General features: G+C 43.4%; 56 protein-coding genes (2 of these 56 cut by a window edge). 33 read left to right on the top strand and 23 right to left on the bottom strand.

Going from position 1 to position 57671, the window contains the following annotated elements; all coding sequences use genetic code 11:
• Positions 1–699, bottom strand: the 5' portion of a protein-coding gene (locus OU792_RS05155; protein WP_274669654.1) for a glycerol-3-phosphate dehydrogenase/oxidase. Its footprint begins 867 nt before the window's first position; 699 of the gene's 1566 nt are visible here — the first part of the coding sequence; its start codon is at positions 697–699; its stop codon lies off the left edge, out of view.
• A gap of 112 nt (positions 700–811) precedes the next feature.
• Between OU792_RS05155 and OU792_RS05150 the strand changes: the two genes are divergently transcribed.
• Positions 812–1573 (top strand): DeoR/GlpR family DNA-binding transcription regulator, encoded by a 762-nt coding sequence (locus tag OU792_RS05150; RefSeq protein ID WP_274669653.1) that lies wholly within the window; start codon positions 812–814, stop codon positions 1571–1573.
• On the opposite strand, the gene OU792_RS05145 is transcribed toward OU792_RS05150, so the two are convergent.
• Both OU792_RS05145 and OU792_RS05140 read right to left on the bottom strand, forming a co-directional pair.
• Positions 1570–2070: a SixA phosphatase family protein gene (locus tag OU792_RS05145; RefSeq protein ID WP_274669652.1), complete on the bottom strand. Its 501-nt coding sequence runs from the start codon at positions 2068–2070 to the stop codon at positions 1570–1572. The genes OU792_RS05150 and OU792_RS05145 overlap by 4 nt on opposite strands.
• A gap of 791 nt (positions 2071–2861) precedes the next feature.
• Positions 2862–3596: an RluA family pseudouridine synthase gene (locus OU792_RS05140; protein ID WP_134199530.1), complete on the bottom strand. Its 735-nt coding sequence runs from the start codon at positions 3594–3596 to the stop codon at positions 2862–2864.
• A 106-nt stretch (positions 3597–3702) separates the two neighbouring features.
• Between OU792_RS05140 and OU792_RS05135 the strand changes: the two genes are divergently transcribed.
• Entirely contained in the window at positions 3703–4893 is a 1191-nt protein-coding gene (locus OU792_RS05135; RefSeq protein ID WP_134199532.1) for a hypothetical protein, read from the top strand.
• 1 nt (position 4894) lies between these two features.
• Here the strand turns inward: OU792_RS05135 and OU792_RS05130 are convergent, their stop codons facing one another.
• The 4 genes from OU792_RS05130 to OU792_RS05115 all read right to left on the bottom strand — a co-directional run bounded on the left by OU792_RS05130 (position 4895) and on the right by OU792_RS05115 (position 9490).
• Positions 4895–5869, bottom strand: coding sequence for a YpdA family putative bacillithiol disulfide reductase (locus OU792_RS05130; protein ID WP_134199534.1), 975 nt, complete (start codon positions 5867–5869; stop codon positions 4895–4897).
• Between the two features lie 5 nt (positions 5870–5874).
• The gene (locus tag OU792_RS05125) at positions 5875–6630 is read right to left on the bottom strand and encodes an NRDE family protein (protein WP_134199536.1); all 756 of its coding nucleotides are present in this window, start codon (positions 6628–6630) and stop codon (positions 5875–5877) included.
• A gap of 48 nt (positions 6631–6678) precedes the next feature.
• On the bottom strand, positions 6679–7788 hold the full coding sequence (locus OU792_RS05120) for an alkene reductase (protein ID WP_274669651.1): 1110 nt from the start codon (positions 7786–7788) through the stop codon (positions 6679–6681).
• Positions 7789–7921: 133 nt separating this feature from the next.
• Positions 7922–9490 carry a S8 family peptidase gene (locus OU792_RS05115; protein WP_134199540.1) on the bottom strand — a complete coding sequence of 523 codons (1569 nt, stop codon included), beginning with the start codon at positions 9488–9490 and terminating at the stop codon, positions 7922–7924.
• Between the two features lie 173 nt (positions 9491–9663).
• Between OU792_RS05115 and OU792_RS05110 the strand changes: the two genes are divergently transcribed.
• From OU792_RS05110 to ftsZ, 16 genes are all read left to right on the top strand, one after another.
• A complete protein-coding gene (locus tag OU792_RS05110; protein WP_134199541.1) occupies positions 9664–10452 on the top strand; it encodes an SDR family NAD(P)-dependent oxidoreductase in 789 nt (262 codons plus the stop codon).
• A gap of 110 nt (positions 10453–10562) precedes the next feature.
• Positions 10563–10937 (top strand): BlaI/MecI/CopY family transcriptional regulator, encoded by a 375-nt coding sequence (locus OU792_RS05105; RefSeq protein WP_026947674.1) that lies wholly within the window; start codon positions 10563–10565, stop codon positions 10935–10937.
• Positions 10934–12877 carry a M56 family metallopeptidase gene (locus OU792_RS05100; RefSeq protein ID WP_274669650.1) on the top strand — a complete coding sequence of 648 codons (1944 nt, stop codon included), beginning with the start codon at positions 10934–10936 and terminating at the stop codon, positions 12875–12877. Before OU792_RS05105 ends, OU792_RS05100 begins: the two co-directional genes overlap by 4 nt.
• A gap of 354 nt (positions 12878–13231) precedes the next feature.
• The gene (mraZ, locus tag OU792_RS05095) at positions 13232–13666 is read left to right on the top strand and encodes a division/cell wall cluster transcriptional repressor MraZ (protein ID WP_026947676.1); all 435 of its coding nucleotides are present in this window, start codon (positions 13232–13234) and stop codon (positions 13664–13666) included.
• A 3-nt stretch (positions 13667–13669) separates the two neighbouring features.
• Positions 13670–14581, top strand: coding sequence for a 16S rRNA (cytosine(1402)-N(4))-methyltransferase RsmH (gene rsmH / locus OU792_RS05090; protein ID WP_274669649.1), 912 nt, complete (start codon positions 13670–13672; stop codon positions 14579–14581).
• The gene (locus tag OU792_RS05085) at positions 14578–14964 is read left to right on the top strand and encodes an FtsL-like putative cell division protein (RefSeq protein ID WP_024283681.1); all 387 of its coding nucleotides are present in this window, start codon (positions 14578–14580) and stop codon (positions 14962–14964) included. The genes rsmH and OU792_RS05085 overlap by 4 nt, the downstream gene beginning before the upstream one ends.
• Entirely contained in the window at positions 14961–17066 is a 2106-nt protein-coding gene (locus OU792_RS05080) for a penicillin-binding protein (RefSeq protein ID WP_274669648.1), read from the top strand. The genes OU792_RS05085 and OU792_RS05080 overlap by 4 nt, the downstream gene beginning before the upstream one ends.
• Before the next feature lies 1 nt (position 17067).
• Positions 17068–18531 (top strand): UDP-N-acetylmuramoyl-L-alanyl-D-glutamate--2,6-diaminopimelate ligase, encoded by a 1464-nt coding sequence (locus OU792_RS05075; RefSeq protein ID WP_274669647.1) that lies wholly within the window; start codon positions 17068–17070, stop codon positions 18529–18531.
• Position 18532: 1 nt separating this feature from the next.
• Entirely contained in the window at positions 18533–19744 is a 1212-nt protein-coding gene (gene mraY / locus OU792_RS05070) for a phospho-N-acetylmuramoyl-pentapeptide-transferase (protein ID WP_100629162.1), read from the top strand.
• A 1-nt stretch (position 19745) separates the two neighbouring features.
• Positions 19746–21098: a UDP-N-acetylmuramoyl-L-alanine--D-glutamate ligase gene (gene murD / locus OU792_RS05065; RefSeq protein ID WP_274669646.1), complete on the top strand. Its 1353-nt coding sequence runs from the start codon at positions 19746–19748 to the stop codon at positions 21096–21098.
• Entirely contained in the window at positions 21095–22273 is a 1179-nt protein-coding gene (locus tag OU792_RS05060; RefSeq protein WP_134199552.1) for an FtsW/RodA/SpoVE family cell cycle protein, read from the top strand. Before murD ends, OU792_RS05060 begins: the two co-directional genes overlap by 4 nt.
• 26 nt (positions 22274–22299) lie before the next feature.
• The gene (gene murG, locus OU792_RS05055; protein WP_222583957.1) at positions 22300–23382 is read left to right on the top strand and encodes an undecaprenyldiphospho-muramoylpentapeptide beta-N-acetylglucosaminyltransferase; all 1083 of its coding nucleotides are present in this window, start codon (positions 22300–22302) and stop codon (positions 23380–23382) included.
• On the top strand, positions 23379–24794 hold the full coding sequence (murC, locus tag OU792_RS05050) for a UDP-N-acetylmuramate--L-alanine ligase (protein ID WP_274669645.1): 1416 nt from the start codon (positions 23379–23381) through the stop codon (positions 24792–24794). The genes murG and murC overlap by 4 nt, the downstream gene beginning before the upstream one ends.
• A complete protein-coding gene (locus OU792_RS05045; RefSeq protein WP_134199558.1) occupies positions 24791–25543 on the top strand; it encodes a cell division protein FtsQ/DivIB in 753 nt (250 codons plus the stop codon). The genes murC and OU792_RS05045 overlap by 4 nt, the downstream gene beginning before the upstream one ends.
• Before the next feature lie 10 nt (positions 25544–25553).
• Entirely contained in the window at positions 25554–26864 is a 1311-nt protein-coding gene (gene ftsA, locus OU792_RS05040; RefSeq protein ID WP_024283672.1) for a cell division protein FtsA, read from the top strand.
• 96 nt (positions 26865–26960) lie between these two features.
• On the top strand, positions 26961–28607 hold the full coding sequence (gene ftsZ, locus OU792_RS05035) for a cell division protein FtsZ (protein ID WP_274669644.1): 1647 nt from the start codon (positions 26961–26963) through the stop codon (positions 28605–28607).
• Between the two features lie 3 nt (positions 28608–28610).
• Here ftsZ and OU792_RS05030 read toward each other — a convergent pair whose 3' ends face one another.
• Positions 28611–29135 carry an NADPH-dependent FMN reductase gene (locus tag OU792_RS05030; protein WP_100629457.1) on the bottom strand — a complete coding sequence of 175 codons (525 nt, stop codon included), beginning with the start codon at positions 29133–29135 and terminating at the stop codon, positions 28611–28613.
• Between the two features lie 93 nt (positions 29136–29228).
• Between OU792_RS05030 and OU792_RS05025 the strand changes: the two genes are divergently transcribed.
• Positions 29229–30047: a purine-nucleoside phosphorylase gene (locus tag OU792_RS05025; RefSeq protein WP_133390392.1), complete on the top strand. Its 819-nt coding sequence runs from the start codon at positions 29229–29231 to the stop codon at positions 30045–30047.
• Here the strand turns inward: OU792_RS05025 and OU792_RS05020 are convergent.
• Positions 30044–30514, bottom strand: a complete 471-nt coding sequence (locus OU792_RS05020) for a hypothetical protein (RefSeq protein ID WP_274669643.1) — start codon at positions 30512–30514, stop codon at positions 30044–30046. The genes OU792_RS05025 and OU792_RS05020 overlap by 4 nt on opposite strands.
• Positions 30515–30603: 89 nt before the next feature.
• Here OU792_RS05020 and OU792_RS05015 point away from each other — a divergent pair, with 89 nt between their 5' ends.
• The 5 genes from OU792_RS05015 (at position 30604) to OU792_RS04995 (ending at position 36655) form a co-directional block, all read left to right on the top strand.
• Positions 30604–33021 carry a TonB-dependent receptor gene (locus OU792_RS05015; RefSeq protein WP_274669642.1) on the top strand — a complete coding sequence of 806 codons (2418 nt, stop codon included), beginning with the start codon at positions 30604–30606 and terminating at the stop codon, positions 33019–33021.
• Positions 33014–34108, top strand: a complete 1095-nt coding sequence (locus OU792_RS05010; protein ID WP_134199564.1) for a DUF4249 domain-containing protein — start codon at positions 33014–33016, stop codon at positions 34106–34108. The genes OU792_RS05015 and OU792_RS05010 overlap by 8 nt, the downstream gene beginning before the upstream one ends.
• An 80-nt stretch (positions 34109–34188) precedes the next feature.
• Positions 34189–34923: a ThuA domain-containing protein gene (locus OU792_RS05005; protein WP_274669641.1), complete on the top strand. Its 735-nt coding sequence runs from the start codon at positions 34189–34191 to the stop codon at positions 34921–34923.
• Positions 34924–34989: 66 nt separating this feature from the next.
• Complete coding sequence (locus tag OU792_RS05000; RefSeq protein WP_026947693.1) at positions 34990–35571, top strand: NifU family protein; 582 nt, start codon at positions 34990–34992, stop codon at positions 35569–35571.
• 10 nt (positions 35572–35581) lie between these two features.
• The gene (locus OU792_RS04995) at positions 35582–36655 is read left to right on the top strand and encodes a DUF3810 domain-containing protein (protein ID WP_274669640.1); all 1074 of its coding nucleotides are present in this window, start codon (positions 35582–35584) and stop codon (positions 36653–36655) included.
• Position 36656: 1 nt separating this feature from the next.
• Here OU792_RS04995 and OU792_RS04990 read toward each other — a convergent pair whose 3' ends face one another.
• Both OU792_RS04990 and dusB read right to left on the bottom strand, forming a co-directional pair.
• Positions 36657–37565: a DMT family transporter gene (locus OU792_RS04990; protein ID WP_134199570.1), complete on the bottom strand. Its 909-nt coding sequence runs from the start codon at positions 37563–37565 to the stop codon at positions 36657–36659.
• A gap of 98 nt (positions 37566–37663) precedes the next feature.
• The gene (gene dusB / locus OU792_RS04985; protein WP_134199572.1) at positions 37664–38653 is read right to left on the bottom strand and encodes a tRNA dihydrouridine synthase DusB; all 990 of its coding nucleotides are present in this window, start codon (positions 38651–38653) and stop codon (positions 37664–37666) included.
• Between the two features lie 36 nt (positions 38654–38689).
• On the opposite strand from dusB, the gene OU792_RS04980 reads away from it, so the two are divergent.
• The 8 genes from OU792_RS04980 (at position 38690) to dnaN (ending at position 46782) form a co-directional block, all read left to right on the top strand.
• On the top strand, positions 38690–39643 hold the full coding sequence (locus OU792_RS04980) for a CPBP family intramembrane glutamic endopeptidase (protein WP_134199574.1): 954 nt from the start codon (positions 38690–38692) through the stop codon (positions 39641–39643).
• Positions 39618–39824, top strand: coding sequence for a putative signal transducing protein (locus OU792_RS04975; protein WP_026947698.1), 207 nt, complete (start codon positions 39618–39620; stop codon positions 39822–39824). Before OU792_RS04980 ends, OU792_RS04975 begins: the two co-directional genes overlap by 26 nt.
• The gene (locus OU792_RS04970; protein ID WP_026947699.1) at positions 39808–40647 is read left to right on the top strand and encodes a phosphatidate cytidylyltransferase; all 840 of its coding nucleotides are present in this window, start codon (positions 39808–39810) and stop codon (positions 40645–40647) included. The genes OU792_RS04975 and OU792_RS04970 overlap by 17 nt, the downstream gene beginning before the upstream one ends.
• Positions 40648–40717: 70 nt before the next feature.
• On the top strand, positions 40718–41995 hold the full coding sequence (locus OU792_RS04965) for a Glu/Leu/Phe/Val family dehydrogenase (protein WP_134199576.1): 1278 nt from the start codon (positions 40718–40720) through the stop codon (positions 41993–41995).
• 238 nt (positions 41996–42233) lie between these two features.
• Positions 42234–43139, top strand: coding sequence for a gliding motility-associated ABC transporter ATP-binding subunit GldA (gene gldA, locus OU792_RS04960; protein WP_274669639.1), 906 nt, complete (start codon positions 42234–42236; stop codon positions 43137–43139).
• The gene (gene gldF, locus OU792_RS04955) at positions 43136–43855 is read left to right on the top strand and encodes a gliding motility-associated ABC transporter permease subunit GldF (RefSeq protein ID WP_274669638.1); all 720 of its coding nucleotides are present in this window, start codon (positions 43136–43138) and stop codon (positions 43853–43855) included. Before gldA ends, gldF begins: the two co-directional genes overlap by 4 nt.
• On the top strand, positions 43852–45531 hold the full coding sequence (gene gldG / locus OU792_RS04950) for a gliding motility-associated ABC transporter substrate-binding protein GldG (protein ID WP_274669637.1): 1680 nt from the start codon (positions 43852–43854) through the stop codon (positions 45529–45531). The genes gldF and gldG overlap by 4 nt, the downstream gene beginning before the upstream one ends.
• A gap of 126 nt (positions 45532–45657) precedes the next feature.
• Positions 45658–46782, top strand: coding sequence for a DNA polymerase III subunit beta (gene dnaN / locus OU792_RS04945; RefSeq protein WP_274669636.1), 1125 nt, complete (start codon positions 45658–45660; stop codon positions 46780–46782).
• 109 nt (positions 46783–46891) lie between these two features.
• On the opposite strand, the gene OU792_RS04940 is transcribed toward dnaN, so the two are convergent.
• The 4 genes from OU792_RS04940 to OU792_RS04925 all read right to left on the bottom strand — a co-directional run bounded on the left by OU792_RS04940 (position 46892) and on the right by OU792_RS04925 (position 49739).
• Positions 46892–47116 (bottom strand): VF530 family protein, encoded by a 225-nt coding sequence (locus tag OU792_RS04940; RefSeq protein WP_259415047.1) that lies wholly within the window; start codon positions 47114–47116, stop codon positions 46892–46894.
• A gap of 99 nt (positions 47117–47215) precedes the next feature.
• Complete coding sequence (locus tag OU792_RS04935) at positions 47216–48613, bottom strand: trypsin-like peptidase domain-containing protein (protein WP_274669635.1); 1398 nt, start codon at positions 48611–48613, stop codon at positions 47216–47218.
• 63 nt (positions 48614–48676) lie between these two features.
• Positions 48677–49252, bottom strand: coding sequence for a hypothetical protein (locus tag OU792_RS04930; protein WP_274669634.1), 576 nt, complete (start codon positions 49250–49252; stop codon positions 48677–48679).
• Positions 49239–49739 (bottom strand): RNA polymerase sigma factor, encoded by a 501-nt coding sequence (locus tag OU792_RS04925; protein WP_274669633.1) that lies wholly within the window; start codon positions 49737–49739, stop codon positions 49239–49241. Before OU792_RS04925 ends, OU792_RS04930 begins: the two co-directional genes overlap by 14 nt.
• 141 nt (positions 49740–49880) lie before the next feature.
• Between OU792_RS04925 and OU792_RS04920 the strand changes: the two genes are divergently transcribed.
• A complete protein-coding gene (locus OU792_RS04920) occupies positions 49881–50483 on the top strand; it encodes a DUF7010 family protein (RefSeq protein ID WP_274669632.1) in 603 nt (200 codons plus the stop codon).
• A gap of 233 nt (positions 50484–50716) precedes the next feature.
• Here the strand turns inward: OU792_RS04920 and OU792_RS04915 are convergent, their stop codons facing one another.
• The 8 genes from OU792_RS04915 to OU792_RS04880 form a co-directional block, all read right to left on the bottom strand.
• Positions 50717–51037 carry a hypothetical protein gene (locus tag OU792_RS04915; RefSeq protein ID WP_274669631.1) on the bottom strand — a complete coding sequence of 107 codons (321 nt, stop codon included), beginning with the start codon at positions 51035–51037 and terminating at the stop codon, positions 50717–50719.
• A 52-nt stretch (positions 51038–51089) separates the two neighbouring features.
• Positions 51090–51911 carry a nucleotidyl transferase AbiEii/AbiGii toxin family protein gene (locus tag OU792_RS04910; RefSeq protein ID WP_274669630.1) on the bottom strand — a complete coding sequence of 274 codons (822 nt, stop codon included), beginning with the start codon at positions 51909–51911 and terminating at the stop codon, positions 51090–51092.
• Complete coding sequence (locus OU792_RS04905; protein ID WP_134200591.1) at positions 51908–52546, bottom strand: type IV toxin-antitoxin system AbiEi family antitoxin domain-containing protein; 639 nt, start codon at positions 52544–52546, stop codon at positions 51908–51910. Before OU792_RS04905 ends, OU792_RS04910 begins: the two co-directional genes overlap by 4 nt.
• A gap of 133 nt (positions 52547–52679) precedes the next feature.
• A complete protein-coding gene (locus tag OU792_RS04900; protein WP_134200589.1) occupies positions 52680–54179 on the bottom strand; it encodes a glycoside hydrolase family 3 protein in 1500 nt (499 codons plus the stop codon).
• A 101-nt stretch (positions 54180–54280) separates the two neighbouring features.
• Positions 54281–55546 (bottom strand): MFS transporter, encoded by a 1266-nt coding sequence (locus OU792_RS04895; RefSeq protein WP_134200587.1) that lies wholly within the window; start codon positions 55544–55546, stop codon positions 54281–54283.
• A complete protein-coding gene (locus tag OU792_RS04890; protein WP_134200585.1) occupies positions 55543–56022 on the bottom strand; it encodes a GNAT family N-acetyltransferase in 480 nt (159 codons plus the stop codon). Before OU792_RS04890 ends, OU792_RS04895 begins: the two co-directional genes overlap by 4 nt.
• A complete protein-coding gene (locus OU792_RS04885) occupies positions 56019–57650 on the bottom strand; it encodes a glycoside hydrolase family 10 protein (RefSeq protein ID WP_274669629.1) in 1632 nt (543 codons plus the stop codon). The genes OU792_RS04890 and OU792_RS04885 overlap by 4 nt, the downstream gene beginning before the upstream one ends.
• A 6-nt stretch (positions 57651–57656) precedes the next feature.
• Positions 57657–57671, bottom strand: the 3' end of a protein-coding gene (locus tag OU792_RS04880; protein ID WP_274669628.1) for an N-acetylmuramoyl-L-alanine amidase. 669 nt of this gene lie beyond the right edge of the window; the window shows 15 of its 684 coding nt (coding positions 670–684); its start codon lies beyond the right edge, outside the window; the stop codon is at positions 57657–57659.

Raw genomic sequence — 57671 nt, 5'->3', positions numbered from 1 at the left:
GAGGATTTTATCTGCGAAAACACCCGTAGCATTGACGACCATTTTTGCTTTTAAAGTGTATTTCTCCTGATTGAGCTCATCTCGTACTTTTAGCCCGGTGATTTTCCCATCTTCATCTTTCAGCAATCCTCGGACAGAGACATAATTCAATAGACATGCACCCGCATCATCTGCGGTCTGTGCTATGGCAAGAGCCAGACGAGCATCATCAAACTGACCGTCATGATAGACAACTCCACCCTTTAGCCCGTCTTGCTTCACAGCAGGTAGTCGTCTGATAGTTTCGGATTTGGAGATAAATCGGCTTTTTCCCAAACGCAGTTTTCCAGCCATCCAATCGTAGATTTTCAAACCTACGCTATATTGAGCACGGTCAAACCAAGAGTAAATCGGAATGATGAAAGGTTGATTTTGGGTTAGGTGAGGGGCATTTTGTAGAAGTTTTCCCCGCTCCTTGAGCGCTTCCAGGACCAGTCCTACATCCCCTTGAGCCAAATATCGAACACCTCCATGGACTAGCTTGGTACTTCGGCTGGAAGTGCCTTTGGCAAAATCCGCCTTTTCTAAAAGAATCACTGAAAGACCCCTCGAAATTGCGTCGAGAGCCACGCCTAGACCCGAAGATCCTCCGCCAATTACAGCGATGTCCCAGGTTTTTGAGCTGTCAGCTAGTTGGTTTAAGTTTTCTTCTCTTTTCATTTGGATCAAAAATAGAAATAAAAGAAAGCAAAAAGAAACAAAAAGAAAGTTAATTTCTGTCTCATGCTTTCTTTTTCCTTTGTTTTCTTAATTTAGTGAAAAATATACCCGAATGACACTGGCAGAAAGGCATCGCTACATTTTAGATCAATTGGAAAAAAAAGGACTCCTTACCGTTTCGGATCTGGCTAAGGAGCTGAATGTGACCATGGTGACTGTGCGGAAGGATCTGAAGATTCTGGAAGAGAAGGGCTTGCTCTTTCGCTCGCATGGCAGTGCCACTTCGGTCTCGCCCTATGTTTCTGATCGCTCGGTGCAGGTGAAGAGGCTTGAGCAAGTGGAGGAAAAGAGTCGAATTGCTCAAAAGGCTTTGGATTATTTGGAGCCGCATGAGGCGATTATCATCGGTTCGGGTACGACGGTCGGTGCCTTTGCTCAGGCAATACCGAGGAACTATCCACTTACGGTCTTGACAGCTGCGATGAATGTAGCCTTAGCGCTAATTGATACGACAGAGCTCGAATTGGTACAGCTTGGGGGTGTGGTAAGGAAGAGTAGTAGTTCGGCAGTGGGGCATTTTGCCGAAGAGATGCTAAAGAGTTTTGCCTGTAATAAATTATTTCTCAGTGTGGATGGAATCAGCCTAGAGCATGGTTTGACCACCTCCAACATGATGGAGGCGCACTTGAATGCGGAGATGATTCGATCGGTGCAGAAGACCATTGTACTGGCCGATAGTCGAAAATTTGGGAGAAAGGGCTTTGGAAAAATCTGCGATCTCGAAGATATTGATGTGATTATTACCGATTCGGGTATTCCCGAAATCTATCGTGAGAGATTGGAGGAGAAAGGGATAGAGTTATTGTTGGTTTAATAATCCTTATACAATCTCCTGATCACCGAACTCCCGCTTTCTTTTAGATTGACTTCATAGATAAAGTCATATTCGATATCCTGCAGGTCCTCATATTTTTCTCCTTCTCCCACAAAGTAGTTGGCAAGTCGGCTGACGGTGTTGCTGTGTCCGACCACTAGGATATTTCCATCTAAGCTTTTCAATTTCTCCACCAATTCATCGTGATTGCTGGGTTCATAAGACTGAATCGAGATCCCTGCCTGATCGGCTGTTGGTTGCGCTGTCAGTCGTGTTCTTTTATAATCCGTGCTGAATACATGCTTGATTTCTTGGTTTTGAAGAATCTGGGCAAGTTTTTTTGCTCTTAAATAACCTACTTGAGCCAATTCGGGATCTGGATTATCCACGAGTTGTTTTTCGGCATGCCGGACGATGTAGATGGTTTTGGGTTTGTTTTGGGAGGTGCAGGAAAAGAAAATTAAGACAAGAATGAAAAGGATGAGTAGATTTTTCATGGTTTTAAAAGATATGCTTTACAAGATAAGCCTTCGGCAAAGAAATACTTCACTTCGTTCGGTTAGATAAGCCTTCGGCAAGATATAGCCTACTTCCTCGACTGAGATATGGCTTCGCCGAAATATGCTTCGCTAAATGTAATGGAAATATGCCTACGGCGAGATATGTTCGCTTCGCTTCACGAAATATGCCTCACGTTGTTCGGGGAAATACACTCGCTACGCTTCGTGAGATACAACATCTTTCCACAGTTGAGATACGCTTCGCGAAATATAATGGAAATACATCTCACTCCGCTCGATGAAATAAGCTCCCTCTGGTCGCGAGATATAACTCGCTTTGCTCGATGAAATAAGCCTTCGGCGAAATAGGTTTTACGTAATACTATCAGGAAGATAGTTCGGCTTCGCCTCACAAGATTCAAACTCATACCTTGGCTAGGATATGCTCTAGCTTGTCAAGTAAGTGTTAGGTCGCTGACCGTCACTGCGACGACGATCCCGAGAATCGGGAGAATACCCCTCTTGTAGGCACTCAAATGCTTGAAATCCAACCTTGTCGAATTATTTCACCCAAAGCTTCTCTCAAGGCGTAGCTACTTTTTTTATTCTGGATACTAAGCCTGAGATATCTGCGAAATCAGCTTTTTTTTCTGCGTAAATCTGCGGGAAATAGAGCCTCTTTAAAAATAAAACTCACTTCGTAGATCGAAAGATTTCGCCCGACGAAGGAGGGCTTATTTCCATCGTATTTCTACCGTATTTCCCTTTGCTTACTTGGCGGAAGATTCTTAACCTGAGAAAGTATTGTCAATGTGCTGATCCTTAGCTTTGATTTCCTCAAATTCTAAGTATTGTTCCCAAAATTCACTTTCAGGAAGAGCTGCTCGGAGATAGAGTTTTTCCTTTTTGATAGGATGAACAAATACCAATTTGAAAGCATGTAAGTTGATGCTGGCATCAGGATTGGGTTTTGGGAAACCGTACTTCAAGTCCCCGCGAATTGGGCAACCCATTGAAGCCAGTTGAACTCGGATCTGATGTGGTCTACCAGAGACTGGGCGGACTTCTATCAGCCAGTGGTCATTCAATTTGCCGAGGGTCTTATAATTAAGCTCGGCTTTTTGTGAACCCGGCACTTCTTTCTCATGAGCAGTGACCACATTTTTTTGCTCGTCCTTGGTCAGCCAATGAGTGAGTTTGCCCATTTCTTCTCTTGGTCTTTTTTTGACAATAGCCCAATAGACCTTGTGAATATCCCGCTTACGGAAAAGCTCCATCATACGCTCCAAACCTTTGCTTGTTCGGGCAAAAACCACCAAGCCGCTGACAGGCCTGTCTAAACGATGTACGGGATGTAAAAAAACAGCTCCGGGCTTGTTGTATTTCTTGGCAATGTAATCCTTGCAGTAATCGGTCAGGGTTTTGTCACCGGTTTTGTCTCCTTGGACGAGAACACCTGCTGCTTTATTGACCACAAGTAAATGATTGTCTTCGTAAACGACGTTGAAGGGCTGCTTTTTCATAGATGGCACAAAGGTAGGCAATTTGTGATTAGTTCGGGATATTCTGCCTTCTTCGTCTTGTTTTTTAGTTTAAACAGTGTATACTAGTATTTTAATAGATAGAATTATGAAACTACTCCAATTTGCTGGCATACTTTTTTTAATCCTTTCCTGTTCTCCTTCGGAAAAAGCCGAGGTTAACAAAGGCGATGATACCAAAAGGATTTCGCTAATAGCCGAAGACTCATCGGTTGTCAGAGATATTATTGCATCTACCTTTATTTTTCAGGATGGGGATCAAAACCATTTGATTTTCCGGGATGCTTCTGCATCGACTATCTATGTTTTTGATCGAGAGAGGGGAGAATTGGTTGACAAATGGACCAAAACAGGGGATGTGCCAGGGGCCTTTTCTTTGGCTACAAAAAATTTGAAACTTTCAAATACCGGAGAGATTGTACTCATCGATATTAGTGAGGGGTTGCGGGTTTTTGCAAAGGACGGGGAATTGATCAGTCGTGCTAGTCCAGTCGCTAATCAATGGAGTTTAGGTGGGGCTTTCAACCTCTTCAGAAATACAAGTTTGCTATCCATTGAAGGAGAGGAGTATGTTCTTTATTCTTTGGATATCTTGGAACCTGACTTAGTAGAGTATGGACCTCAATTTCTTCAGAATCGGAAAAACCTAGTGCTGACAAACTTGGAAACAGGCGAGCATCGATTGATTTTGCCTTTTCCCAAAGGCTCAAAATTTTTGAATGGCATGGTTTATCCTTTCGAGGATTTTAGACCCTTATTTGTTGTGGAAGAATCCGCTAATAGGTTATTTGTGATTTTTCAAAATGAACCTATTCTGTATACTTATTCTTGGAATGATGCAGCACCTGAATTGCTTTCCAGTGTTAGGGTCGATTTGCCAGGGTTTGAGGAAAATGAGGGTTGGGAGCCTGGATCCATTCATATGGCACAAATTACTGATAAGGAAAACGAACCATTTCCAGCTCGAATTCAGGGTTTTGAAGCTGTTGAGGGTGGATTTTTGTTGAGTTACAGCACAAAACCAACGGATTTGGATAATTACAACCGCTACAAAAGCAAGGACCGAACGAGGGAAGGCCTAAATCAAATCTACGAGGAAACTCGTCGGAAGACGGTTTTTCTTGATTCGGATGGAAAAGTGCTTCCTGTTGATTTTCCAGAAATGCACTATCAAAGTTTTCAGATCATTGATGGGAAAATCCATTGGATGAAAATCCCCACCCCGGGGGAAGAAGCAGAAGAATTTACTCTTTATTGGGGCAAGCTAAAAATTGAATAAATCAATTCAGTTTTTTCACGATGTCCGCCATAATCGATTCGGCGTGCACGATTGAGTTTTCGATAAAAAACTCTCGGGTATTCAGTCCGCCGCAAACAACTCCGGCCAGATAAACGCCCGGCACATTGGATTCCTGATTGGCTTGATCGTAGCAGGGTTGCCTTTTTTCATCAAGAGACAACTCTACACCCAGTTGATCCAAAAGCGCAAAATTGGGCTTGTAGCCTGTCATCGCTAGGACGAAGTCATTATCTATAGTTACATCACCAGTAGGAGTCGTAATCAACACCTCCTGATCCCTAATTTCCTTGACTTTTGATTGGGTGAAAGCTTTGATAGAACCTTCCTTGATCCGGTTCATGATGTCAGGACGTACCCAGTATTTAACATTCTCATCCACCTCTTCTCCCAGTAAAACCATGCTGACCTCAGCACCTTTCCTCCAGCATTCCAAAGCTGCATCTACCGCTGAATTTGCTCCACCGACTACCAGAAGTTTTTGTCCGATAAAAGGCCAAGGCTCCTTGTAATAATGCATCACTTTTGGCAGTTCTTCTCCGGGGACATTCATCAAGTTTGGTAGATCGTAGAAGCCGGTGGCAAGCACGATTTTCTGCGTTTGATAGCTGCCTTTTGAAGTTGTGATCAAAAAGTTTTCACCTTTTTTCTCTAGAGTTTTGACTCCTTCGTAGAGATTGACCTTGAGTTTAAAATGAAAATAAATGCGTCGATAATATTCTAAGGCTTCGGTGCGGGTAGGCTTGTTTTCTACCGACATAAAAGGGATGCCAGCCATCTCCAAGCGATCCGAGGTAGAGAAAAAGCGCATATTTATCGGGTAGTTGTAGATGGAATTGGTTAAGGCACCCTTTTCCAGGATCAGGTAATTCAAGCCTTGTTTTTGAGCTTCTACTCCACAGGCTAGTCCAATTGGACCGCCTCCCACGATGATGACGTCAAAAATCTGATTACTCATTGATTTTATAATTTAAATTTGGCTACTTGATCGCTGAAACTTTTTTCATTCCAATCAAAGGTCCTCTCTTGAATACTTATTTCCCCCTTTTTGTTCCAAATCACAGCACTTGCTGATCGGGTTCCATAATTTCCATTGGCTCGGATCAATTGGGCTGAAAGTGCAATTTCCAAGTCTTTGGGCGCACCAGTGTCAGGCAAACTTTCTAAGGGATAGGTATTCTTTGATTTTAAAATTTCAAGAAGCTTTTGTCTGGAAATCTCTTGATCCAAGGTTTCTTCCAATTGCTTTTTTGCCAAGTTGGTTTTCGGCCAAGGGTCATTCAATAAACCGTTACTCAGACCATGGATTCCGGGTTTGATTTCCTGGATTCCCTTTCCAAAATTACTGAAATAGCAAAGTTGATCTCCATCAGAGACAAGTAGATTGAATCCCTCGTAGCGATCTTTTTCCTTCTCGATTTCTTTCAAATAATCCTTCGGAGAAATGGAGTCCTCCAAGAAATCCTGAACTAATTTTCCCCGAGAAATTTCCCCATGACCCATTTTCCTGAAATCCCGATAATTGGTCAAAAAAGACCAGCGTCCATTAGGATGAAAACCCATCCAAGTCCCCCCGCTTTTGAGGTCTTTTCCTGCGAAAAATCCGGATTCCCATTGATGCATTTTGGCCGTAGGCCGCTCAAAAAACTCATCCCGATTGGCAGAGATGATAAGCGGAAATTCTGACTGGCTTTTCCAGGAAAAGGCTACCAAACACATAGGCTTAAAGATAAAACAAAGGCCGGAAAAACCGGCCTTTGGAGTGAATTAATCAACTTTTGCCTCCTTGAGGCTTGGGTAATCAGTGTAACCTTTTTCGCCGGGAGTATAGAAGGTATCGGTGTCCCATTCTGCCAAAGATGCATCTTGTGCAAAACGCTCAGGAAGATCCGGATTTGAAATAAATGGCTTACCAAAAGCTACTGCATCAGCTAGGCCTTCAGCGATGACTTGATTTCCTTTTTCTTGATCGAAAGCAGCATTGATGACCAAGGTTCCCTTGTACATCGGGCGATATCTTTTTGCGATATGCGGTTCCAGATATGGAATCTCACTTACGTCATTGAAAGGCTCCGAAAGATGCAGATAAGCCAAATTGTACTGATTGAGTTTTTCGATGATGTAGTCAAAAGTAGGAATGGTCTCCTCATCTGCTTCCATTCCGAAAATCCCGTGCAAGGAAGGATTTAAGCGTAATCCGATTCGATTTTCTGGCATGACCTCCTTTAGCGCATCTATCACTTCAAATAGGATTCTAGCTCTATTTTCGATCGAACCACCATATTCGTCCATTCTGACATTGCTGGTTCGACTGAAAAACTGATGCAGCAGATAACCATTAGAGGAGTGAATCTCTATTCCATCAAAACCCGCATCCATCGCGTTTTTTGCCGCATTTTTAAAGTCAAGAATAGTCTGTTTGATATCTTCGATAGTCATTTCCTTGGGAGTGACTGTGTCTTTAAAACCTTTTGGAGTGAAGGATTTTGCATGGGGGTTGATAGCTGAAGGTGCATGCGGTAAGTCTCCATTATGGAAGTCCGGATGGGAAATTCTGCCCACATGCCACAATTGGATAAAAATATGTCCGCCTTCTTTGTGAACAGCCTCAGTTACTTTTTTCCAGCCTTCCACTTGAGCCTCCGTGTGAATACCCGGAGTATAGATATAGCCAACTGCTTTTTCGGAAATTTGAGATCCTTCTGTAATAATAAGACCTGAAGAAGCTCTTTGTGTGTAATATTTTACATGAATGTCAAATGGAGCCTTTGCCTCATTATTTGCCCGACTCCGGGTCATTGGGGCCATCCAAACCCTATTTTTCAAAGTTAAATCTCCAACCTGAATAGGTTGTAAAAGCGCTTGTTTGCGATCCATAAAATAAAATTGGTTTAGTTTTCAAAATTCTATGTATATACAACTAATCGCTGTCCTTGATAGTTCATGGGAATCGACATAAAAAAAGCCATCGAGTAAAACCCGATGGCTATTGGTATTTCAAAGGGTACTTTTAGAAGTTGACAGTTACTTCATTGGAGCAGGTAGATGTGCCAGTTTCGCATACTTGATATGTCAAGGTACCTCCGCCTCTGTTGCTAGTTTGATCGGTAAAACTATTGCCTGAAACCCTCCTGATTAACGTGCCATTACGATAAATATCAACTGCACCGGAGTTTCCAGACCATGATAAGTTAGTGGCCCATCGTCCTCTATTCTTGAACCCATTTGCTGTAAGATCAATCCCTGTTGGGTCTTGAGGGTCTCCAGGATCAGTTCCACCTCCATCACCTGGGTCTGTTCCTCCTCCGTCGCCTGGGTCAGTGCCGCCTCCGTCACCTGAACTACCCAATGAGTATAGCAGGTGATTATTTGTAGTTCTGGAATTGGTCACCACACTTTTTGTGGAGGTTTCTGTAATAAAATCATAGACAGCTTGTGCGCTAGCACTTGGATTTGATTCCAAATAAAGTGCAGCAACCCCTGCAACATGAGGAGATGCCATAGAAGTACCGCTAAGAACTGCAGCAGCAGTACTACTTGTGAACCAAGCGGCGGTAATGGAAGATCCTGGGGCAAAGATGTCAACGCAATTTCCATAATTAGAGAAAGAGGATCTGCTATCAGAACTCGTGGTAGATCCCACAGTGTATGCATTGGTAGCACTTGCAGGGGAGGCGTTGCAAGCATTCGCATTGCTATTACCTGCGGCCACTACGGTGGGAACTCCTGCATTGTACATTCTGTCGACAGCATCATTTACAGCGGAGCTTGCGCCTCCACCCAATGACATATTTGCAACTGAAGGTCCTGAAGCATTGGCTGCTACCCAATCCATACCTGCGATTACTCCACTGAAGGTACCTGAACCATTGCAATCCAAAACTCTTACCGCTACCAAGCTTACATTTTTAGCAACTCCAAAGACAGTGCCACCAACGGTACCTGCAACGTGAGTTCCGTGACCATCACAATCTTCTGAGTTTCCTCCAAAGGCATCAAATCCTCGTTGTGCTCTTCCTCCAAATTCCACATGGTCTGTACGAATCCCTGTATCAATAATGTAGGCAGTTACCCCCTGTCCTGAGGTATTATAAGTGTAGGAACCATCTAGCGGGAGATTGGTCTGATCGATACGATCTATTCCCCAAGTTGCATTGGCTTGGGTTGTAGACTTATATACATAGCCATCTGGCTCAATGTATTTTACCGAAGGATCACTCTCTAAAGCAGATAGCTGTTCCGGACTAAGCTCTGCGGAAAACCCGGGAAGTAGATTGCCATAAACCATATCGATGGATTCTTCCTGGACATTGTACCTTGCTGCCAGACTATTTGCTACTACACGCATACCGGCCTGCACGGACTCATAGTCGTCCTTCATTCTAAATCTCACTGAATTGTCATTCAGTACCACGATATACTTGCCGGGTATATACTCGGCCTCTCCCATTGTTGCTACATCATCAAGCTCTGAGAGATTGACTTGCTGCTCTGTCTCAGAGCAGGCTGCTGCAAAAACAGCTAAGCCTAAAATCAGCCCTGAGGCAGGCCTGAAAAAGGATTTAATTTTTGAAAACATAACTTGATTGATTGATGGTTAATATTTGAATAAAACAAATATTATTTGAAATATTACTTTAATGGCAGAATAAATTTTTACTTTATTTCATAAAAAGTCCATTAAATTTTTTTAAATATTTGATTATGTATTTTGAATTTAAAAATTTGCACTTTGTCTAAAAAAACCCAGAAATGATTCTAATCACAGGAGCAGCTAGCGGAATAGGTAAAGCTTTGGCTGAGAGGCTTATAAATAACGGAAATCAATTACTGCTGATAGATTTAGATGGTGTGAAGCTCCGGTCTATTTTTGAAGAATCAGATGTGGTTAGTTTGCTCTCCGGAGATGTTTCGAAAAAGGAGTTTTGGAAAAGTGTAATGGAGTATTTAAAGCTAAGATCTATACAAGCTTCCTGTTTGATTAATTCAGCGGGAGTGATTCGGCCTGGCTTCTTGCTTGACTATAACATAGACGATATCGACTACCATCTAGACATCAATGCCAAAGGAAGTATCCTTGGGACGACCATCTTGGGTAGAATGATGGCAAATCAGGGCTTTGGACATATCATTAATATTTCCTCTTTGGCAGGATTGGCTCCTGTGTCCGGGTTAAGTCTCTATTCTGCCTCAAAATTTGCTATCCGAGGGTTTTCTTTGGCTATTGCTCCCGAACTCAAGAAATCAGGTGTAGATATTTCGGTGGTCTGTCCCGATTTGGTAAAAACCCCCATGCTGGACCTCCAATTGGATTTTCCTGAGGAGGCAGTACTTACTTTTAGTGGTCCTGAGAAGATACTTAGCCCTGATGATATTGTCCAGGCGATTTTGAAATTGATGCGGAAGCCCAAGCGACTAGTTTGTATACCTGAATCCCGAGGCTTACTTGCCAAAATCGCTGGAACCTGGCCGAGTTTAGCAGAAATCTTTCGCGCTAGCCTTGAGAAGAAAGGTAAAAAGACAATCCAAAGGCTTCGTTAAACATCAATTTTTCAATCATTTAACACTTTTTAATACGATAATTATCGTACTTTTTTGGTAATTACGATTTCCTTCGTATAACTTTGTACGAAAGCTATCGTATAATCGCTATGCAAAAACCGACAGAAGCAGAGTTAGAAGTTCTTGCCATCCTTTGGGAATTGAAGGAAGCAAGTGTTCGCCAGGTCCATGAGCGACTGGCTCAGACCAAAGAGACAGGTTACACCACCACGCTGAAGATCATGCAGATCATGCATGCAAAAGGAATGGTCAGCAGAGATGAAAAAAGCCGCACGCACCTTTATCGCGCCACTGTCAAGCAGGGCGACACTCAAAAGTCCCTTTTGAAAAACTTGATGTCCTCTGCATTTGGTGGTTCTTCGAAAGCACTTGTCATGCAGGCATTGGGCCAGGATAATCCTTCCAAGGAAGAATTAGATGAAATCAGAGCATTTTTAGATCAACTAGAAAACAAGAAGTCATGAATTTTCTCAACGATTGGATACCCGAACACTTGCTCCAAATTCTTGGTTGGACTTTGGTGCATAGCCTGTGGCAATGGATGGTTATCTCCATTGTATTATGGTTAGGATTGCGAATTTTTCATAATAAGACGCCCCAATTCAAATATTTATTGGCTTTAGGGACTTTGTCAAGCGGCCTAGTTCTTGCCCTGATCACGCTTTTCTATCAGGGTTCCATTCATTCTCCGAGTCTGTCCCCTTCTGAAGCCCAATCAGTCGGCTGGGTACTTCTGTCAGAACCCACTCAGTCCATAACTTTTCTCCAAAGCACCTTGATTTGGGTTGAATCCCAATTGCCTTTCCTGGTAAATATCTGGTTTTTTGGAGCAGTTCTATTCTTGTTCCGTCTTTTTGCGAATCTATCAGCTGTGAGAAATTTGCGGCAAGGCAGCATGCCAAACGCAAACTTGGAGTTAACCAACAAATTGAATCAGGTTGCCGCTCGATTGGGAATCAATAATAAGGTTGAACTGAAAATCACCACTGATGGACTTTCCCCTATGGCTGTGGGGGTATTGAAGCCAATGGTTCTATTTCCAGCGGGATTGCTCTTTCAGATGTCTCCTGAACAACTTGAAGCAATTTTAGCGCATGAATTGGCCCATATTAAGCGACATGACTACCTGTTCAATCTGATGCAATCGACCTTAGAGATTTTGTTTTTCTATCATCCTTGCTTTTGGTGGACCAATCAAACCGTCAAAGAATTAAGAGAAAATGCCACTGATGACCTAGCGATCAAAGCAGGTGTGGAACCGAAAGTGTTGGCTCAGGCACTCGCTGAGGTCTTGAATTTCGCACAAGAAAACTCCCCCGAATTGGCCTTGGCAGCTTCCAAAAAAAGAAATCCAACCCTTCATCGAATTAAAAGAATGCTGGGTTTGCCAGCACAGAACTATCCACAAAACCCTATAATTTCTATACCCATGTTACTATCACTTGTCCTGGCTGTTGGGATATTTGCCCATGCCGAGTCTTCAAATTCGAATGAATTTGAAAATCAAACCCCTCTGGTTTCACTGGAAAATCCAGAATTGGATTTTGTCACACTTGCTTCCAAAAATCCTTCAATAGTAAGGGTAGATACAACTGTCAAAAAGGAGCGTAAAGTCATCATCAGAGATGGCGATTCCGCTCAAGGGTGGACAGATGATCAAGGAAATCATGTGGTAATCAGGCAAAGAGGGAATGGTAATACTTTTAGGTACGAATTAAAAGGTGATACATTGATTGTAGATGGAGACACAATCGTCAAAGGCAAAAAATCTATGGTGTTTATTGATGGAGTGCCGCATCCTGACTTTGATTTTGATGCCATGCCAGAGTTTGATTCATTGATGATGGGGATGCCTACTCCTCCAGTTCCGCCGTTTCCAGCAGATGTTCCTTTTGAGTTCTTTGGAGATGCAGAAGTTTTTATGCTAGAGCCTGGCCAGCCTATGATTTTCGAATTTGATGGCGAAGGCCCCGGGTTGTTTTTCTTCGGTGACACCACCGAAATGAGCCCTAAGGAAAGAGAAAATTGGATGAAGGAAAAAGAAGAAAGAATGCAAGTTTGGGCTGAGCGGATGGAAGAAAGAGCTCAGCGGTTTCAGGAGCGATGGGAAGAAAATGCCGAAGGGCGCGAGGCGAGAATGAAGGCCTGGGAAAAGGAAATAGAGCCAAAGCTCAAGGAATTTGAGAAAAAGATGAAAGCTTGGCAGGAAGCTCAGGAGCCTAAAATGCAGGAGTTCCGCATGAAAATGAAGGAATGGGAAAAAACGCAAGAGCCAAAAATCGAAGAATTCCAACGAAAGTTTGAAGCTTGGCAGCGTGAAAACGAACAAAAAATGCAGGAATTTCAGAGAGAGCTTGAATTAGAAATGGAGAAGCTTCGCCAAAAGCAAAAGGATAAAAATTAATTTGTGTGTTGATACTTTTAAAAAAGCAGTGGCCTATGGTCGCTGCTTTTTTTTTGGGAAATTCTCCCACTTTTCAATCTGATCTCAGGAGTTTCGATCAAACAGAATTTTTTTCCTAGAAAAATCTATCCAAAAAGCCTCTTTTTCGCGCATTTTTGGCTTTTTTCTTTTCATATCTAATTCCTTGATACCCAACAAAATTTCTATGATTTTTTTGAAAAATTATTGGGAGGAATCAATCTTTTGGCTACTTTTAGTACAAAGTGGGAAAAAGTGGAGTAAAGTGGTAGAATGTGAAAATCATTTTATTACTTTTGTTTTTACGAGTTCTCGCAAAAAAAGCGCAACGGAATAATGTTCAACAGCCACTATGATTGTAAGCTTGATCCAAAGGGTCGCCTGGCTTTGCCTTCCAAGATAAAGGGAGCAATACCGGAGGCGAATGGGTCTACTTTGATGCTTCGCATGGCAGAAGATCGTTGTCTTGCGCTTTATCCGCTTGTAGAGTATCGCAAGCTTGAGAACCAGATTAAGTCTTTGAACATCAATAACCCAGAGCAGCGAGCGCTGCAAAGGGCTTTTTTCAATTCGGTTGTGGATGTGGAGTTGGACAGTGCGGGCCGAATCTTGATCCCAAAGCAGTTTCAGGCTTATGCCAGTTTGGAAAAGGAAGTAGTCGTAGCAGGAAATGGAACCCGGATCGAAATCTGGAATCCTGAGAACCATGCCAAGCACGTCATTCCTGATCCAGCGGATCTGTCAGCATTAATGGAAAAATATCTCTCCTAAATCATGACGGCTTCTGTATACCATATTCCAGTGATGCTCGCCCAATGCACTGAAGGCTTGGCTATTGACCCCAATGGGGTTTATGTCGATGTGACTTTTGGTGGAGGGGGACATTCCCGCGAAATCCTGAAGCATTTGGATACGGGACATCTTTATGGTTTTGATCAGGATCCAGATGCGGAAGCAAATATTCCGGAAGATTCTCGCTTCACTTTTGTAGCGGCAAATTTCAGAGATATCAAGAAGTACTTGAGGCTATATGGAGTCCGACAAGTAGATGGGATCCTGGCTGACTTGGGGATTTCTTCCCATCAGATCGATGAGCCGACACGTGGTTTTTCTACCCGATTTGAAGGAGAGCTGGATATGCGCATGAATCCCTCTCAGGGAAAAAGTGCCAAGGATGTACTCAACTCCTATTCGGAGCAGGATCTTCATAAGATTCTGGGGATGTATGGTGAGGTGAAAAATGCAAAAACTTTAGCGCAAGCTATCGTATCGCATCGATCTGAAAATCTCTTTGAAACTACAGATGGATTGACTGCATTCTTGAAAAAATATGCTCCGAGGGGTAAAGAGTTTAAATATTTCGCTCAGGTATTTCAGGCACTTCGGATCGAGGTAAATGATGAAATGGCTGCCTTGGAAGAAATGCTATTGGGTGCGATTGAGCTTTTGAAACCGGAAGGAAGATTGGTAGTCATGAGCTATCACAGCTTGGAAGATCGCTTGGTGAAAAACCTAATCCAAAAAGGAAAATTCCAAGGCGAATTAGACAAGGATTTTTACGGAAATCCCATTCGTCCTTTAGAGCCTGTCAGTAGAGGCGCAATTACCGCTTCGGCTGAGGAAATAGCGGAAAACCCGCGAGCCAGAAGTGCAAAGTTGAGAGTGGCAAAAAAATTAGGGAAATGAGCCAGAATACTTTTCGGAAAAAGCTGAAATCAACCAACAAGTCCCGTACGACTGGGACTGGGAGATCGATTTTTTCCTGGATTGAGGAAAAGCTCGATGTGACCAGGGTTTTGGGGGAAGGGGTTCCTGTCCAATTGGTGCCTCCTATAGGTTTTGTGGCGCTATTGGCGCTTATATATATATGGGGAAATCACCGGGCTGAAAATATGGTCCGAAAAATTGAAAAGGTGCAGCAAGAGGTGGAGGATATCCGTGCGGATGTCACTACGCTTGAGGCAGAATATATGCTTAGTAGTATGCAGTCCGAGCTCGCTAAAAAAGTAGCGGCCAGAGGTATCGTTGAATTAGATAAGCCACCGGTAAAAATAGAAGTAGAAGAGTGAACATTAAGCGATCCATAGTGCTCCGAGTTAGGGTGGTTTTCATCCTGATTGCGCTTGCGACAGCAGCGATACCGCTTCGTATTGCCAAAATCCAAGTAGAGGAAGGCGATAAGTGGCGTGAAAAAGCACAAACGATCAATTTTCAGTACCGTGAAGTTCCTGCGACAAGAGGAAATATTTATGCTGGAGACGGGAGTCTTCTTGCGACTAGTTTGCCTTTTTATCGGGTTGCGCTTGATCCTACTATGGCCAAAAAAGCACTTTTTGATTCTGGCATAGATTCTTTGGCAAATAATCTTTCTGCATACTATCGAGATAAGTCTGCCAAGGCTTACAAGCGTATGATTATGGATGCCCGATTGGAAAAGAAGCGATACATCGTACTCAATCGACGTCAGGTAGGCTATCAGGATATGCAAAAGATGGCAGAGTGGCCAATTTTTAGAGAGGGAAGACTGGGAGGCGGAGTTCTTTTTGAAAAGGTAGAGAAACGCTATCGTCCATTTAATTCCCTGGCCAGTCGCACAGTCGGATTTGTCAATGAGGATGAATACGGTGCTGGAATCGAATATAGCTTTAATGAATACCTAAAAGGTCGTGATGGCAAAGCTCTTTTCCAGCGTATCGCCGGAGGAAGTTGGAAGCCTGTTTTTGATGCAGAGGATATCAAGCCGGAAGATGGTTTTGATGTAATTACCACCCTGGATGTCAATATTCAAGATGTCGCTGAGACAGCGCTGCTTCGTCAGTTGGAAGATCGGGATGCAGCTTTTGGTTCGGTCATCGTGATGGAGGTGAAAACTGGAAAGATCAAAGCCATTGCCAATCTTCAGAAAAACAAGAATGGTCTAGGCTATGGAGAAAACTACAATTTTGCCATTGGCGATCAAGGAAATACAGAACCTGGATCCACTTTTAAGCTATTCTCCATGCTGGCGCTTTTGGAGGAGAATAAAGTCTCTTTGGAGGAGAAAATCGAAACTGGAAACGGAGCGCACCGATTTTACAATCAGGTCATGCGCGATGCCAAGAATGGTGGCTACGGTACGATTACCATTCGGGAAGCTTTTGAGAAGTCTTCCAATGTGGCTATTTCCAAATTGGTTGACATGCATTTTGGTTCTAGCCCCTCGAAGTTTTTGGGCTATCTGGATCAGGTGGGACTTCGCGAGCCATTTGACTTTCAGCTTGCAGGAGAGGGAAAGCCATTTTTCAAAAAGCCAGGGGAAAAAGACTGGTACGGGACTTCTTTGCCTTGGATTTCTATTGGCTATGAAAGCAAGCTGAATCCCATTCATACTTTGGCCTTGTACAATGCTGTCGCCAATGAGGGGAAAATGGTCAAGCCCTATTTGATTCAGGCAATTTTAAGAGGTAATAAAATTGAAAAGCAGTGGGACACGGAAGTGATTCGAAAGAAAATCGCCTCCGAAAAGACGGTAAAACAGCTTCAGGAATTGCTTGAAGGAGTCGTAGTGAGAGGTACGGCTAAGAACATAGCCAATGCTGAATATGCGATTGCTGGAAAGACAGGCACAGCCCAAAAGCTGGAGAATGGACGCTATACCAAGCGATACTACACAAGCTTTGCAGGATACTTTCCTGCAGACCGACCGAAGTATTCCATGATCGTGGTGATTGATAGCCCAACTGGTTTTGCAGCCTACGGAGGGGATGTCTCAGCCCCGGTATTCAAGGAGATTGCTGATAAAATTTACGCAGTAGACCTTGAGCTCAACCCTTATTCTCAAGACCTTATTGCCTCTGAGGAAAAGTCTAGCAACACTCCTTTTGTCAAAGCAGGAAAGGCAGATGAAATCCATCAAATTTTGGAAAAGCTAGGTGTACCAAGTGCTCCCGTTCAGCCTGAAGAATGGGTAAAAGTGGTTGCCAACCAAAATCAAATCAACTGGAAAACCAATGATACGGATGCCGCTACAGTACCAGATGTATCTGGACTGTCGCTGAGAGATGCACTATTCATTTTGGAGAATAAGGGGATTCGGGTCAATTACAGTGGAAGGGGAATTGTCAAAAGTCAATCCCTAAACCCCGGTACACCACTACAGTCAAACACGATTATCAAACTTGAATTAGGATAAATTGAAAGTATTAAAAGACATATTATATAAAGTATCCTTGCTCAGCACCATTGGTGATATGGAAGTGCGGGTGAAGGATATTGTCTTTGATAGCCGAAAGGTGTCCAAGGGTTCAGTTTTCGTAGCCATCGAGGGTACGCAAGTTGACGGACATGAGTTTATCGATAAAGCCATCGAACTAGGTGCTAAGGCGGTGGTCTGTGAAAGACTTCCTGAATCACCTTCAACCTCTATCACCTGGGTACAGGTCAAAAATACCGCACAGTCCCTAGGGATCTTAGCTTCCAATTATTTTGACAATCCATCCAGTGAAATCAAGGTGGTGGCTGTCACCGGGACGAATGGAAAAACGACCTCTGTGACTTTGCTTCATCAGCTTTTCATGGCGATGGGTTACAGTACAGGCTTGCTTTCCACAGTTGAAAATAAGATCAACGAGGAGATTGTTCCTGCTACCCATACCACACCGGATGCGGTCAGCATTCAAGCTTTGCTTCGCCAAATGGTCGAGGCAGGCTGTACGCATTGCTTTATGGAGGCGAGTTCTCATGCGATCGTACAAGAGCGAATCGCAGGTTTGAAATTGATCGGAGCGATTTTCACCAATATTTCTCATGATCATTTAGACTATCACAAAACTTTTGATGAGTACATCAAGGCAAAGAAAAAACTCTTTGATGACCTTCCCAAAGATGCATTTGCGCTCGTCAATGGAGACGATAAGCGAGGGATGGTGATGGTGCAGAATTGCCGGGGTACACATCAAACTTTTGCGCTCAAATCTGCAGCAGACTTCAAAGCGAAAATCATATCCAATACCATCGAAGGCTTGGAACTGGACATTAATGGCAGACAGGTGTGGTTTAGGTTAATCGGTGCTTTTAATGCTTATAACCTGTTAGGTGCTTTTGGAACTGCCGTGCTTCTAGGAGAAGATGAGGAAGAGGTTTTGCAACACCTCTCTGCAATCCCAGGAGCGAAAGGACGATTTGACCGAATCACAGGAGCTGGTATCACGGCAATCGTTGACTATGCCCATACCCCTGATGCACTTGAGAATGTATTGAAAACCATCAATGGAGTGCGGACCGGAGGTGAGCAAGTGATTACCGTAGTCGGTTGCGGTGGTAATCGGGACACGACCAAGCGTCCCATCATGGCCAAAATAGCCGTGAGGGAAAGTGATAAAGTGATTTTGACATCTGATAATCCTCGATTCGAGGAGCCAGAGCAAATCATTAAAGACATGCAAGCTGGTGTAGGACCAACTGAAATGCGTAAAGTCCTGAGTATTGTTGATCGTCGCGAAGCGATTAGGACTGCCTGTATGCTTTGCAAAAAAGGAGATATCATCCTGATCGCTGGAAAAGGTCACGAAGACTATCAAGAAATACAAGGTGTAAAACACCACTTTGACGATGCCGAGGTAGTGGGAGAAATTTTGAATCAACTCAGCCAAAACTGAAATGTTATACCCGATTTTTGAATATTTGGATCAAGTATGGGACCTGCCTGGAGCCGGGGTGTTTCGATACATCTCTTTCCGAGCAGGAATGGCGGCCATCCTGTCCTTGATCATTACCATTACTTTTGGGCATCGCATCATCAATTGGATCCGAAATCGCCAAATTGGAGAAACTGTCCGGGACCTCGGATTAGAAGGTCAATCTCAGAAGAAGGGTACGCCTACCATGGGTGGATTGATGATCATTGCTGCTATTGTTATCCCTACTTTGCTTTTCGGAGATTTAGACAATATCTACATCATTCTATTGCTCATCACTACACTTTGGCTGGGGGGAATCGGATTTTTGGATGATTACATCAAGGTATTCAAAAAGAATAAGGAAGGACTCAAAGGTCGATTCAAAATCGTCGGTCAGATCGGGATTGGAATTATTGTAGGTGCGACACTTTATTTTCACGATGATGTGGTTATTCGTGAGTTCTCTACCCCAGTATCGGTCGAAAGTGGTGTAGTGGAAACTCCTGCCTTTCAAGATGTAAAAGCGCTGAAGACGACCATTCCTTTTGTCAAGAATAATGAGCTAAACTATGAGCGGCTCTTAGGTTTTATGGGCGAAGCGGTCACTCCATTTTTATACATTTTGGTGGTGATATTTATCATCACGGCCGTTTCAAATGGCGCTAACATTACAGATGGGATTGACGGCTTAGCGGCGGGTACATCAGCCATCATTGGCTTGACTATTGCAATTTTTGCATACCTCAGCGGTAATGCCATTTTCTCACAATACCTGAATATCATGTACATCCCCAACTCAGGTGAGTTGGTGATTTTTGCTTCGGCATTTATCGGTGCTTGTATCGGATTCCTTTGGTACAATGCCTATCCAGCCCAGGTTTTCATGGGGGACACCGGATCCCTGATGTTGGGAGGAGCTATTGCAGTCATGGCCTTGGCACTTCGAAAAGAGCTGCTTATTCCGGTGATGTGTGGAATTTTCGTCATCGAGAATCTGAGCGTAGTCATGCAAGTGGGCTATTTCAAATACACCAAGAAGAAATATGGAGAGGGTAGAAGGATTTTCCTCATGTCCCCACTTCACCATCATTATCAAAAGCGAAATATTCCCGAAGCTAAAATTGTCACGCGATTTTGGATCGTGGGAATTTTACTCGCAGTTGTCACACTTGCCACTTTGAAATTGAGATAATTTGAAAAATGTAGCCATCATAGGAGCCGGAGAAAGTGGATTGGGAGCAGCATTGCTCGCCAAGCAGATGGGCTATGGGGTTTTCGTAACGGATTTGGGTCAAATCAAGGAGGAAAGAAAGGCTCAGTTGATCAAAGCAGAAATAGAATTTGAAGAAGGAAGACATTCGGAAGAGAGAGTACTAGATGCAGATTTGATTGTGAAAAGCCCCGGGATTCCTTATTCAACTCCCTTGATTCGAAAGGCTGTCGATAAAGGTCTTGCAGTGATTGATGAGCTGGAATTGGCTCATCATGTTTCCAATGGAAAAATCATTGCTATCACAGGCACAAATGGCAAGACTACTACTACGCTTTTGATCTACCATCTGCTAAAGAGTGCTGGGCTCAATGTGGGCTTGGCGGGTAATGTCGGTCATAGCTGGTCAGGACAATTGCTGCAAGGTGAAAAAGACTGGTGGGTGATCGAGACGAGCAGCTTTCAGATTGACGGCATGCAAACTTTTCATCCTCACATCGCCATTTTGACTAATGTCACTCCTGATCATCTGGATCGCTATGAAGGTCAGGTAGAAAAATATATGAAGTCAAAATTCCGGCTTTTTATCAACCAAAAAGCAAATGATTTTGCACTCTTCTACAAAGAAGATATGATTTCAAAAAGCGGAATAGAGGAAGCAAAAATCAGGGCAAAAAAGCATTTCATCTCTTTGAATGCCGAGAATAACCCTTCTGCTTTTCTGCAGGGTGATGAACTCGTCGGAAAGGTAAACCAAGAAGAAATCAGGATTCCTAAAAAGGTGCTTCCTATTGCCGGCAAGCACAATGTAATCAATGCTCTTTTTGCTATAACAGCAGCAAAGATTGCAGGTCTCAGTCAGGCTCAAATAGAAGCGGGGCTTCAAAGCTTCAAGAATGCTCCTCATCGCTTGGAAAAGGTAGCTGAAATAGAAGGTGTCAGTTATATCAATGACAGTAAAGGCACCAATGTGGAGGCAACTGCTTATGCTTTGGAAAGCTACAACCAAGGAGTCATTTGGATAGCTGGAGGGGTAGATAAGGGAAATGATTATACGCCTCTTGTACCATTGGTTAGTGCTCGTGTCAAAGCTCTGATCTGCCTTGGAAAAGACAATGTAAAGCTTCAAAAAGCCTTTGCTGGAGTAATCGATGAGATAAGAGAAACTCAAAATATTATAGAGGCAATCACCTGGAGTCGTCAAATGGCACAGAAAGGTGATGTGGTCTTGCTTTCGCCTGCGTGTGCAAGCTTTGATCTTTTCAAGAATTATGAGGACCGGGGCGATCAGTTCCGAGCCGGAGTTTTGGATTTAAAAATGAAAATCAGCGCATGAGCCAGTTTAAAGCATGGATAGATGAGCATTTCAAGGGAGACCCCATTATCTGGGGTATCGTGATACTGCTGTCTCTATTCAGTATCCTGGTGGTGTATTCTGCGACAGGGTCTTTGGCTTATAAATATGCCGGGGGAAATACCGAATTGTACCTGGTAAGGCATTCAGCACTGGTATTCGTTTCCCTAGGAGTCATGTGGCTGGCCCATAAGGTTCCTTATCGAAACTATGCTCTCTACGCCAGATTGGCTATGTACCTTTCCATGCCTCTGCTTTTGATTACCTACTTATTTGGCTCCAATATCAACGAGGCTAATCGATGGTTGACCATCCCTGTGATCAATCAGGCGTTTCAACCTTCCGATCTGGCAAAACTAGCCCTCATCGCAGCATTGGCCGCTATGCTTGCCAGAAGACAAAATAACATTAAGGACTTCAAGAGCACATTCTTACCCATCATCATTGCAATAGGTATTATTTGCGCCTTGATTGGCTTGGCCAATATGTCTACTGCAATTCTGCTACTATGCACTTGTCTATTGATCATGTTTATCGGAAGAGTTCCTGTAAAATATCTTTTAGTAGTCGTGATGGTGGGAGTTTTGGGCTTGACCGCGGCAATATTTTTGGGACAAAGAGGAGAGACTTTCCAATCTAGAATCACAGACTTCGTAGAGTCCTCATCAGACGATAGCAAAATTCCTTTCCAAGCAGAGCAGTCCTACATCGCTATCGCAACGGGTGGAATTACGGGCAAGGGTCCTGGAAATTCTGAACAAAGAAACTCATTGCCACACCCTTATTCTGACTTTATCTATGCCATCATCATTGAAGAGTATGGAATGATCGGCGGAGTGGCAGTCCTTTTCCTATATCTGGCTTTGCTATATCGAGGAATGCGAATTGTCGCCAATTCCAATAAAGCATTTGGAGGCTTGCTATCTGCAGGTCTCAGCTTCGCACTCGTCATTCAAGCATTGGTAAATATGGCAGTAGCCGTAGGTCTTGGACCTATCACCGGGCTTCCACTTCCACTACTCAGTATGGGAGGGACATCCTTGGTATTTACAGGAATATCCTTGGGGATTATCCTTTCTGTCAGTAGGGGTGATCATCAGGATGAATTACAAACCGGGACTGCGATGAACAGACCCAAATTAAAAGCAGCAATCTAATCGAAAAGTCAGCAACATATCGCCTTTTGATCAGCGGTGGAGGTACCGGAGGACATATCTATCCTGCTATTGCCATCGCCAATGCCTGGGTAGAAAAGCATCCTGATAGCGAGGTGCTTTTTGTGGGTGCCTTGGGTAAAATGGAGATGCAGAAGGTCCCTGAGGCTGGCTACAAAATCATTGGATTACCAGTGGCGGGATTACAGCGATCCTTGACTTGGAAAAATCTATCCTTCCCCTTTAAGCTGATCAAAAGCTTGGCAAAAGCAGGGGAGATTGTCAAAGATTTCAAGCCTCAGGTAGTGATCGGAGTTGGTGGCTATGCAAGTGCACCGGTGCTCTATGCTGCACAAGGCAAAAAAATCCCTACACTCATTCAAGAGCAAAATTCCTACGCAGGAATCACGAATAAAATTTTATCCAAGCGGGCAAAAACCATCTGTGTCGCCTATCCAAACATGCAGTCTTTTTTCCCTGCTGATCGATTGGTCTTGACCGGTAACCCAGTAAGAAAAGACATCCTCAATCTCGATGGCAAGCGGGAAAAAGCGATGACTCACTTTGATTTGGATCCAACTAGAAAGACTCTTTTGGTTTTGGGGGGGTCCTTGGGGGCACGGACGCTTAACCAAGCTACGCTAAAGGATATGCAGGCATTTGAAAAGGACGGATACCAGGTGCTTTGGCAGTCTGGCAAATACTATTTCAAAGACATGTCAAAAGCAGTGGAAGATTCCGGATTGGAACACATCCATCTTCGGGAATTCATTCGCGAAATGGATCTAGCCTATTCTGCTGCAGATGTAATCGTGTCGCGTGCAGGGGCGCTTTCTGTTTCGGAGCTTTCTCTTGTAGGCAAGCCGGTGGTTTTTATTCCGTCTCCCAATGTGGCAGAAGATCATCAGACCAAAAATGCCATGGCCTATGTACTGCAAGAAGCAGCACTCATTTTAAAGGATGCCGAGGCAGTAGGCCAAATGAAGGAAGAGGTGGATAGCATCATGAATGAGCCTGATCTAGTAAAAAAATTGAGTCAAAATATTCGCGCTTTGGCAAAGCCAAATGCTGCTGAAGAGATAGTAAATGAAATAGAAAAGTTAATCGCTTGAATCTAAAGGAAATACATAGCGTCTTTTTTCTCGGAATCGGAGGGATAGGAATGAGTGCTTTAGCCCGTTGGTTTAAGCATAAAGGCTATGCTGTTTCCGGATACGATCGTACAGCCTCACCCCTTACTGACGAACTCCAGAATGAGGGTATTCCGGTGATGTTTGAGGATGATTCATGCAAGCTTCCAAGCAGTCTATTTGATAATAAAGAGGCCTTGTTGGTGGTATGGACCCCTGCCGTACCTAGAGATTCGAAATTGTATCAGTTTTTTGAACGAGAAGAAATCCAAATCAAAAAGCGCTCAGAGGTTCTTGGGCTTCTTTCATCCGAAAACTACACGGTAGCTGTGGCTGGTACCCATGGGAAGACCACCACTTCATCGATGATCGCTCATCTCTTGAAGTCAGCGAATAAGCCGGTAACAGCTTTCCTTGGTGGTATTACCCAAAATTATCAAAGCAATCTCCTGATCAATAGTTCGAAGGATAAAACTATCATGGTGGTAGAAGCCGATGAGTTTGATCGGTCTTTCCTTCGCTTAAATCCTGAAATGGAGATCATTACCAGTGTGGATCCTGACCATCTGGATATTTACGGTGATGAAAGCAGCATCGTCGAAGGCTTCCGGCAGTTTGTAGGACTTCTCAAGAAAAAAGGAAAGCTATTTATTCAAGACAAAGCTCTACAGCGATTGGGTGAACCGGTGGCTGATAAGAAAGGTATTTCCACCTATGGACTGAGAGCTTCTACCGGTATTCATGCGGATAATGTAAAAGCCAAGCCAGGATCATTTGTCTTTGACTATCTGGATGGAAAGATGCAAATCAAGGGTTTGGAACTCTTTATTCCTGGATTTCACAATGTGGAGAATGCACTTGCAGCGATAGCAGTTGCCCTGCATTTTGAATTGACTGAAGAGCAAATCAAAACGGGTCTGGCTAGTTTCCGAGGGGTCAAGCGTCGATTTGAAATCCATCTCAACGAACCTCGCAAGGTATATGTGGACGACTATGCACATCATCCGGAGGAGATCCGTGCATGTTTGAGTTCTATTCGAGCCATGTATCCGGGACTAAAGCTGACGGTGATTTTTCAGCCACATCTTTTTACCAGGACTAGGGATTTTGCTGCAGGTTTTTCTGAGAGTCTTTCCCTCGCAGACCAGGTACTGCTTTTGGATATCTATCCGGCGAGAGAGCTTCCGATTCCAGGAGTGAATTCGGAAATGCTTTTGGAGAGTATTCAGGCAGATACGAAGATGACTGTGGCCAAAGAGAAGCTTTTCGAGGTTTTGAGATGCCTTCAGCCAGAAGTGCTGGTGACCATGGGGGCAGGCGATATTGATCGACTCGTGCCAAAAGTGAAAATATGGATTTCGGAAATGTCTAATTCAACTGAACAAGGAGTATGAAAAGACTGAAGAAATATGGAGTTTTTGTGATTTTGACCTTGATCTTGGGTGGCTTTATCGCTTTTGTAGAAAAGCAAAGTATCTACAAAACCTACCAAGGAACAGAAATCGAAATCGAGGGAGTAAGCGGATTGTATTTCGTGGATAAGCAGGAGATAGAAACCCTGCTCGCGGAAGCCTTCCCGAATTTGAAAGTAGGCCTCCTTCTCGAAGAGGTACCATTGAATGCGATTGAGGATCGCCTAGAGGGACATCCATTTATCAAATTGGCTGACGCGAGTATAGGGCAGAAAGGAATCCTTCAGCTCTACCTCGAGCAGCATCAACCTATTGCGAGGATTGTGCGCCCGCTTGCTGCTGATGGGTACATCACCACGGAGGGTAAAATCATTCCCATTTCATCGAGCTATACGAGTCGCGTGCTGATTCTAAGCGGTGATATGGCAGAAAAGCTACTGAATGAGGGTGGAGTGATGAATCAAATGCCAGAATTGATGGATTTGATTCGCTTTATCTCAGAAGATGAATTTTGGAATGCACAAATCACGGAGGTGGAGATCAGGGAGCGTGATGACATTCGACTCTATCAGCAGGTGGGAGAGCAAGTGATTGAATTGGGAGATGCTGCAGACCTAGAGGATAAGTTTGATCGAATTCAGATTTTCTACAGTGAAATTCTTCCCCGCAAAGGCTGGGATGCCTACGATCGGGTCAGTGTAAAATTTAAGGAACAAATAGTCTGTGAATAAAAGCTTGGGTATGGAAAATGAAAAATTAATCGTCGGATTAGACATAGGCACCACAAAAATCTGTGCCATTGTCGGTCGCAAGAATGAATACGGAAAACTCGAAGTTCTGGGAATGGGCAAGGCCGTCTCAGATGGTGTGGACCGAGGTGTCGTTACCAACATCGACAAGACCGTGCACGCCATCCAAAAAGCCGTAGAAGAAGCTTCTGATATGGCTGATGTGGAAATAGGCGAGGTGATTGTCGGTATTGCCGGGCAGCACATTCAGAGCAAAATGCAAAGTGGAAGCATTATGCGTCAGCCATCTGAAGATGAAATCACGGTAGAAGATGTTCGCCGTCTTTCTTCTGAGATGGAAAATATTTTGGTACCTCCCGGAAACAGAATCATTCACGTGATGCCACAAGACTACACCGTGGATTACGAAGGAGGAATCAAAGATCCCGTGGGTATGTCCGGTACGCGCTTGGAGGCTGATTTCCATATCATCACAGCACAGACCACCGCGATCAACAACATCAATCGATGCGTGAGAAGAGCAGACCTCACGTCCAAGCAATTGATACTGGAGCCTCTTGCCAGTTCCTTGGCAGTTCTTAGTGATGAAGAGAAGGAAGCAGGTGTTTGCTTGGTGGATATCGGAGGCGGTACGACAGATGTGGCGATTTTTTATGAAAATATCATCCGCCATACCGCAGTGATTCCTTTGGGAGGAAATATCATCACCAAGGATATTAAGGAGGGATGCATGGTCATGCAGAAGCAGGCCGAGCTCCTAAAGACAAGATTTGGAAAAGCTATTGCTAACGAGGCCAATCCCAATGAGATCGTGTCCATACCGGGTCTCAGAAACAGGCCTCCGAAGGAGATTTCCATTCGAAACCTTGCCAGCATTATCCAAGCCCGAATGGAAGAAATCATTGATATCGTCCAAAATGAAATTTGGCAAAGCGGCTATTACAAGAAGCTCACCGGAGGAATTGTCATCACAGGCGGCGGTTCCCAGCTTCAGTGTATTTCCCAGCTTTTCGAATTCCAAACCGGCTTAGATACCCGCATCGGCTATCCAAATGAGCATCTAGGAAAGACAGCTCTCGAGGATGTCAAAAGCCCGATGTATGCTACATCGGTAGGATTGGTTTTGGCAGGATTCAAATCCTTGGATGACCGGGAAGAAAGCTACAATAAGCGCATTGCTAACGGCGGGGTACAGAAAATCGCTCCCAAGCGGGAGTTCAATGCAAAAGATATTTTCCGAAACATCAGCGATAGGCTCAAGAGCATTATCCATGATGAAATCGGAGACGATAGTAATTACTAGGGCTTATGATTGGGGAGATAATGGACGCTGTCTTTTGTTTCCCTCCATTTCAAACCTTAAAGAAAAAACAGAAACTAGTTCACCAAATAAATAAATATGTCAGATAACATGAAAGATTACAGATTTGATCTTCCAAAAAATCAAAAGTCAATTATCAAGGTAATTGGCGTCGGAGGTGGTGGCTCTAATGCCGTCAACCACATGTACAATCAAGGAATCAAGGACGTGGAGTTTGTCGTGGTCAATACCGACGCACAGGCTTTGAAGTCTAGTCCAGTTCCTTTGAGACTTCAGTTGGGTGCCAACCTAACAGAAGGACTTGGTGCAGGTGCCAATCCTGAGCAAGGAAAAAATGCCGCACTTGAGTCTCAGGAGGAAATCCGAGAGCTACTTGCAGACAACACCAAAATGGTATTTATCACTGCCGGAATGGGTGGTGGAACCGGCACAGGAGCTGCACCAGTATTGGCTAAGATTGCCAAGGAGTTGAATATCCTGACTGTAGGTATTGTGACCGCACCATTTATGTTTGAGGGTCGCAAGAAGATGGCTGTCGCTCAGGCAGGTATCGAGGCTTTGAGAGAAAACTGCGATACAGTTCTCGTCATCCTAAATGATAAGCTAAGAGAGATTTATGGCAATTTGGCTATCCGAACTGCATTTGGAAAAGCCGATGATATTTTGACTACAGCCGCAAAATCCATTGCTGAGATCATCACGATCCATCAGGATGTTAATGTGGACTTTGAAGATGTGAAGACTGTCATGAAAGATGCGGGTGCAGCTGTCATGGGATCTTCTACAGAAGAAGGCGAAGGCCGTGCTATCCGTGCCGCCGGAGCTGCAATTTCCTCTCCGCTTCTAAACAATGTCGATATCAAAGGAGCAGAGAAAATCCTCCTTTCTATTATGTCCGGTGAGGATGAAGAACTTTCCATGGATGAGTTGAGTGAGATCACTGAATACATCCAAGAAAAGGCCGGTGATAATGCTGAAGTAATCTTCGGTCAGGGCATCGATCCAGAGCTTGGCAAAGCTATCCGGGTTACGGTAATTGCCACGGGTTTTGAAATGGACAAACTAGATGGAACTCCAGCTGCGAAGCCAAAAGCTCAGATCGAACCAACTCCTGCGCCAGTGGTAAAGGACATAAAGCCAACTGAAGAAGAGGATGAGTTGAAAACCGTGATCAATCTAGAAAGCGGCAAAAGTGAAAAAGTGAAAGAAGAGCCTATTGCAGGAAGCACTTTCGTTTTCTCTAAACCCAATAAGCCAGTAGAGGAGCCAAAAGAGGAGGAAAAAGAAGAGCCTCGTCAGGAGACTTTCCGATTTGATCTCCCAAAAGCTACTCCGGAGCAACCAAAAGAAGAATCTACTCCAGCTTCAGAACGAATTGTTCATGATCTTTATGAAGAAGAAGATGAGCCGAAGAATGAAGTGAAGGCAGAGGAAGAAAATGCTGATCCGGCTAAGCCTGTTTATGCTAATGACTTCTACGAGCAAATGAAGCAAAAGGCTATTCAGCGTGCTCATGAGCGTTTTGAAAAGCTAAAAGGAAACCGGTCATTCAACCCTAGCCCTGAAGAACTCAAGGAAAAACTTGAAGTACCGGCTTACCTTCGAAAGAACGTTACATTAAGCGAGCCTGAGCATAGTTCTGAGAACAATATCAGCAAGTTCAATGTAAGCGATGAAAATGAGATTTTGGGGAACAATCGCTTTCTCCACGATAATGTGGATTAAGGATTAAAACTCCATTAACATCTCTGCTTGGGTTTGCAGTAGTTCTATATAAAGCTTGTTGGTGAGCAAGTTATCTGACATATTCTGCTCTATTTTAGCCAGTTTTGGCTTGAGAGCGAGGACATGCATTCCCAAGTAATGGAAAATATCAGTGAGGTGGCTCAGTGCGATGCCACCTCCTCCTATTCCTGAAGAAAGGCCGACTAGTGCGGCCTTTTTGTTTCTAAACGTATTGGGATAAGTCATCCCATCAATGAAAGTCTTCAGAATTCCCGGAAAAGAACCATTGTATTCAGGGACGATGAAGATGAATTTTTGGCCTTCGGCTACCTTTTGGTGAAAGCGATTGTAGGATTCATTTTTTCCGTTGTTTTCATAGAGTGCTGTTTCTATAAAATCATTCGGAAGTTCTTCTAGCTCTAAAATTTCAGAGGCTTGTCCTTTCTCACTTAAGATTTGCTGATATTGAAGTGCAATCAGTTTGGATACTGAGTTTTTTCTATTGGTACCGAGTATAATTTTAATCATAGCTTCTTTTGAATAACAAAGAATACAAGCTTTGGGCATCAAAAGTTCGAGGGATGCCTTAGATTCCTATCTTTAGAAGAAATTTTGAATCCGATGAACTACCTTACTCAAATTCATGAAGCTGCTCGATTTCTTAAAAATCTTTGCCCTGATCCTGTAGAAAATTTGATCATTTTGGGTACTGGATTGGGAAAGCTGGGAGATCAGATTGATATCAGTCTGGAGATTGATTACAGTGATATTCCCCATTTTCCCATTTCGACAGTCGAGACTCACTCCGGAAAGCTACTGATTGGTACTTTGGCTGGAAAGCCAGTGATTGCTATGCGAGGCCGTTTTCATTACTATGAGGGATATTCGATGCAGCAGCTCACTTTTCCAGTACGGGTGATGAAGCACCTAGGAGTGAAAAGACTGTTTGTTTCCAATGCTTCAGGTGGCCTCAATCCGGATCAAGCTGTAGGTGATGTCATGATTTTGACAGACCATATTAACCTACTCCCTGATAATCCCCTCCGAGGTGAAAACCCTCCTGAATTTGGTCCGAGATTTCCAGATATGAGTGACGCTTATTCCAGTCGCTTGGTCGAAATGGCGCTTGAAATCGCAAAGGAAAATGGTTTTAAAATTCATACAGGAGTCTATGCAGCTGTTTCAGGGCCAAATTTGGAAACCCCAGCTGAATACCGATTCATTCGCATCATTGGAGCAGATGCTGTGGGAATGAGCACGGTACCAGAAGTAATCGTCGCACGCCAATCCAACATGGAAGTCTTCGGGATTTCAGCCATTACCGACCTTGGCGTACCTGGGAAGATTCACAAAATCACCCTAGATGATGTAGTGGCGGCAGCAGCCAAAGCAGAGCCTATTTTGAGTAAAATTTTACTTGAATTGATCAAAAGGGTTTAATCCTGCGGGAGCTGATCAATCGCCTGCAGGACTGATTCCATGTAGGGTTTGATCTCTTCAGGCCAGGTGCCTAGATCGGTATCAACTTGCCAATACATGATTCCTGTTCTATTTTCGAAAGCAAAATAAATTGCTCCCTGATCATCACAGTCAGGGCATCCTATCACAGCGAAGGGATCATTTCTCAGAAACTGAGGAAAATTTTCTTCCAGACCTTGAGCAATCGATAACCACTGTGAATCAAGTGGTTGCGATTTATAAGTAATTATGGCTGCTTCTCGGAAGCTGTTCATATTGTCGGCATATAGCCTTCCATTTTCTAGTTTGTAGATTTTGATACAATTGCCGGTGCAAAAGGCAGACCACCAACCAAAAATGAAGGCATCTTTTTGAGGAGCTTCATCTTCCTGACTACAACCTAGGAATAGGGAAAGAGTAAGTAGTGAAGAAATATAAATCCGTCTCATTTGATCATTTTTTGGGGATTTTACGTAAGAAATTTTAAGTTTGTTTTATTCCTGAATTGGATAATAAATTCATTTTTGAATTTTAATTTATGCGCGTAATCATTTTCTGTTTTTTATTTCTTTTTGTCATTTCAGGGCTTCATTCTCAGAATATACCCGACTCATTGAGATATAATTTTGGAAAAGCAGAAGGTGCGCTACAGAAATCCTATATTTTAACTGGGAAGATAACAGACAAAGAAACCGGAGAGCCTGTGGAAGGTGTTGGACTGCATTTGGATGGATTTTACACGGGCTTCAATTCTGATCGATTCGGTACTTATTACATCACACTTTCCCCAGGCTTTCATAGACTGACGTTTAGGCACCTATCCAAAGTGCCCGTATTCACCGAGTTGATAATCTATTCAAATGCGGTCATGAATGCTTTCATGAATGAAAAAAGCTACGAGCTGGAAGGAGTTGTGGTGCAGTCTGATGAGCCGGATCGAAATGTCAGAAACCCTATCACGGGCGTTACAAAACTGACAACTCGAGAATTACGGGCGATTCCAGCCTTTCTGGGCGAGGCAGATATTTTTAAAGGTCTCCAGCTCCTTCCGGGAGTCAGTTCGGTAGGAGAAGGTACCTCAGGAATCAATGTGCGAGGGGCCAAAACGGATCAAAATCTCCTCTTGATGGATGAGGCGATTGTGCTGAGTTCCAATCACGCCTTGGGCTTTTTATCGGCTTTCAATGCAGATGTGACCGAGACATTTACGCTCTACAAAGGAAATCTACCGGCTACTTTCGGCGGTCGTGCAGGTTCAGCATTAAATATCGAAATGAAGCCGGGCTCTACGGAAAGTTGGCTAGGTCAAATCGGAGTAGGAACGTCCAACGGAAAGGTTCTATTGGAGGGTCCAATCAAAAAGGATAAAGTAGGATTGATATTTGGAGGTAGGATTTCCAATGCCAATTGGCTGCTTCGAAGAGCAAGAGACTTTGATATTCAAAATTCCCAACTCGACTTTTATGATGGCTATCTGGGACTTAATTGGAAAATAACTCAAGGGCATACCTTGGAGGCGAAAACCTTATTGACTGGAGATTATTTCAAGTTCTCAGATGAGTTTGGCTATGATTGGTCCAACCGTGTAAGCAGTTTGAATTATCGTGGGGTTTTAGGAGAAAATTGGTCGATCAAGGCATTGTTTGCAGATGGTGATTTTTCCAATTCTTTTTTCGATCCGGAGGGTCTCGATGCGGCATCGGTAGAAAATGGCATGCGTTATCAGCAGGCAAAAGCTACACTGACTTGGGCCAATGAAAAGCTTGCGATAAATTCAGGAGTAGAGGCGGTTTACTATCAAGGTAAGGACGAGCGAAGGAGTCCTTTTACAGCTGAATCCAATGTGCTCGAAGAAAAAATTGGGAAGGAGCGGGGCTTGGAAGTAGGTCTTTTCTCGAGTTTGGAATGGGATATATCCGAGAAGACCGGCTTGGTAGGAGGGCTTCGCTTTGTGCAGTATAATCAACTGGGGCCGGATACAGTCTATCAGTACAGCGAAATAGGGCCTATCGCTACGGAGCAAATTGTTGGACAGGAAGTTTTTGGGGGTGGTTCTATCCAAACTTATTCCGGTCTGGAGCCAAGAATCTCCATTCGTCATAACCTAGATCAAAATGCCTCTTTGAAAGGTAGCTACGCCAGGCTTTATCAATATATCCAATCCATTAGTAACACCTTCGGACCCACTCCGATAGATCTTTGGCAACTCAGTACCCGGTACATTCCGCCACAGCGCTCGGATAATTTTTCCTTGGGATTTTTTAGAAATAGCAAGGATAATAAATGGGAGTTTTCTCTCGACGGATTTTATAGAATCACTCAAAATCAAATCGAATACAGGGATTTTGCGCAGGTCTTTCTTAATCCCCATATGGAGACTGAGGTTGTCCTGGGTGAAGGACGAGCCTATGGAGCGGAATTTTTGATTAAAAAGAATCTGGGAGTAGTCACTGGCTGGCTGGCCTATACCTATTCTCGATCTTTCTTCAGAAGTCAAGGACAGTTTGAGGAAACTCAAATCAACGGAGGAGATTGGTTTCCGAGCAATTATGATAAGCCCCATGAGGTCAATTTCATCCTCAGTCGAAAAATGTACCCAAGAGGTCTTTTTAACTTGAGTATCAATTATGCCACCGGAAGGCCAGTCAGTGCGGTGAATGCCAGCTATGTCGTCAATTCATTGATTATTCCAGAGTATAGCGAGCGGAATCAATATCGTATCCCGGATTACTTTCGGGTGGATGTATCCTACACCGTGGAGAAGGTGTTTTCCAAAAAAGGAGACAGTCTGAATTTCAGTATTTACAATCTTTTTGGAAGGAGAAATGCCTATTCTGTTTTTTGGCAAAAGGATGGGGATAGTAGGCAGTTGAGGCCTTACCGTTTGGCGGTATTAGGGTCTATTTTCCCTTCGATTACGTATAGTATTCAATTTGGAGGAGGTGAAAATGAGTAGGTTGAAATTATATTTTGGAGTTTTTGCTACGCTGATTCTGTTTAATTCCTGCGTGGATCAGATTGAATTTCCGCTTAATCGGGGAGTAGAGAAGTTGATTGTCTTCGGGCAGTTGAATAATCTAGATGAGGATAAATTTGTAATGCTTTCGGAGACCACTTCTGCAGATCGCGAACCCCTCTTTTCAGGTCAATATTTAGTCCTTAATGATTTGCCAAGACCTGTGACAACTGCCAATGTTTTTGTGGTAAATACCCAAAATCAACGCTTTTCGCTCAATCAAGTGGAGCCTGGGAAGTACATGCTCCCAAGGTCTGTTCAGATTCGGGAAGATGTAGGCTACTTTGTGGAGATTCAGATTGAAGGAAAAACCTACCGATCCGAACCTGAGCAGATGCCTGCGGCAGTTGGTACTGATGAGGTCAGCTATGAGTTCAGTCGGGGTGTTTTCGATAATGACCCGGATCGGGCATTTATTTCGATCATCTCAGACGTGACTTTGCCTGATTCTGAAAATCCCTATTACTTAAGATGGGATGTCGATGAAGCTTATTACTGGAACCTAACTTTCTTCCCAAATCCTTTCAACAGAGCCCCGCCGGACTGTTACGTTTTTGGCTTTCCGGATCCGGAGCGGCTACCTCTGTTTAGTGGTGAAAGCGTAAGAGCGGGAGTAAATTCCTCTTCGCAATTGCTCGCCCAGCGAATCGTCGATGAATCTTTCCTCAGTAGACATTACTTCAATGTCAGACAGGTTAGCATTTCGAGGGATGCATTTCGGTATTGGAGTCGGGTAAAAGATCTGGTCAACAATACCGGTTCAGTATTTGATATTCCGCCTGCTCCCGTGCGAGGCAACGTTCGGAATAGCGCCAATCCAGACGAAGTGGTTTTGGGCTATTTTGAGGTGGCCAGGATTTCGCAGGAGCGAATCTACACCACCCGGGCAGATGTTCCCTTCTTCATTTCAGAAGTCTGTACTTATTCCCCAGAAAGGCCCATCACAGACTATCCTGTGACCTGCCTTCGATGTAGCGAGTTCCCGAATAGTACGAATGACACGCCGCATTGGTGGTTTGATCAATAGAAGATCAAGCCGATTACGGAAAAAGTATATTTAAGTCAAAGTGAATTTGTATTTTCAGGGAAAATCAAACCCATATACCTATGCAAAAGAAACTTTCAGGCTTGTTGCTACTCTTCTTCCTTTTCGGAGCTTTCACAGTTCAAGCCCAGCAATTTCGTGCGCTTGTTTTTAGCAAGACAGCAGGATTTCGTCATCAATCCATTCCCAACGGAGTGGTTGCATTAAAGAAAATGGCCAACGATCAAGTTTTTTCAATTCATACTACGGAGGACGCTAATTACTTTACCGATAAAAACCTGGAGCGATTTGATGTAATTATATTGCTCAGCACCACTGGTACAATTTTCAATGAGGAGCAAAAAGCAGCTTTTCAGCGATTTGTACAGAGTGGAAAAGGTGTGGTTGGAATTCATGCCGCCACGGATACCGAATACGAATGGCCTTGGTACAATCAATTAATTGGCGCTTATTTCTTAGCTCATCCCAAGCAGCAAACCCTACGGCTTGAAGTGGTGGATTCGGATCATCCGGCGACCTGGCACCTTCCTAAAAACTGGCTTTGGACCGATGAACTCTATGAATTCCGCGATATCAATCCGAATATCAAGGTATTGCTCAATGCAGATGAGTCTACATACGAACCAGCCAAAGCCATGGGCGAAAACCACCCGATGGCTTGGTATCATGAGTTTGATGGAGGAAGGGTGTTTTATACCGCTTTAGGTCATGTGGATGCTGCCTTCGAGGATGCGGATTTCCTGAAGCATCTCTATGGCGGTATTTGGTATGCGGCTAGCGGGCAGCCTTTCAAATAAGGAAATTGTTGCTTTTGGAACTTATCAGCAGCAAATCGGTTTAACCCAAATAAAACCAGAAATACCATGCTAAAAGCTCAAGCTAAGCCTGTTCACCTCTACATGGAGGCTAATCCCAATCCCAATTCTTTGAAATTTGTGGCTAACTTTATGTTGGTAGAAGATGGGGTGAGTTTTGACTATCCCACACAAGAAAGTGCGGAAAACAGCCCCTTAGCGCAGGAATTGTTCAATTTTGCTTCAGTCGAGCGGGTTTTTGTTGCATCAAATTTTGTGACAGTCACTAAATCCGAATCAGTAGAATGGGCCGAAATCCAGACCATTATTCGAGACCATATTAAATCTTATTTAGAAGCTGGCAAAAAGGTAGTAAATGCCAAATTCGACAAGGACCCCTTATTCGATGAAAATGACTCCGAGATCGTCAAAAAGATCAAAGGAATCCTTGATGAATATATCCGTCCTGCTGTGGAGCAAGATGGGGGAGCAATCGTCTTTCATTCATTCCAAGATGGTGTGGTGAAAGTTTTGCTTCAGGGCTCTTGCTCTGGCTGTCCATCAAGTACCGTGACGCTTAAGGCAGGGATCCAAAACCTTTTGACTCGAATGCTACCCGAAGTCAAGGAAGTAGAAGCAGAGGGCATCTGATCGATAATGGATGAAACTTCGCCAGTGGATTTGGTTTTTCTTGGGAGTCTCGGCTCTGCTGATCAGAGGTCTAGCTAATAATTTTCCAGTTCAAACCGACCAAGTTTATTCAAGAGGGCTATTTCCATATATCCGAATCACATTTGATTACACGCTGGGAAAACTTCCTTTTCCCAGCGTTTTTTTATTTTTAGGGCTTATTCTTTTGCTGATCCTCCTTTTTTTTCGAGGGTTTTACCGAAAGAAGGGTTTAAAGCAAAGACTTTCATTTTCCTTCCGGTCTATTCTCAATTTTGCCGGAGGGCTGGTCTTTTTCTTCATGCTCTTATGGGGCTTCAATTATCAGCGGACTCCTGTATCTCAGCAGCTCGGCCTTTCGGCTAAGCCCTTGGAACTGCATGAAATGAAAGCAGGAATTGAGGAGAATTATCGCGAGCTGCTCCTACTTCGGCAGCAGTTGAAATCTGATACCTTGCCGATTGTGCCAGAACTAGCTTATCAAGAATTGGAATCCGAAGTCCGTGACATTCTGGAGGATCAATTACCCTCCTTGGGATTATCGTTTTTGGGAAAGCCACGTACCAAACTTTTTCCACCTCCGGGGCTGATGCGAAGACTCGGGATTTTGGGGATCTATTTTCCATTTGTGGGAGAAAGCTACATCGACCCGACACTCCATCCGCTTGAGAAGCCTTTTACTATCGCTCATGAGATGGCACATAGCTTTGGAGTTACGGATGAGGGGGAGGCCAATTTTGTTGCTTGGGTGGTAGGCAGCCAATCCAAAAATCCTCTGCTGGGATACTCGGCATCTTTGCGATTATTTCTATACCAGGTGCGGGATTATTATCGAATGGCTCCTGATGAATATTTGTCATGGATACAAAACTTGGATAGGGGAGTACTGAACGATATCCGATCCATTCAGGAACGAGCCGCTCAGTATCCACCTTTTTCATTGGAGATTAGCCGTAAAACCAATGATCTATTTTTGAAATCACAGGGAGTGAAAAGTGGAGTACTTAGCTATCAGGAATTACCGATGCTGGTGAAGGCTTGGAAGGAAAAGAAAATGTTGAATTAAATTAAGCCTTTACCTTTTTCCGATTCCCAATCCATACCCCCAAAATCACCGCAGCTATTCCTACATAATGCCCCCATAGCAAAACCTCTCCATCCCATACTCCCCAAAGAATGGCGACGATCGGAATGAGGTAAGTGACTGAACTGGCAAAGACTGGGCTGGCTGTTTTGACTAGCATATTGAAAAGGATAAGTGCTAGCGCTGTCCCGAGGATTCCTAAGAGTGCCACATAGCCTAGGGCCTGCCAAGCTCCTTGTACCGAGACAAGTTTGTAGGAAAACTGTGTTCCGGCCATCAGATAAATCAATGCCACAGGCAGAACCATCAGTAGTGAAATTGCTGTGATTTCGATGGGTTTAAGTTCGACAAACCGAAATTTGATAATATTCAGGTTGAAACCATAGCAGGTGCAGGCCAGAATGACGAAGAAAGCGTAGGCATTAATGTCCGAAAGTGCTCCAAAACCACCGCCCTCTCTTACCGTCACCAAAATCAACACACCCAAAAAGGCGATTAAAAGGCCAAGAGCATTTCTTTGGGTGATTTTTGAACTGAAAAATAATGCTCCTACCAATACCACAAAGAGGGGTGTAAGTGCATTCAGCACCCCGGTAAGTGAGCTGCTGAGTTGGGTTTGAGCTTTTGCAAAAAGAAAGGCAGGGATAAAACTGCCGACCAAGCCGACTATGATTAAGTTTTGTACTTGTACGCTATTTAGAAAGCGAACCCGAGGAAGGGAAAGCGGAAGTAGGAAAGTGGCCGCAGCCACAATTCGAAAGGCTCCGAGTTCTCCAGGAGAGAAAATTTCCAATCCCCGCTTGATCAAAATAAAGGAACTTCCCCAGACTAATGCCAGAATGATCAGATAAATCCAGTTTCTTACCGAGCTCTCAGATGGCTGATTGGACATAGTTATTTGATTACGGGTTGGTGCCGCAAATGAAGCAATTCTGAACTGAAATTGTTTGGGAAAATTTTCAAGTGGGAATTAAAGACTAGCAAACAACTTTAGAAAACGTAATCGGCATAGACTTCTTCCACTTGGTCTAGGATAGCAGTTACTTCTTCGTAGGTATCTGCGGTGACCATATCCGTTCGAAAAGGTTTGAAGTTTGGCATACCGCGGAAGTAGTTGGTATAGTGTCTTCTCATTTCCAGGATTCCAAGCTTTTCACCTTTCCATTTGATGGAAAAATCCAGATGCTCCTTGGCTATCCTCAGGCGCTCAGCCAAGTCTGGTGCGGGAAGCTTTTCACCGGTGGCTAAGAAATGTTTGATCTCATTGAAAATCCACGGGTAGCCTATCGAAGCTCTCCCGATCATCATTCCATCGACATTATACTTTGATTTATATTCAGAAGCTTTTTCCGGGGAATCGATATCTCCATTGCCAAAGACAGGAATATGTAATCTCGGATTTTCTTTCACCTTATTCAGGTAAGACCAGTCGGCTTCACCTTTATACATTTGTTGCCTTGTACGGGCATGAATACTGATAGCCTGAATGCCTACATCTTGGAGTCTTTCCGCTACTTCGACGATTCGGATTGTGTCATGGCTCCAGCCTAGGCGTGTTTTCACAGTGACGGGAATATTTACCGCTTTGACAATCTCCTCAGTCATAGAGACCATCTTATCAATATCCAGTAAAATTCCTGCACCGGCACCTTTACAAGCTACCTTGTGCACAGGGCATCCATAGTTGATATCCAAAATATCCGGACCAGCAGCCTCAGCAATGGCAGCAGCTTCACGCATAGATTCGATTTCATTTCCGAATATCTGAATGCCAATAGGTCGCTCATATTCGAAAATATCCAGCTTTTGGACACTTTTTGCTGCATCACGGATCAGTCCTTCCGAGCTAATAAACTCCGTATACATGAGGTCTGCTCCGTTTTTTTTGCAAACAGCCCGAAATGGCGGATCACTCACATCCTCCATGGGTGCCAACAAAAGTGGAAATTCTCCGAGTTCTAAGTTTCCTATCTTTACCACTGCTTATTCTAAATTTGGCGTAAATTTACGTCCAATATGGAGATTTACGAAACCACACGAGAAATAGCGCAACGAAAAAACTGGCTTTTGTCTCTGGTAGTCATAGTTTTAATCACTTTCGGGGTACTTATTGTTTTGCAGGGCATCGCACTTTTTGTTGCTTTGTTTCTATTTGGGATTGATTTGGATTCAGTGGTAAAGTTGATGTCGGGTGACACAAATATCCCAAATGGCCGAATGGCTTTATATTTTATTCAGGGAGTAGGATCAGGAATCGGTTTTCTGGTAGCGGCTTTTATCGTGGCCAAAGGTATAGATCACGCTGACTTAGGCTGGAAGCGACAGCTACAGCGCTTAAGTTCATCCAAGCTCTTCCTCACTTTGCTTATCACCTTGGGGGGGATGTTTTTCAATGCCTTGCTTGTTTACCTGAATGCCCAACTGGAACTCCCGGGTTTTCTTTCTGAGCTAGAAGCTTGGATGAAAGAGATGGAAAATCAGCTGATGGAAATGACCATGTTTCTGACTGATTTTCAGTCTGTTTCGGAGCTGTTGGTTGGCCTTCTGGTGATTGGTGTTTTGGCAGGCTTGGGAGAGGAAGTGTTCTTTAGGGGGGTCGTTCAGCCAAAGATGCACCTCTACACAGGGTCCTACCATTGGGGTATTTGGATTACAGCCTTTATTTTTTCAGCTATCCACATGCAGTTTTATGGGTTTTTGCCAAGGATGTTTTTAGGAGCGCTCTTTGGCTACCTGTATGTATATTCTGGGAGTTTGATTTATCCGATCGTTGCTCACATTTTGAATAACTCCATCACAGTTTTACTGATTTACTTTGCAAAGCAAGGAATGGTCGATTTTGACATCGAATCCACCGAAACCGTGTCTTATCCTTTAGCTTTGCTGGGATTATTGGTAGTTTCGGCAGGAATCTATTACTTTAATAAAACTAAGCTGCTACCACATGAAGGATTGGATCAAAATCTTTGAAAGTCCACAGCAAATCCGGGCCGAAATAGTCAAAGGCATTTTGGAGGAGAATGAAATCCCTGCTGTAGTGCTTAGTAAAAAAGAAACAGCGTATCAGGTTCTGGGCTACTATGAAGTTTTGGTCAAAACTCAAGATGCGCTGAAGGCCACTAATCTCGTGAATAATGAGATCTCGTTTTAATATAAATAATTACAGTAATCTCGGTCAGCGTGCTATTACCGCGCTACTGGGAGCAATAATTGTGATTTCAGGTATTATTTTTTCTGACTGGACTTATTTTCTGGTTTTTGCATGTATTCTTGGCTTTGCCCAGATGGAGTTTTACAAGCTTTGTGGATTGGATGGAATGTTGCCTTTGAAAAGCTTCGGTACTTTTTTAGGACTGTTGATTTACACGCTGACTTTCATGATCGAAAAGGAACAGCTGCCCAATGAATACCTATACCTGATTTTCCCGATCATTTCATTAACCTTTTTTATCAAACTATATAAAAAGACTGATAAGAAGCCATTTACCGGGGTGGCCTTTACCTACCTAGGTATTTTCTATGTAGCGGTCCCCTTTTCCCTTCTGAATTTGGCTGTCTTTTCGATTGAGAAAGTTTATAATTTTGAAATCATTTTAGGTTGTCTTCTGATTCTCTGGGCAAGTGATACAGGAGCGTATTTTGCTGGTACTAAATTTGGCAAAACGAAGCTTTTTGAGCGGGTTTCACCCAAAAAATCCTGGGAAGGTTTCCTGGGAGGGGCGTTTTCTGCCATTGCTATTGCCTTCTTATTGGCTCGATATTTTCAGACGATTCAAGATTGGAAATGGCTGGTGATTGCGGGGATAATTATCATTGCCGGGACCTATGGAGATTTGATCGAATCGCTCTTCAAGCGATCAATCGAGATCAAGGATTCTGGCCGTGTGCTACCTGGACATGGTGGATTTATGGACCGATTTGACGGATTGTTACTTTCGGCCCCTTTTATTACAGCTTTTTTGAAAATCTTCTAAAGTATTCAAAGACCTAATCTGAAAAACTACTTAATATTGTATCGCATTTCACCATAACAAAAAACCCAATATGGCTTACATAGAACCGGCTCCGATCAAAGATAAAGAGAATCCTCTGGAGTCAATGATGGAGAGATTCAACATCGCTGCCGAAAAACTCGGACTTTCTGATGAAGTTTACAATGTTTTAAAGAACCCTGCCAAGCAGGTCATCGTCTCGATTCCCATCACGATGGATAATGGAAAAATTCAGGTTTTTGAAGGTATCCGTGTGATCCACTCAAATATCCTAGGCCCTGCAAAAGGAGGTATTCGATTTGCTCCAGATGTGCACTTGGACGAAGTTCGGGCACTAGCAGCATGGATGACTTGGAAGTGTGCAGTGGTAGATATTCCTTATGGTGGAGGTAAAGGTGGCGTACGCTGCAATCCACGCGAAATGTCCAAAGGAGAGATCGAGCGATTGATGCGAGGCTATACCCTGGCTATGCTTGATGTCTTCGGACCTGACAAAGATATTCCAGCTCCCGACATGGGTACAGGTCCACGCGAAATGGCCTGGCTGATGGACGAATATTCCAAAGCCCACGGCACTACTGTCAATGCTGTAGTAACAGGAAAGCCACTTGTTCTTGGTGGTTCTCTCGGAAGAACCGAAGCGACTGGTCGTGGTGTGATGGTTTCGGCTTTGGCTGCCATGCAAAAGCTAAAAATCAATCCTTTCCAAGCGACTTGTGCCGTTCAAGGATTTGGAAATGTGGGTTCTTGGGCAGCACGTTTGCTCGAAGAGCGAGGACTAAAAATTGTAGCTATTTCCGATCATACCGGTGCTTTCTATGATGAGAATGGAATTGACATTGTGAAGGCAATTGAATATCGAGATAATAATGGAGGTCATCTGGAAGGTTTTAAGGATGCTGATAAGATGAATGATCCCATGGATCTTTTGGAACTGGAAGTCGATGTCCTAGTGCCAGCAGCCGTAGAGGATGTCATTACCGCTAAAAATGTCGATAAGATCAAAGCTAAGTTGATCGTGGAAGGAGCAAATGGACCTACTTCTGCCAAAGCTGATGCTATTATCAATGAGAAAGGTATCATGGCTGTGCCGGATATTTTGGCAAATGCGGGTGGCGTAACCGTTTCTTATTTTGAGTGGGTTCAAAACCGTCTTGGATACAAGTGGACCGCTGACCGTGTCAATAGACGATCTGACCGAATTATGAAAGATGCCTTCGAGCATGTTTATCAAGCTTCTAAAAAATATGATGTGCCTATGCGGATCGCTGCTTACATCGTAGCGATAGATAAGGTGGCACAGACTTATACCTATCGAGGTGGATTCTAAGTATCTATTTATTTTAGCTAGATAGGAAATGGGGTAGGGCATCACTTACCCCATTTTTTATTCTACAAAATACTATTTCAGAGTTTTCGTTTAGCTTGAAAAGATGAAGCAAATGAGGCAGGATTCCTCACCCACTATCTTGCCATTTCGAGGGCAATCCCTAATTTTGTTCAAGTCCATTGATTGAGCATTTTCTGTTTCTTAAACAGCAAAGTTCAATTCTGGCTTTTAATCGCCTATGTCCTTATCCGTTTCTCGATTAAGTAAAAGTTTTGGCAGTCAAAAAGTCCTCGATGAGGTTTCTTTTGAGGCAAAAGCTGGACGGATTTTGGGTTTTTTGGGTCCAAATGGCGCGGGTAAATCCACTACCATGAAAATCATCACGGGCTATCTTTCAGCTGAAGGAGGCTCAGTAGAGGTGATGGGAACAGATGCATTGGTATTTCCGAAAAAAGTCAGTTCCTTGATTGGCTATTTGCCGGAAAAGAATCCCTTGTATTCGGATATGTATGTCAAGGAGTTTTTAACTTTCGCCGGAGGCTTGTATGGGCTTTCTGGAAAAGACTTACAGTCGAGGAGAAATGAAATGCTGGAGAAAACTGGGCTTTTACCGGAGCAGCACAAGAAAATCGGGCAGCTTTCCAAAGGCTATCAACAGCGTGTCGGATTGGCAAAGGCATTGATCCATGATCCTAAAGTCTTAATCCTAGACGAGCCTACCACCGGTCTTGACCCAAACCAACTCGCTGAAATTCGTCAGCTTATTCGAGAGATAGGGAAGGCAAAAACCCTGATAATTTCCACACATATTATGCAGGAAGTAGAGGCTATTTGCGATGATGTGGTCATTATTGCCAAAGGAAAAATCAAGGCGGCTGATTCCCTTGAAAATTTTCAACTAGCAGGCAGCGGTCAACAACTGATCGTGGAGACGGAAGAAAGCTTGGACTTGGGATGGTTTGAAGGCTTTGAGGATGTCAACTTCGGTCCAAAAGGAAACAAACAGGTGGTCATCAGTACCGATGATGCAGCGAAAGCAAGAAAGACTGTACTCAATATCATCCAACAACGAGAACTCAATCTGCTCTCCCTCAATCAGGGTAAAAAGAGTTTGGAAGACCTTTTTAGACAGTTTACCCAATGAAGAGCTTGATTATCAAAGAAATCAATTCGTTTTTGGGAAGTCTGCTGGGCTACCTGATTTTGGCTTTGTTTCTGGTGGCGATTGGTCTGATTGTTTGGGTTTTTCCCCAAAGTAGTGTACTGGACTATGGCTACGCTGATTTGGAGCCACTTTTCACCTACACGCCTTATGTATTCACTTTTTTGATACCTGCCTTATCCATGCGTGCCATAGCCGAGGAAAGGAAAAATCATACATGGGAACTCCTTCGGACGTCTCCTTTGTCGATCTTTCAGATCGTTTTGGCGAAGTATCTGGCCATTTTAGTATTGGTGGCGATTGCGCTTATACCAACCTTACTCTACTTTTTCAGTATTCTTCATCTCGGTGATCCTCCCGGTAATTTAGATCAGGCCAGCTTTTTTGGAAGTTGGATTGGATTGCTGCTGATCGGAGCTGTATTTGGCGCGGTGGGTACCTTTTCTTCTTCTTTGACTTCACAGCAGGTGGTGGCTTTTGTTTTGGGAGTGTTCTTCTGCTTCCTTTTGTATTTTGGATTATCTGCAGCGGCAGACTTTCAGTTTGGTGCCTGGGCTTATTGGGTGGAAGAGTTAAGCCTGAGTTTTCACTATATCAATCTGAGTAGAGGCGTCATAGACTCGAATGACCTTTTCTTTTTCTTTGGAATGATTTGGCTTTTCTTGGGAGCATCGGTTTTGACTTTACGGAACAAATGAAACCAGCAAGTCAAAATATCGTGATCTATTGGCTCGGTTTGATACTGGGCTTGGTGATTTTGCTGGGCTTGGGGCAGTTGATTCGCTTCAGAATCGATTTGACCGAAGATCAGCGCTACTCTTTGCATGAAGCCACAGAGGCGGTGCTGGATAGTTTGAGGGAGGACATCCATGTAGAGATTCTCCTCAGTGGAGAAGACCTTCCTGCTGGAATGCGTCGCCTTCAGCGATCGATCGAGGAGCAAGTGCGAACATTTGATGCCTACAGCGATCGGAAAATAAGCTTTTCCTACTTCGATCCCTTGAGTTTGGCAGAGGAAGAGCAGGAGGAATTTATTCTTCAACTAGCTGATTACGGAATCAACCCCACGACTCTTTTTGTCAATCAAGCTGCTGGACAACAGACCAAATTGATTTTCCCCGGGATTCTGATCTATAGTGAAGAATTCGAGACGGGAGCCCTTGTTTTGAAGGGTGAGAAAGGAATGGGAGAGGAGCAAATTCTCAATCAATCCATCGAAAATTTAGAGTTTGAGCTAAGTAATGCCATTCGGAAACTAACCCGCTCTGATATGGGAGCATTAGCCATGATTATCGGGCACGAGGAGATGAAAGAGGATGATGGCTATGGTCTGGTGGAAGCTTTGGATGGAGACTTTGAAATATTCAAAGTGCCTCTTGAGCAAGCCCGAACAGTGCAAGACTTGGTCAATTTTAAGATTATTTTCATTCAGGGGCCACAGCAAGCTTTCAGCGAAAGGGAAATTTACCTTTTGGATCAGTATGTGATGCAAGGTGGAAATCTGGTAATTCTGTCAGATGGGGTTCAAGTCGATGTCCGTGAAGCAGGCGGTGAGGGGACTTTGGCTATGCCTTATGAAAATGGATTGGAAAACCTCCTTTTCAAATATGGGGTTCGAATCAATAAGGACCTGATTCAGGATTTGAATTTTGGTTATTTTCCCGTTATGGGAGGCAACTTTGGGGATCAGGAGCAATTGGTTCCTCTGCCTTGGCCATTCTATATTCAATCGACCCGAATGTATCCCCATCCGATTACCAAGGGTTTGGATTTGATTTACCTTCGCTTTGCCAGTAGCTTGGATACGGTTTTGGCACCGGGAGTGAAAAAAACGCCTCTTTTTTTCACATCTGATTTGTCTCGAATTCTAACAGCTCCGGTTCGGGTAGCTTTCAGCGACATGCAGCGTGAACCGGATATTGCGCAATTTCCCATGCAAAACCTTCCTCTTGCCTACCTGCTGGAAGGGGAGTTTACTTCTCTTTATAAAAATAGATTCTTGCCCGAAGGGTTTGAGCAATCAGAATTCAAGGAAAGTGGTAAGGGAAAGGTGGTCGTGATCGGGGATGGAGAGCTATTCCAGAGCCAGAGTGATTTTCAGTCAGGAAGGCCGCTGAATTTGGGAGAGGATCCTTTTAATCAAAATATCTATGCCAACCGACTTTTGCTCCGCAATCTTGCTCAATACTTGGATAATCCGGAAGGAATCATCGCTTCCCGTACGCGTAGTTTTCAGATTCGACCCTTGAATCGAGTCAAAATTTCCCAGGAAAGAACCAAATGGCAGCTGATCAATGTCGGATTACCGGTAGTTTTCCTACTTCTCTTTGGAGGAGCAGTGGCAGCCATCCGCAGGAAAAAGTATTCGAGGTAAGCTTAGGGTTTAGCTAGATGAAAGCTGAAATAATTTCAACTGTGGCCATATTCATTCCCTGTCAAATCGATTTTATTTATAAATTTACCCCCATTCAAAATTGTAATCTTTAAATAAGCCCTACATATGAAATTTATTGTTTCTTCTTCTGCACTCTTAAAGCAGCTTTCGGCGATCAACGGTGTGGTTACGACCAACCCGGTAGTACCTATTCTGGAGAATTTTCTTTTCGAAATCAAAGACTCGATGCTGACAATCACAGCTTCGGATCTTCAGACTTCCATGATCACCGAAATTCATGTAGAGGCTAAGGAAGATGGCAATATTGCTGTTCCTGCACGTATTCTGATCGATACGCTCAAGAACTTGCCGGAGCAACCGGTAACTTTCAGCATCGACCATGACACTTACGCGGTTGAAATCAGCTCTGACAACGGTCGCTACCGCTTGGCTGGTGAGAATGCAACAGATTTCCCAAAAATCCCTACCGTCAGCAATCCGACCACTGTGGATATGTCCACTGAAGTCTTGGCTAGTGCTATTTCCAACACCATTTTTGCTACCTCCTCGGATGAGCTTCGCCCTGCGATGACCGGGGTTTTCATCAACCTGAGCGACACCAATACCACCTTTGTGGCTACAGATGGACATCGTCTGGTTCGCTATAGAAGAGTGGATATTGCTTCTGGTAGCCCTGCGAGTTTGATTATCCCAAGAAAGGCATTGAACCTGCTTAAGTCTACGCTTCCATCTGAGAATATCTCCGTGAGTGTGGAGTTTAATCAATCCAATGCTTACTTCAAGTTTGGTCAGATTAAAATGATCTGTCGTCTAATTGACGAGCGATTCCCGGATTATGAAAATGTAATTCCTGCGGACAACCCAAATATCATGACCATCGACCGTCAGGATTTGTTGAGCTCGCTTCGTCGTATCGCGATCTATGCCAACAAGACCACGCATCAGGTAAGATTGAAATTGACTGGGTCTGAACTGATGATTTCTGCAGAAGATCTAGACTTCTCCAATGAGGCGAATGAAAGATTGTCCTGCGAACACGATGGTGAGGATATCGAAATCGGATTCAATGCCAAGTTCTTAGTGGAAATGTTGAACAACCTTTCTTGTAAAGAAGTCAGCTTGAAGTTTTCTGCGCCGAATAGAGCAGGATTGATCTTGCCGGCTGAGCAGGAAGAAAATGAGGACATCTTGATGCTCGTGATGCCTGTGATGTTGAATAACTATGTATAATCTTACACAACCATAAATCACCGAAGCCCGGATCATTGATTCGGGCTTTTTTGTTGATTAAGTAATAACCCTTCAAGGGATTTTAAACCCTTGGAGGGTAGATCAAAGATTACTTCGTATCTCGCAGCATCTTTAGATACAAGCCTTCTACCCGCTCTCTGGCCCAAGGGGTTTTTCGGAGAAATTTTAAGCTGGACTTGATCGATGGGTCATGGGTAAAGCAGCGAATGGTGATGCGCTCACCCAGTTCCTCCCATCCATAATGAGCGACCAATTGCTCCAAAATGGTGTCGAGTCGAAGTCCGTGAAGGGGATTGTTGGGTTGATGTTCCAAGGGAATAGTGAATTGAGAATTTAAAGTTAAGAATTATTGTAAACCCTGTTTTTCTAGATATCCAATAACATAGCGAACGGGTAAATTATTATTAAAAATTTAATTTTTACTTTCTTCCTCAAGCTGGAAATATCCAATTGTCCCACTTTGGCACTCTATTAAAATGGATTTTTCTTTAAACGATTTTAGCGCTTTTTTCAACTCTGAAAGGGTGTGAACTTCTTGCTCATTTACCTTTAGTATCAGTTCGCCTAGCGGCCATTCCATTTGATCGGCCTGAGTACCTTGATGGATATGGGTGACTACCAATACGGGTTTCTCCTGATCTAAAATTTTCAGCATCTCAATTTGGGCGAAGGGATCGACTTCTTGTATGGCTTGAATTATTTCAAAACTCAAGGGCTGGATCACCATCCCAAAAATTTCCAAATATTCTCGTTCATTTAAGATGGGGCTTGAAATGATTCCTTTTTCTGGATTTGGCATTGCCCGAGCCTTGGATTGATGGACTTTTCCATTTCTCAGATAGTTGATCGTTACTTCCTCGCCTATCGGTACCAGTTTCATCACATCAAAAATGTTTTTGTGTCGGTACAAACCTTCCTTTCCGATAACGATTCCATGACGGTCAAATTCGGCCTTATTGATCGAGAGAATGACGTCTTTGGCTTGAATTTTCGCTGCATCCAAAAAGCCATTGGCGAGGACCTTGGAGACGATGACACCTTTGGCTTGTGTTTGATTTAAATAGGGGTTAAAGTTTTCTGCATTTTTTTGCAATTTCCCTCCTATCCCTGCAAACTGAGGTTCACTCAATAAAATAAGGTTGTCGATAATTATTTTTATAAAGCTGGCAGGAGTGATAAAGCCAATGTTTTCGGCATTGACTATCACCGCGGTGTTGAGTCCGATTACTTTCCCATCTTCCGTGATGCTTGGGCCCCCTGAATTCCCTGGATTGATGGCAGCATTGGTGACAAACCGCTCCGAACTGAACTCAGAACCTGATATAAAATTTGTGATTTCTCCACCGGTAATATTGGGTTCTACCATCCCCAAGGGATAGCCAATCGCTTTGATCATTTCTCCCCGGGATGGGTTAGTGCCTTCCCGTAATTCAAGATATTCGATCGGTTGAATCGCCAGTTTCTTGAAACGTTGCAGCTCTTTCTCGCTAAGCCTGATCAGTGCAACATCAGGTTCCAGTTGTTTGACCAAACCGACTAGCTCCGCCTCGAATCGTTCCTCACTGGTGAGCATGGAGCTGATTTCGATTTTGACTGCATTCCGAACTACATGGGCATTCGTGACGATGTAGCCCTCAAGATCCTGGTATTTCACAAAAAATCCCGAGCCTGACCAAATTCCTGGAATTTTTACAGATGGATTCAGGATGGATTGAATATCCTCCTCGATGTAGCCCTCGACAAGAATCTGAACAACGCCGCTCATCATTCGGCGGGCAATATTATTAAAACTAGGGTTGGTTGTAGTCATTTACTCAGAAAAAAGCCACCAGTATCAATATAGGAAGGTTTTTTCGTATAACTGGCCCAAAACCTATTCTTCTGTGATTTCAGAAAGCTGTTCGATAAGGCCTCGCTCTTTTTGATAGCTTTTTCGGATCACCCAAATAAATCCGAGCCAAAACCCGATCCCGGTGATCAGGCAATACACAAAGAAAGCGAAAGAGAGGTGGGGTTGGATGGCAATCAAAAAGAAGCAAAGTCCGATACCATAGGTCAGATAAATGATAGGAGTCCATACAAATTGAATTCGCTTCCGGTTTTCATAGTATCGGCGGACTTTTTCCACAAAAACAGACATAACCTGATGAGGTTGGAGCTGACGTAACTGAAGGCGGCTCCACAACTCCAAGAATACCCGAATCCCTAGGGAGCCAAGCATTAGCGAAAGTCCATTGATCAATATCCAATCTCCAAACTGGCCAATTTCATAGAAAAAGAAAGCTAAGACAAGCAGCGTGGTCGATAAGATTCCTATGGTCCAATATTGGTCTCTTTTCAGCTTTTTGAGAGCTGACTTAGCCAAACTCAGTACTTGGTCTGCCTGTAAGATGGGAGACTTTTTCACTTGCGAATTATAAATCGACTGAAGGGGATCAAGTGTTTCCATGGCTGATACAGGGATAAAGTTGTTTTTTAATTCGATGAATTTTGACGCGAAGATTTTCCGAACTCAGGCCTAATGTTTCTTCAATAGTCGCGTAAGGGATGCCCTCCAATACCATCAATATGAGTAGTCGATTTTGAGGACTGAGCTGATCAATGCAGGCATACATGCGTTGGATCTGTTGCTCCTTTTCAGGATCATATTCCGACTGAGGTTGAATCGCTAATTCCATTGCTTTTTGGGCTTCTTTCTTTTCTTTTTTTAACTGAAGCAAGCAGGTATTTACCGCAATTCGGTAAATCCAGGTTTGCCAATTCGCTTCCTCCCGAAATTGCTTTCTGTGAATCCAAGCTTTGACGAAGGTTTCCTGTAAGGCGTCCTCAGCCACGGCTCTGTCTTGCCTGAAGTAGCCCAAGCAAAGCCGGAAGACTGCATCCTTGTGTTCTTCAAATCGGGTTTTGAATAGTTTTTCTTCTTCGCTGCTGCTCAAGGCTTTTTTCGATAGCTAACAATTAGAGTATGCTTTTTGGGTATTGTTACAAAATCGGGAATATTTTTTTGGAGTAGAGAAAAATTGAAAGAATGCTGTAACAATTTGAGACAAGTCTGCTCTAAATCAAAAATATAAAAAATGAAAACGACTGCATCTACCTTGAACGCACACCAATTAGAATTGCTTGACGAATGGAGAACCGAACTTAGCATACGGTGTAAGAATGGAATCAATTTTATTTTTGCTGCTGCCTTGATTTGGGCGGGGATTGCATTTATCTGGAATTCCGAAATAAGTATTAGACATCAGAGTATTCTCACTTTTTCTATTTCTGGACTAATGCTCCCACTGGCATGGGTCTTCGGGAAAATCATGAAAACGGTTTGGAATGTGGAGGGAAATCCTCTGAATAAAGTCGGCTTGATTTTCAATATTGGGCAGCTATTCTATTTCCCTTTTCTCTTTATCCTTTTGGGAAATAAACCCGAATATTTTGCTTTGGGTTATGCCATCATCACCGGAGCGCATTTCTTTCCCTATGCTTGGTATTATAAGACCAATTGGTTTGGGTTTTTTGCCGGGCTGATCCCATTTGGATCGTGGACCCTTTCCATTTACTTCCCCGAAATGATCGGGCTGATCCCTGCTTTTGTATCGGGCTGTTTGGGGATTTTGGGGCTGGGATTGGTGAGGGATTATCGATTAAAAATCCAGCAAGGTAATCAGGCAGCAATCCTTTGAGGTTTCAAAAACCTTATGGATTTGAATTGGCAACAAAAACTCAGCTGTTCAGGATTTGAAATCCTGAAGTTTTTTAAAAATTGATGAATTAAGACCATTTAGATTGCATCCGTTAAGTTACTAGAACTTGAAGAGGTATTAGCCTTGTTTTTCAGGCGTTATCTCAATTATCGGCTATCTGGAAAAGCCGATTTCTAAAAAGCATTAAATGGAATTTATAATTTTCCATTCTTTTACCATACCCTATTCGACTTCAAAAGGATAGGGTTAAATTCAATGAGGATTATTTCTGCGTCATCAGAACAGTCTCTATCATCACTTATATCGTTTCCCATGGTATCTCCTCGTAATATAATCCTTCGAACAGGACTGTCTGAGGGGAAATCCCTTCCTGCTACCAGTTCATGTTCGCCATGGCCCTCTGGGGTGATTTCGAAACGTAAGTAGTTAGGGCTGAGTATTTGACCAACTACATTATTTGGTCGTATTGGAGCAAAGGATAGGATATTCTCAGTGCGTTCTTGAAAAACGAAGGTTTGATTATCTCCCCACATTTTTACTGAAATTTCTGCAAGTACTGAAGTAGTAGAAGGGATTAATTTAACCTCAAAGGACGTTGAAGGATCTCGACCAAATCTCAACCGCTTTTGGATCAGGTATAAACCGGATGATATCTTCTTTTGCCTGTTCGAAATTTAGTGATTCGATTTTTTCTGAAAGTAGAATTTGAAGATCCTTTAATGAAGCTTCCTGCTTAAGATGTCCTGATTCCATAGCCCTCACAGAGAAGTGTTGAAGATGGATAGCATGACCATGTCGGATATACCATTCTAAGTCAAACCAGTCTCTTCCTTTTACTCTGGATTTCCATTGCCTAAAGAGTAAGGCATGCATTTTTCCTGCAAACAAGTCTTCGATTTTGAAGCTATTTACATAAAAAGAGAAAGGCCTGAGAAGCAGTTTATTTTCTGTCTGAAATGAAAGTGGAGGAAAAGTATCTACTTCCAGTTTGATTTTTAGGGTGGGTTTGGTGACAGGTAAGGGAAAAGCAGTTTGTTCCAGGATCAATTCTTTCCAATTGGTTTCAGCCTTAAGGAAGGCTGATTCAATTTGTGAATTGATCGACTTTGGTTTTTCCCTTATCGAAACCTGCATTCCCAAAGCTTCAAATTCTTCAATCAAATAGGGTAAGTAGGAATTAATGGAGAATTCCCTTGTTTTCTCCAAAAGAGAAAAATCCAAATCCTCCGAGAAGCGTGGCAATTCATAAAAAATCCTTAAACATGTCCCTCCGTAAAAGGCAGCTATTTTGAAAAATCCAGCCCTATAAAGTCCAGCCAAAGCTACCTCCTGCATGATTTCCCGAAGGGCACCCAGTAGTTGCTCCTCGCTTTTGGGATTGTATTCCTCGATCCATTTGGTAATCATGGCTGTTCGAGGGTTTGGGTAAAAAGGGATAAACTCGATTTTTTGGGTGAAAAGGGAATCCAAGATTTCATTTCTTCCAAGTCAAATTGGGTAAGGTCGCTTAGGTTGATTCGAAGGTCATCTTCTAGAAATCGGGCAACATCTATTTTGCTTCGAAACAAGATACCCGAAGTAAAGACTATCTTATCCCAAATTGCCTTTTCTGGTTTGGCGATTATAAAGAATCCTGATTTTGGATTCCCTAGATTACTGAGTCCAAGTGAGAAATAGCTGGGTTTTACATGGATGTAATCAAATACTCCAAGATCAGTTTGGAAAGTTTTACTAGGTCTTGTGGTGACTGAACTTGTCTGATAGACCCGTTCGGGAATAAGTCCATGGAATGAGAGGGCGGATTCCAATGAGATATAACTTGGGCCGTAGAGTTGGTTGGCTAGGAGAAAGGGGTGAGGGACGAGATCCGAAATTCGCTTTCCCAAGACATAAAGCCCTTTTTTGATCTGTACCAAATCCCCAGACTTTACCCAATAGTTGATTTTATCGTAGGGCCTACGGTAATCTCTAAGTAGTGGTAAAATTGCCGAAGTAGCCAAGGGAAAGTTTCCTAATCCTTTTAGCGCCAAAAGTTCATTCATATGTCAAAAATATAGATATAATTCGGAAATATTCCGAATTAGGTATGAAAAAATTACAATTTTGAGTCAATTGTAAATTTACATCGATAGCACGAATTACCTTCGTAACCTGGACTTATATCCTCCAAGGGACCTAGAGCCCTTGGAGAGTTTTTGCCATCACTTCCTGTGTTTCCTCAAATCCCTGATATCCACACACCACTGCTTCAAAACCCTCCAGTTTTCCAAGGTGCTTTAGCGCCAAAGGATTACCAAAATGAACCAAAATACAAGGTTTGCTTTTTGCTAATTCCTTGATCTCATCCAATACCTCTTGATCCATTCCAAACTGGTTTAATGGCTTGTGGCTGGGTACAAATACGGCGATAATTACTTTTTCGAACTGTTCAATTGGAGAAAATTCAAGTTTGATATCCTGAGAAAAGCGGCTGGAATCTTGGGTGAAAAATTCTTGAAAACCCAGCTTTCCTTCTCTTGCCAAGGCTTGAAGTTCAGCAGATTTTATCTCACCTGAAATGACAGAAACGTAATTTTCCGCCAGCTCCTTTTGCAGTTGGGAATGGCTCTCCCAATCAAAAGTTGGTACTTCAATAGGCTTAAAGTCCAGCACGCCCAAGCGCTTTTTCAAGTCCATGATTTTTTGAAAAACCACCTCGACATGTTCATCAGAGGCCTTCTGACTGATTGTTTCAATTCCCTCTTTCACATGATCCGAAAAGCACAGAATATCATTTCCGGCATGGAAGGCCTGCCATTCAAGCTCTCCGGGTTCGGGATACATATTGGCCACTGCTTTCATATTCAGCGCATCGGAGATAACGAGGCCTTGAAAACCCATTTCTTCCTTTAACAAATCGGTAATTAACGCTCGGCTGATACTTGCAGGAATATCTTTTCCTCCGGTCAGTGCAGGCACTGCCAAATGTCCAACCATAATCATTTCCACCCCTCGGTCGATTCCGTATTGAAAGGGAAACAGTTCTTCAGCTTCAAGTTCTGCTTTGGTTTTCTCCAAGATTGGTAAACCCAAATGAGAATCAACCGCTGTATCCCCATGTCCTGGGAAGTGTTTCAAACAAGCTCCAATCCCTGCTTTTTTCATACCCGTGTAAGCAGCGAAGGAAAGTTTGGCAACTTTCTCTGGATCATCTCCAAAAGAGCGATAGCCGATCACCGGATTATTGGGGTTGGTATTGACGTCAGCACAGGGAGCCAAATTGAGATGAATTCCCGAACGCTTCATGTCCATTCCCATGCGATAGCCGACTTCCTCAACCCATTTTTCAGGATCTTTTTTTAATGCGCCCAAGGTGATGGCAAAGGGATACTGAGGTGTTTTTTCGATTCGCATGGCCAAACCATATTCCCCGTCTATGCTGATCAATAAAGGGATTCTTGAAAGGGCTTGATAGCGATTGATCAATCCGATTAATTTTTCAAAAGTATCTTCAGTGTCTAGTGATTCCGCCCGTTTTTCGAAATTTGCTGCAGCAGAATGACGGCTGTGAAAAAAAGTCAGTCCACCAATTTCCTGCTCCTGAATCAATTTTTCTATAGCCAGATAATTTTCCTCGGAATCATGGATAAAAGCAGCAGGAGAAAAGCATTGAGCGATTTTTTGATGTTTGTTCATGTAATAATTATTCTTTAGACACTTCGTTATTCAACATTCGGTGTTCAATGTTCATTATTAAAATGTCGAATATCGAACGCTGAACATCGAATGTCGAAGATTCAGCTTTCTAACTTCTTCCCAAACTCCCTCGGATACTTCACCAGATAGGCCATTACAAAGCTCGGAATCGTGGCGATTACCACCCAAAGGAAGAATCCGGGATAATTTAGCCACTCCTGCATGTAACCCGAAATCATCCCCGGAATCATCATTCCCAAAGCCATAAATCCAGTAGCCAAAGCATAATGTGCAGTTTTGAAAAGACCCTCGGCCAGATAAATCAAAAAGACCATGTAGGCAGCAAATCCAAAGCCGTAGCCCAACTGCTCAATCAAAACAACAATTGCCGGGAAATAAAAGCTTTCAGGCTGCTGCCAAGAGAGTAAAACGTAACCCAAGTTCGGAGCATTGATCGCAATCGCCATGGGTATCATCCATCGACCCAAGCCATGCCGGGAAATCACAATTCCGCCAACAATCCCACCAACCAACAAAGCAATCACGCCGAGGGTCCCGTATAGAAAACCTACTTCAGAAACAGTCAGGCCTAGACCACCTTCCGATCGATCATCCAAAAAGAATGGTGAGGCCATCTTCACTAATTGTGATTCACCCAAGCGATAAAAAAGCACGAAAGCCAGTGAAAGGCCAATATTCTTCTTCGTAAAAAAGGTGCTAAATACCTCCCCAAAACTTGGCCGATCTGCCTTTTCTACCCGCCTCTCGATCACATTGGGTGTGGATAGGAAATTTATGACCGTGAGTAACAACATGAGTCCTCCGACACCAATCATCGTCCAAGACCAAGCTTGCGTTGGATCTCCAAACGTCTCCTCCAAATAGCCTGCTGCTATGACAATCAGCCCCTGTCCGGTAATCATTCCTACCCGGTAAAAGGTGCTTCGCATCCCTACGAAAAAACTCTGCTGATCAGGTTTCAAGGCAATCAGGTACAGGCCGTCTGAAGCAATATCATTAGTGGCGGAAGCGAAAGCTCCCATCCAAAAGAAAGCGAGTGTAATTACAAAAAACTGATTCAATCCGGTGGTTAGACCTACTCCTAGGAATGCCAGGGAAAGTATAAACTGCATACTCAGAAACCACTGCTTTTTATTTCCAAAAAGCTCCAAAATTGGACTCCAAATGGGTTTGATCACCCAAGGTAAGTAAAGAAAAGAGGTGTAAAGTCCGATATCGGAATTAGAAACCCCCAAGCTTTTGTACATAATCACCGAGACTGTAATGATAATGACATACGGGACAGATTCGGTCAAATACAGAGAGGGCACCCAAATCCATGGGTTCTTGCTAGAATTTTGGGTCATGATTTTTTTAGTAAATGCTGGTAAATACTGACTTCTGAGCTATCGATGATTTTTGCTCCTACAGCCTTTTCATAAAATTCTGCCGGCCCCACTCCCCCGATTATCGCGTAGACATAACCCAATTCCCGAAGCGATTCCAAGGATTTAATCAGTAGAACTTTTCCTATTCCTTTCCCGCGCTCGGACTCTAGAGTACCTGTTGGGCCGAAAAAATTCTTGGCTGTAGACTCATAGCAAGCAAAACCCAAAATCTCATTTCCCCGCTGGGCTATCCAGCAACTTACCGGCTGTCTACTAAATGCAACTTCTACTTCCGACTTCCAGTAGGCGCCAAACTGCTCCATCACCCAATCACAAACCAATGCCTTTTCTGGAGCTATGGCCCTCCGAAAAATGATTCCCTCTTTTGTGGAAAGCCTATTCTCTATGTCTAGTGAAGAAGGCAAATCTATCAAACGAACGAGCATATCCTTCATGGCTTTATTTTTTTGGGGGTTTGAAATACCTGAGTTTGAACGATTCTACCAAAATGATCAATCCATCTGATCGCGAGATAATTGGTATTTAAACTACTCACTTCCAGCGCCCTTGCACGTTGACCCCCGACCCAAACTGTGTGAATTTCAGCTTCAGCGAGGGTGTTTAGCTCATCTGCTCCCTGCACCATGGCATAGCGAATGGCAGGGTCTAGAGGCTTTTCGAGTGATACCTTCGTCCAGTCTCTATTTGCTTCTACTTGTAAAACCTGAGGCGTTTCAATCAAGACTGGCTCAGTAGGTTCGAAAGCCGGTGGTAGGGTCGGACTATCATAGAGTTCTTGTTTGAGCAAGTTGGAGACATCCTGATTTTTGGAGAAAAGAGACTTTGCAGAGAAAAAGGCATTCCCCTGAATCTCCATAAGCGTTCGCGTGTATTGAACTTGATTATTGATCTCTTTGGGATTATCCCAGGCAATGTCTGCATTATCGCGAATCTTGTAGGGCCCGTTACCGATATAAACATTGGTTTGATAGCTATTGGCAGCCCACCAGTCATTGAGTTTGCGATAGCTAGCCAACTCATAGTCCATACTCCAGTACAGCTGGGGAATGAGGTAATCAATCCAACCGTTTTGCATCCAAGTCAAAGGGTCTGCATACAAGTCATCGTAGTTAGTTTGTCCAGCTCGGGTTGGAGAGCCTCTAGGATCTCTGTCCTGATTTCGCCACACTCCAAAGGGAGAAATCCCAAATTGCACCCAAGGCTTGCTTGTTTTCACGGTTTGATGAATAGCCTGGATCAAAGAATTGACGTTTTCCCTTCTCCAGTCTTCAATAGACTGACCTGGCTTTTTATATTTTTCAAAAGTCTTTTGATCTGGAAATTGCTGATTTTGAACCTTGTAAGGATAGAAATAGTCATCAAAATGAATAGCGTCAATGTCATACCCATCCACCAACTCCTTGATGACTGCCAAAAGCTTCTCCTTCACCTCAGGCAAGCCAGGGTTGTAATAGTATTTGGTGCCGTACTTGAGCATCCAATCGGGATGTTGGAAAAAATCATGTTCCTGACTCAAGGTTTCTGTTTTATCATCAAAAGTCGCGCGGTAAGGATTGAGCCATGCATGAAATTCTAAGCCCCTATCATGTGCCGCTTTGATCATCCAAGTCAATGGATTCTCTGAAGTTTGAGGTGCTAGGCCTTCCTTTCCTGTCAAATATCGAGACCAAGGCGCATACCGGCTCGGGTAAAAAGCATCTCCCGCAGCTCGTACCTGCACAATCACGGCATTGAAATTTAAATTCTTGTAGTGATCTAATAGGGCGAGAAAATCCTCTTTCTGCTTAGACCAACTGTCCGTTCCAGACTCTGGCCAATCAATATTAACTACCGTAGCAATCCAAACGCCTCTGAATTCACGTGGAATTTCCGGCATCTCAAAAGAAAGTGGTTGGAGCAAAACGGGGGAATCAGGCAGAGGTCTAGTCGGCACTTCTTCATCCTTTACCTCAGGGGTATCTGTTTTGATATCTTGTCGGTCTTGCGAAAACTCCTGTTGAGATTTACAAGCGAAAATGGATACTAGTAACAGCGCAAAAACAAATTTTGAATTGACCTTCATTAAAAATTACAGTTGAGGAAG

Origin of the sequence: Algoriphagus sp. NF (genome assembly GCF_028823735.1) — a bacterium.
GTDB lineage: Bacteria > Bacteroidota > Bacteroidia > Cytophagales > Cyclobacteriaceae > Algoriphagus > Algoriphagus marincola.
This window is presented reverse-complemented; position numbering and strand designations above follow the sequence as displayed.

Coding starts and splice junctions, on each gene's coding strand:
- OU792_RS05150 (WP_274669653.1), top strand. CDS start 812: ATGACACTGGCAGAAAGGCATCGCTACATTTTAGATCAATTGGAAAAA.
- OU792_RS05145 (WP_274669652.1), bottom strand. CDS start 2,070: ATGAAAAATCTACTCATCCTTTTCATTCTTGTCTTAATTTTCTTTTCC.
- OU792_RS05140 (WP_134199530.1), bottom strand. CDS start 3,596: ATGAAAAAGCAGCCCTTCAACGTCGTTTACGAAGACAATCATTTACTT.
- OU792_RS05135 (WP_134199532.1), top strand. CDS start 3,703: ATGAAACTACTCCAATTTGCTGGCATACTTTTTTTAATCCTTTCCTGT.
- OU792_RS05130 (WP_134199534.1), bottom strand. CDS start 5,869: ATGAGTAATCAGATTTTTGACGTCATCATCGTGGGAGGCGGTCCAATT.
- OU792_RS05125 (WP_134199536.1), bottom strand. CDS start 6,630: ATGTGTTTGGTAGCCTTTTCCTGGAAAAGCCAGTCAGAATTTCCGCTT.
- OU792_RS05120 (WP_274669651.1), bottom strand. CDS start 7,788: ATGGATCGCAAACAAGCGCTTTTACAACCTATTCAGGTTGGAGATTTA.
- OU792_RS05115 (WP_134199540.1), bottom strand. CDS start 9,490: ATGTTTTCAAAAATTAAATCCTTTTTCAGGCCTGCCTCAGGGCTGATT.
- OU792_RS05110 (WP_134199541.1), top strand. CDS start 9,664: ATGATTCTAATCACAGGAGCAGCTAGCGGAATAGGTAAAGCTTTGGCT.
- OU792_RS05105 (WP_026947674.1), top strand. CDS start 10,563: ATGCAAAAACCGACAGAAGCAGAGTTAGAAGTTCTTGCCATCCTTTGG.
- OU792_RS05100 (WP_274669650.1), top strand. CDS start 10,934: ATGAATTTTCTCAACGATTGGATACCCGAACACTTGCTCCAAATTCTT.
- mraZ (WP_026947676.1), top strand. CDS start 13,232: ATGTTCAACAGCCACTATGATTGTAAGCTTGATCCAAAGGGTCGCCTG.
- rsmH (WP_274669649.1), top strand. CDS start 13,670: ATGACGGCTTCTGTATACCATATTCCAGTGATGCTCGCCCAATGCACT.
- OU792_RS05085 (WP_024283681.1), top strand. CDS start 14,578: ATGAGCCAGAATACTTTTCGGAAAAAGCTGAAATCAACCAACAAGTCC.
- mraY (WP_100629162.1), top strand. CDS start 18,533: ATGTTATACCCGATTTTTGAATATTTGGATCAAGTATGGGACCTGCCT.
- OU792_RS05060 (WP_134199552.1), top strand. CDS start 21,095: ATGAGCCAGTTTAAAGCATGGATAGATGAGCATTTCAAGGGAGACCCC.
- OU792_RS05045 (WP_134199558.1), top strand. CDS start 24,791: ATGAAAAGACTGAAGAAATATGGAGTTTTTGTGATTTTGACCTTGATC.
- ftsA (WP_024283672.1), top strand. CDS start 25,554: ATGGAAAATGAAAAATTAATCGTCGGATTAGACATAGGCACCACAAAA.
- ftsZ (WP_274669644.1), top strand. CDS start 26,961: ATGTCAGATAACATGAAAGATTACAGATTTGATCTTCCAAAAAATCAA.
- OU792_RS05030 (WP_100629457.1), bottom strand. CDS start 29,135: ATGATTAAAATTATACTCGGTACCAATAGAAAAAACTCAGTATCCAAA.
- OU792_RS05025 (WP_133390392.1), top strand. CDS start 29,229: ATGAACTACCTTACTCAAATTCATGAAGCTGCTCGATTTCTTAAAAAT.
- OU792_RS05020 (WP_274669643.1), bottom strand. CDS start 30,514: ATGAGACGGATTTATATTTCTTCACTACTTACTCTTTCCCTATTCCTA.
- OU792_RS05015 (WP_274669642.1), top strand. CDS start 30,604: ATGCGCGTAATCATTTTCTGTTTTTTATTTCTTTTTGTCATTTCAGGG.
- OU792_RS05010 (WP_134199564.1), top strand. CDS start 33,014: ATGAGTAGGTTGAAATTATATTTTGGAGTTTTTGCTACGCTGATTCTG.
- OU792_RS05005 (WP_274669641.1), top strand. CDS start 34,189: ATGCAAAAGAAACTTTCAGGCTTGTTGCTACTCTTCTTCCTTTTCGGA.
- OU792_RS05000 (WP_026947693.1), top strand. CDS start 34,990: ATGCTAAAAGCTCAAGCTAAGCCTGTTCACCTCTACATGGAGGCTAAT.
- OU792_RS04995 (WP_274669640.1), top strand. CDS start 35,582: ATGAAACTTCGCCAGTGGATTTGGTTTTTCTTGGGAGTCTCGGCTCTG.
- OU792_RS04990 (WP_134199570.1), bottom strand. CDS start 37,565: ATGTCCAATCAGCCATCTGAGAGCTCGGTAAGAAACTGGATTTATCTG.
- OU792_RS04980 (WP_134199574.1), top strand. CDS start 38,690: ATGGAGATTTACGAAACCACACGAGAAATAGCGCAACGAAAAAACTGG.
- OU792_RS04975 (WP_026947698.1), top strand. CDS start 39,618: ATGAAGGATTGGATCAAAATCTTTGAAAGTCCACAGCAAATCCGGGCC.
- OU792_RS04970 (WP_026947699.1), top strand. CDS start 39,808: ATGAGATCTCGTTTTAATATAAATAATTACAGTAATCTCGGTCAGCGT.
- OU792_RS04965 (WP_134199576.1), top strand. CDS start 40,718: ATGGCTTACATAGAACCGGCTCCGATCAAAGATAAAGAGAATCCTCTG.
- gldA (WP_274669639.1), top strand. CDS start 42,234: ATGTCCTTATCCGTTTCTCGATTAAGTAAAAGTTTTGGCAGTCAAAAA.
- gldF (WP_274669638.1), top strand. CDS start 43,136: ATGAAGAGCTTGATTATCAAAGAAATCAATTCGTTTTTGGGAAGTCTG.
- gldG (WP_274669637.1), top strand. CDS start 43,852: ATGAAACCAGCAAGTCAAAATATCGTGATCTATTGGCTCGGTTTGATA.
- dnaN (WP_274669636.1), top strand. CDS start 45,658: ATGAAATTTATTGTTTCTTCTTCTGCACTCTTAAAGCAGCTTTCGGCG.
- OU792_RS04935 (WP_274669635.1), bottom strand. CDS start 48,613: ATGACTACAACCAACCCTAGTTTTAATAATATTGCCCGCCGAATGATG.
- OU792_RS04930 (WP_274669634.1), bottom strand. CDS start 49,252: ATGGAAACACTTGATCCCCTTCAGTCGATTTATAATTCGCAAGTGAAA.
- OU792_RS04920 (WP_274669632.1), top strand. CDS start 49,881: ATGAAAACGACTGCATCTACCTTGAACGCACACCAATTAGAATTGCTT.
- OU792_RS04915 (WP_274669631.1), bottom strand. CDS start 51,037: ATGTGGGGAGATAATCAAACCTTCGTTTTTCAAGAACGCACTGAGAAT.
- OU792_RS04910 (WP_274669630.1), bottom strand. CDS start 51,911: ATGATTACCAAATGGATCGAGGAATACAATCCCAAAAGCGAGGAGCAA.
- OU792_RS04905 (WP_134200591.1), bottom strand. CDS start 52,546: ATGAATGAACTTTTGGCGCTAAAAGGATTAGGAAACTTTCCCTTGGCT.
- OU792_RS04900 (WP_134200589.1), bottom strand. CDS start 54,179: ATGAACAAACATCAAAAAATCGCTCAATGCTTTTCTCCTGCTGCTTTT.
- OU792_RS04895 (WP_134200587.1), bottom strand. CDS start 55,546: ATGACCCAAAATTCTAGCAAGAACCCATGGATTTGGGTGCCCTCTCTG.
- OU792_RS04890 (WP_134200585.1), bottom strand. CDS start 56,022: ATGAAGGATATGCTCGTTCGTTTGATAGATTTGCCTTCTTCACTAGAC.
- OU792_RS04885 (WP_274669629.1), bottom strand. CDS start 57,650: ATGAAGGTCAATTCAAAATTTGTTTTTGCGCTGTTACTAGTATCCATT.